Source organism: Antrihabitans cavernicola (assembly GCF_008297975.1).
GTDB lineage: Bacteria > Actinomycetota > Actinomycetes > Mycobacteriales > Mycobacteriaceae > Antrihabitans > Antrihabitans cavernicola.
Map to the genome: position 1 here is coordinate 112860 of NZ_VLNY01000011.1, position 42326 is coordinate 155185.

General features: G+C 64.2%; 39 protein-coding genes, 2 pseudogenes and 1 riboswitch (1 of these 42 only partly in view). Of the genes and pseudogenes, 23 read left to right on the top strand and 18 right to left on the bottom strand.

Annotated features, from left to right (window positions below):
* A protein-coding gene (locus tag FOY51_RS20275) for a pyridoxal phosphate-dependent aminotransferase (RefSeq protein WP_149432066.1) crosses the window boundary here: on the top strand, positions 1-839 show its 3' portion. It extends 349 nt beyond the left edge of the window; only the last 839 of its 1188 coding nucleotides appear in the window; the start codon falls outside the window, past its left edge; it ends in the stop codon at positions 837-839.
* Here the strand turns inward: FOY51_RS20275 and FOY51_RS20280 are convergent.
* Positions 821-1466: pseudogene (locus tag FOY51_RS20280) on the bottom strand (LysE family translocator). The gene FOY51_RS20275 and the pseudogene FOY51_RS20280 overlap by 19 nt on opposite strands.
* A 150-nt stretch (positions 1467-1616) precedes the next feature.
* On the opposite strand from FOY51_RS20280, the gene thpD reads away from it, so the two are divergent.
* Both thpD and FOY51_RS20290 read left to right on the top strand, forming a co-directional pair.
* On the top strand, positions 1617-2525 hold the full coding sequence (gene thpD / locus FOY51_RS20285; RefSeq protein WP_149432124.1) for an ectoine hydroxylase: 909 nt from the start codon (positions 1617-1619) through the stop codon (positions 2523-2525).
* Positions 2526-2552: 27 nt separating this feature from the next.
* Positions 2553-3200, top strand: a complete 648-nt coding sequence (locus FOY51_RS20290) for an alpha-ketoglutarate-dependent dioxygenase AlkB (protein ID WP_149432067.1) — start codon at positions 2553-2555, stop codon at positions 3198-3200.
* Here FOY51_RS20290 and FOY51_RS20295 read toward each other — a convergent pair.
* Complete coding sequence (locus tag FOY51_RS20295; RefSeq protein ID WP_235916560.1) at positions 3166-4185, bottom strand: 3-deoxy-7-phosphoheptulonate synthase; 1020 nt, start codon at positions 4183-4185, stop codon at positions 3166-3168. The genes FOY51_RS20290 and FOY51_RS20295 overlap by 35 nt on opposite strands.
* A 338-nt stretch (positions 4186-4523) precedes the next feature.
* A complete protein-coding gene (locus FOY51_RS20300; protein WP_149432068.1) occupies positions 4524-5435 on the bottom strand; it encodes a hypothetical protein in 912 nt (303 codons plus the stop codon).
* 193 nt (positions 5436-5628) lie between these two features.
* Here FOY51_RS20300 and FOY51_RS20305 point away from each other — a divergent pair, with 193 nt between their 5' ends.
* Positions 5629-6078 (top strand): MarR family winged helix-turn-helix transcriptional regulator, encoded by a 450-nt coding sequence (locus FOY51_RS20305; protein ID WP_149432069.1) that lies wholly within the window; start codon positions 5629-5631, stop codon positions 6076-6078.
* Positions 6075-6497, top strand: coding sequence for an organic hydroperoxide resistance protein (locus FOY51_RS20310; RefSeq protein WP_149432070.1), 423 nt, complete (start codon positions 6075-6077; stop codon positions 6495-6497). Before FOY51_RS20305 ends, FOY51_RS20310 begins: the two co-directional genes overlap by 4 nt.
* A 3-nt stretch (positions 6498-6500) precedes the next feature.
* On the opposite strand, the gene FOY51_RS20315 is transcribed toward FOY51_RS20310, so the two are convergent.
* Complete coding sequence (locus FOY51_RS20315; protein WP_149432071.1) at positions 6501-7394, bottom strand: oxidoreductase; 894 nt, start codon at positions 7392-7394, stop codon at positions 6501-6503.
* A 115-nt stretch (positions 7395-7509) separates the two neighbouring features.
* On the opposite strand from FOY51_RS20315, the gene FOY51_RS20320 reads away from it, so the two are divergent.
* The 3 genes from FOY51_RS20320 to FOY51_RS20330 all read left to right on the top strand — a co-directional run bounded on the left by FOY51_RS20320 (position 7510) and on the right by FOY51_RS20330 (position 11252).
* Entirely contained in the window at positions 7510-8502 is a 993-nt protein-coding gene (locus FOY51_RS20320; protein WP_149432072.1) for an ABC transporter substrate-binding protein, read from the top strand.
* Between the two features lie 145 nt (positions 8503-8647).
* Entirely contained in the window at positions 8648-10261 is a 1614-nt protein-coding gene (locus FOY51_RS20325; protein ID WP_149432073.1) for a serine/threonine-protein kinase, read from the top strand.
* A 1-nt stretch (position 10262) separates the two neighbouring features.
* Positions 10263-11252 (top strand): NAD-dependent epimerase/dehydratase family protein, encoded by a 990-nt coding sequence (locus FOY51_RS20330; RefSeq protein WP_149432074.1) that lies wholly within the window; start codon positions 10263-10265, stop codon positions 11250-11252.
* 18 nt (positions 11253-11270) lie between these two features.
* On the opposite strand, the gene FOY51_RS20335 is transcribed toward FOY51_RS20330, so the two are convergent.
* From FOY51_RS20335 to FOY51_RS20355, 5 genes are read right to left on the bottom strand one after another with little or no spacing between them, the layout of a single operon-like run.
* A complete protein-coding gene (locus FOY51_RS20335; RefSeq protein ID WP_149432075.1) occupies positions 11271-13475 on the bottom strand; it encodes an acyl-CoA dehydrogenase family protein in 2205 nt (734 codons plus the stop codon).
* Positions 13476-13480: 5 nt separating this feature from the next.
* Entirely contained in the window at positions 13481-14350 is an 870-nt protein-coding gene (locus FOY51_RS20340; RefSeq protein ID WP_149432076.1) for an SDR family oxidoreductase, read from the bottom strand.
* Complete coding sequence (locus FOY51_RS20345) at positions 14350-15228, bottom strand: MaoC/PaaZ C-terminal domain-containing protein (RefSeq protein WP_149432077.1); 879 nt, start codon at positions 15226-15228, stop codon at positions 14350-14352. The genes FOY51_RS20340 and FOY51_RS20345 overlap by 1 nt, the downstream gene beginning before the upstream one ends.
* Positions 15228-15659: a type II toxin-antitoxin system Rv0910 family toxin gene (locus FOY51_RS20350; protein ID WP_149432078.1), complete on the bottom strand. Its 432-nt coding sequence runs from the start codon at positions 15657-15659 to the stop codon at positions 15228-15230. Before FOY51_RS20350 ends, FOY51_RS20345 begins: the two co-directional genes overlap by 1 nt.
* A gap of 41 nt (positions 15660-15700) precedes the next feature.
* Positions 15701-16891 carry a lipid-transfer protein gene (locus FOY51_RS20355; RefSeq protein WP_149432079.1) on the bottom strand — a complete coding sequence of 397 codons (1191 nt, stop codon included), beginning with the start codon at positions 16889-16891 and terminating at the stop codon, positions 15701-15703.
* A gap of 100 nt (positions 16892-16991) precedes the next feature.
* Between FOY51_RS20355 and FOY51_RS20360 the strand changes: the two genes are divergently transcribed.
* Positions 16992-17690 carry a TetR/AcrR family transcriptional regulator gene (locus FOY51_RS20360; protein ID WP_149432080.1) on the top strand — a complete coding sequence of 233 codons (699 nt, stop codon included), beginning with the start codon at positions 16992-16994 and terminating at the stop codon, positions 17688-17690.
* Here the strand turns inward: FOY51_RS20360 and FOY51_RS20365 are convergent.
* The 3 genes from FOY51_RS20365 to FOY51_RS20375 all read right to left on the bottom strand — a co-directional run bounded on the left by FOY51_RS20365 (position 17687) and on the right by FOY51_RS20375 (position 20014).
* The gene (locus FOY51_RS20365; RefSeq protein ID WP_149432081.1) at positions 17687-18274 is read right to left on the bottom strand and encodes an HAD family acid phosphatase; all 588 of its coding nucleotides are present in this window, start codon (positions 18272-18274) and stop codon (positions 17687-17689) included. The two genes, FOY51_RS20360 and FOY51_RS20365, sit on opposite strands and share 4 nt — an antisense overlap.
* 27 nt (positions 18275-18301) lie before the next feature.
* Positions 18302-19324, bottom strand: coding sequence for a DNA polymerase IV (locus FOY51_RS20370; protein ID WP_149432082.1), 1023 nt, complete (start codon positions 19322-19324; stop codon positions 18302-18304).
* A gap of 138 nt (positions 19325-19462) precedes the next feature.
* Positions 19463-20014, bottom strand: coding sequence for a C40 family peptidase (locus FOY51_RS20375; protein ID WP_149432126.1), 552 nt, complete (start codon positions 20012-20014; stop codon positions 19463-19465).
* Positions 20015-20076: 62 nt separating this feature from the next.
* A riboswitch (cyclic di-AMP (ydaO/yuaA leader) is annotated at positions 20077-20238 on the bottom strand.
* Between the two features lie 140 nt (positions 20239-20378).
* Between FOY51_RS20375 and FOY51_RS20380 the strand changes: the two genes are divergently transcribed.
* From FOY51_RS20380 to ligD, 7 genes are all read left to right on the top strand, one after another.
* The gene (locus tag FOY51_RS20380) at positions 20379-20957 is read left to right on the top strand and encodes a TetR/AcrR family transcriptional regulator (protein WP_149432083.1); all 579 of its coding nucleotides are present in this window, start codon (positions 20379-20381) and stop codon (positions 20955-20957) included.
* Positions 20954-21370: a PaaI family thioesterase gene (locus tag FOY51_RS20385; RefSeq protein ID WP_149432084.1), complete on the top strand. Its 417-nt coding sequence runs from the start codon at positions 20954-20956 to the stop codon at positions 21368-21370. Before FOY51_RS20380 ends, FOY51_RS20385 begins: the two co-directional genes overlap by 4 nt.
* Positions 21371-21419: 49 nt before the next feature.
* A complete protein-coding gene (locus FOY51_RS20390) occupies positions 21420-22205 on the top strand; it encodes an acyl-[acyl-carrier-protein] thioesterase (protein ID WP_235916553.1) in 786 nt (261 codons plus the stop codon).
* Positions 22206-22281: 76 nt separating this feature from the next.
* Positions 22282-23817, top strand: a complete 1536-nt coding sequence (locus FOY51_RS20395; protein ID WP_149432086.1) for an acyl-CoA synthetase — start codon at positions 22282-22284, stop codon at positions 23815-23817.
* A 56-nt stretch (positions 23818-23873) separates the two neighbouring features.
* Positions 23874-24425, top strand: a complete 552-nt coding sequence (locus FOY51_RS20400; protein WP_235916554.1) for a P-loop NTPase family protein — start codon at positions 23874-23876, stop codon at positions 24423-24425.
* A 60-nt stretch (positions 24426-24485) separates the two neighbouring features.
* Positions 24486-25754, top strand: coding sequence for an HNH endonuclease signature motif containing protein (locus FOY51_RS20405; RefSeq protein ID WP_149432087.1), 1269 nt, complete (start codon positions 24486-24488; stop codon positions 25752-25754).
* A gap of 44 nt (positions 25755-25798) precedes the next feature.
* Positions 25799-26773, top strand: coding sequence for a non-homologous end-joining DNA ligase (gene ligD / locus FOY51_RS20410; protein WP_149432088.1), 975 nt, complete (start codon positions 25799-25801; stop codon positions 26771-26773).
* A 47-nt stretch (positions 26774-26820) separates the two neighbouring features.
* Here the strand turns inward: ligD and FOY51_RS20415 are convergent, their stop codons facing one another.
* Positions 26821-28206 carry a wax ester/triacylglycerol synthase family O-acyltransferase gene (locus tag FOY51_RS20415; protein WP_149432089.1) on the bottom strand — a complete coding sequence of 462 codons (1386 nt, stop codon included), beginning with the start codon at positions 28204-28206 and terminating at the stop codon, positions 26821-26823.
* 98 nt (positions 28207-28304) lie between these two features.
* The gene (locus FOY51_RS20420; RefSeq protein WP_187776400.1) at positions 28305-30749 is read right to left on the bottom strand and encodes a DUF7064 domain-containing protein; all 2445 of its coding nucleotides are present in this window, start codon (positions 30747-30749) and stop codon (positions 28305-28307) included.
* Between the two features lie 76 nt (positions 30750-30825).
* On the opposite strand from FOY51_RS20420, the gene FOY51_RS20425 reads away from it, so the two are divergent.
* The gene (locus FOY51_RS20425) at positions 30826-31785 is read left to right on the top strand and encodes a CHY zinc finger protein (RefSeq protein ID WP_149432091.1); all 960 of its coding nucleotides are present in this window, start codon (positions 30826-30828) and stop codon (positions 31783-31785) included.
* A 31-nt stretch (positions 31786-31816) separates the two neighbouring features.
* On the opposite strand, the gene FOY51_RS20430 is transcribed toward FOY51_RS20425, so the two are convergent.
* On the bottom strand, positions 31817-33487 hold the full coding sequence (locus tag FOY51_RS20430) for an FAD-dependent oxidoreductase (protein WP_149432092.1): 1671 nt from the start codon (positions 33485-33487) through the stop codon (positions 31817-31819).
* A gap of 104 nt (positions 33488-33591) precedes the next feature.
* On the opposite strand from FOY51_RS20430, the gene FOY51_RS20435 reads away from it, so the two are divergent.
* Positions 33592-34086 (top strand): SixA phosphatase family protein, encoded by a 495-nt coding sequence (locus FOY51_RS20435; RefSeq protein WP_149432093.1) that lies wholly within the window; start codon positions 33592-33594, stop codon positions 34084-34086.
* Positions 34087-34094: 8 nt separating this feature from the next.
* On the opposite strand, the gene FOY51_RS20440 is transcribed toward FOY51_RS20435, so the two are convergent.
* Entirely contained in the window at positions 34095-34298 is a 204-nt protein-coding gene (locus FOY51_RS20440) for a hypothetical protein (RefSeq protein WP_149432094.1), read from the bottom strand.
* 172 nt (positions 34299-34470) lie between these two features.
* Between FOY51_RS20440 and FOY51_RS20445 the strand changes: the two genes are divergently transcribed.
* Positions 34471-35727 (top strand): nuclear transport factor 2 family protein, encoded by a 1257-nt coding sequence (locus FOY51_RS20445; RefSeq protein WP_149432095.1) that lies wholly within the window; start codon positions 34471-34473, stop codon positions 35725-35727.
* Positions 35728-35735: 8 nt separating this feature from the next.
* On the opposite strand, the gene FOY51_RS20450 is transcribed toward FOY51_RS20445, so the two are convergent.
* The gene (locus FOY51_RS20450) at positions 35736-36572 is read right to left on the bottom strand and encodes a helix-turn-helix transcriptional regulator (RefSeq protein ID WP_149432096.1); all 837 of its coding nucleotides are present in this window, start codon (positions 36570-36572) and stop codon (positions 35736-35738) included.
* A gap of 100 nt (positions 36573-36672) precedes the next feature.
* Between FOY51_RS20450 and FOY51_RS20455 the strand changes: the two genes are divergently transcribed.
* Entirely contained in the window at positions 36673-37686 is a 1014-nt protein-coding gene (locus tag FOY51_RS20455) for an aldo/keto reductase (RefSeq protein WP_149432097.1), read from the top strand.
* Between the two features lie 75 nt (positions 37687-37761).
* A complete protein-coding gene (locus FOY51_RS20460; protein ID WP_149432098.1) occupies positions 37762-39774 on the top strand; it encodes an acyltransferase family protein in 2013 nt (670 codons plus the stop codon).
* Here the strand turns inward: FOY51_RS20460 and FOY51_RS20465 are convergent.
* Positions 39744-40733 carry an MsnO8 family LLM class oxidoreductase gene (locus tag FOY51_RS20465; RefSeq protein WP_187776405.1) on the bottom strand — a complete coding sequence of 330 codons (990 nt, stop codon included), beginning with the start codon at positions 40731-40733 and terminating at the stop codon, positions 39744-39746. The genes FOY51_RS20460 and FOY51_RS20465 overlap by 31 nt on opposite strands.
* 127 nt (positions 40734-40860) lie before the next feature.
* Here FOY51_RS20465 and FOY51_RS20470 point away from each other — a divergent pair, with 127 nt between their 5' ends.
* A complete protein-coding gene (locus tag FOY51_RS20470) occupies positions 40861-41244 on the top strand; it encodes a VOC family protein (RefSeq protein WP_149432100.1) in 384 nt (127 codons plus the stop codon).
* A 90-nt stretch (positions 41245-41334) separates the two neighbouring features.
* Positions 41335-42147 (top strand): annotated as a pseudogene (locus tag FOY51_RS20475) (RNA polymerase subunit sigma-70); the annotation flags it as partial.
* Between the last annotated feature and the right edge of the window lie 179 nt (positions 42148-42326).

Genomic DNA, 42326 nt, shown 5'->3' on the forward strand with positions numbered 1-42326 from the left:
AGGAAGTGGTGTTGATCGAGCCGTACTACGACTCGTATGCGGCATCGGTCGCGCTTGCCGGTGCGGTGCGACGCACGGCGACACTGACGACCGACGGCAACGGTTTCGCGTTGGATATCGACAGTGTGCGTGCGGTGATCGGCCCGAAGACCAAGATGATCGTCGTCAACTCACCGCACAATCCGACGGGTGCCGTTCTGACCCGCGACGAATTGGCGGCTGTGGCCGAAATCGCCTGCGAACACGACTTACTCGTTCTCACCGACGAGGTCTACGAACATCTGGCGTTCGACGACCACCAGCACCTCTCGATCGCGGACTTCCCAGGAATGTACGAGCGCACGGTGGTGGTGTCGAGCGCTGCCAAATCGTTCAGCGTGACCGGTTGGAAAACCGGATGGGCCTGCGGGCCTGCCGATCTGATCGACGGCGTGCGGGCCGCAAAGCAGTTCATGACCTTCGTCGCCGGTGGCCCGTTTCAGCCTGCCGTTGCCTATGCGCTCGAACATGAGCAGAACTGGGTGAAGGGACTGCGACATCAGCTGCAGGACAAGCGCTTACGCCTATCCACCGCCTTGGCCGACGCGGGATTCGGCGTCAAGCGCAGCGACGGCGGCTACTTCGTGTGCACCGACATCACACCGTTGGGCGAGACTGACGCTATCGCGTTCTGCCGGTCCCTGCCTGAGCGTGTCGGCGTCGCGGCGGTCCCGGTCAGTGTGTTCGCCGACTCGGCCGATCGGTGGAATCACCTGGTGCGCTTCACGTTCTGCAAGCGCGACCAGACGCTCGATGCCGGTACCGCCGGCCTGCACCGCCTTCAGGCAACCGCAGGCTGAGCCCGGTCCGTCGCAAGTTTCACCGCAAGCGCGCCCAGCACGGTCCCCATCGCAAAGCGCTGCACGCGCAGCCACACCGGTTTGCGCGCAAGGAATGCCGCGATCGAACCGGCGCAGATCACGATCGCACCGTTCACCGCCAACGCCACCGAAATCTGCACAGCCCCGAGCGTCAGGCTTTGCAGCCACACCTTGCCCGCCGACAGATCGATGAACTGCGGGATCAGCGCGATATAGAGAATCGCGATCTTGGGATTGAGCAAGTTGGTTACCAATCCCATCGTGAACAGCTTGCGGTTGGAATCGGCGGGCAGCGCCTGCGGCGCGAACACCGAGATCCCGCCCGGACGCAAGGCTTGCCATGCCAGATACAGCAGGTAACGCCGCCCCGGCGAGTTTCACTGCAACGTAGAGCAGCGGTACCGCCGCAAAGACGGCGGAAAGACCCGCACTCGCCGCCACCAGGTAGACCAGGAATCCGACGCCGACGCCACAGAGCGACACCAGTCCGGCCCGACGCCCCTGGGTGATGCTGCGCGACACCAGATAGATCATGTTCGGGCCAGGCGTCAGAACCAGCCCCAACGCGATGGCTGCCACTCCCGCTATTGCTCCAGTTTCGATCACGATATCCAGGCTGACACGAAATTCGAGCATCGTCGCGTGCCAGTTCGATAGCGCTGGCCTGCTGGTTTTCCGCGTCGATTGCAGGGTATGTCGAGCCGTGTGTACGTTCGAAAACAGTGTAATAGCATATTCGAAAGGGTGATCGACACAATGCACGCCTCCACGGTCGTCGACAACTATGCGACCCGCAACGGCGACAAATGCACAAAAATTGCGCGGCACGATCCAGTGGTGTGGCGACCCGAATATCCCGGTCCACTCACCGCTCCCGATTTGGTCCGCTACGAGGACAAAGGCTTCCACAACATCCACGATGCGCTGAGCGTCAGCGAGATCGCGAGTTGCTACAACGAGATCAGCCGCCTGGCTAATTCCGTTGATTTGCAAGATGATCCGCGCATCGTTCGCGAGAAGTCGTCCGGCGAGGTGCGCACGATCTTCGACGTGCACCTCCTCAGCGAAGTGGTCGCGTCCATCGCGCGGCGGCCGGATTTCCTTGCGCTGGCCCGCCAAATTCTGGGCACCAATGCGTATATCCATCAGAGTCGGCTGAATTTCAAACCTGGATTTACCGGCGGCCCTTTCTATTGGCACTCGGATTTCGAAACCTGGCATGCCGAAGACGGAATGCCGACACCTCGCGCAGTGAGTATTTCCTTGGCATTGACGCCGAATTACGAGGTGAACGGTGGTTTGATGATATTGCCGGGATCACACCGAACCTTCGTCGCCTGCGCAGGCGAAACGCCGTCGGACTACTACAAGCAATCGCTGGTCAACGACATTCCGGAGACCGGGACACCGGATCACGCAACCTTGACGTCGATGGCCGACGAGTTCGGTATCGAGCAGATGGTCGGGCCCGCCGGCTCGGCGACGCTTTTCGATTCCAACTGCATGCACGGGTCCAACGGCAACATCACGCCGTACGCGCGCTCCAACCTGTTCATCGTCTTCAACAGCGTGGACAACAGCCTCGAGGAACCGTTCTCGGCGCCATCGTCGCGGCCGGAATTCCTGGCCAAACACGATTTCACGGCGCTGCAGCCAGCGTTTTAGTCCGAGGGTTCCGGTACTATCGAACGCATGTTCGCAGTACATCAAGCCTCGTTGTTCGACGTACCACTGTTAGACGACGCGACCGACGGCCTGGCAATCGGCGCGCTCGACGGCTCGGTCCAACGAACGGTGCTGGAGCACGGGGCGTGGGTCGATCACCGTCCAGGCTGGTTCACGGGCTCCGACCAGCTGTTCACCGAGCTACTGGACTCGGTTCCGTGGCGGTCCGAACGCCGCGCGATGTACGACCGCGTCGTCGACGTGCCCAGGTTGCAGTGTTTCTTTCGCGACGGTGAGGAGCTGCCGAGCCCACATCTGGTGACCGCCCGCCGCGACCTGGACCGTTACTACTTCGACGAGCTCCGTGAGCCGTTCACCACCGCCGGGCTCTGCTACTACCGCGACGGCGCCGACAGCGTCGCGTGGCATGGCGACAACATCGGCCGGAGCCGAACGCAGGACACCATGGTGGCGATCCTCTCGCTCGGCGATGCGCGTCCACTACTGCTCCGACCCCGTGGTGGCGGTGCTTCGCTACGGTTTTCGGTCGGGCACGGCGACCTGCTGGTGATGGGCGGATCCTGTCAGCGGACGTGGGAGCACGCGGTTCCCAAGTCCAGTCGGCCGGTCGGACCGCGGATCAGCGTGCAGTTTCGACCGCACGACGTGCGCTGACCGCGTCCGCCAACCGATCCAACTGGGCCGCGGTGGTGGTCCAATCGAGGCAGGCATCGGTGATGGATTTGCCGTAGACGAGTTCGTCGGATTTGCCGAGCGTCAAATCTTGGCGACCCGCCTCGATGAAACTCTCCAGCATCACGCCGACGATGTTGTCGTCACCCGCTGCGATCCGGTCGGCAAGCTCGTCGACGACGATCACCTGGCGGTTGTGATCCTTACTGCTGTTGCCGTGGCTGGCGTCGATCACTACGCGCTCGGGCAGTCCGGCCTTGGCGAGCCGGGCCATCGTGTCGGCGACCGTGGCCGCGTCGTAGTTGGGGCCCGAGCTGCCGCCGCGCAGGATCACGTGGCAGTCCGGATTGCCCGTCGTGCGGATCAGCGCGGAACGACCGTCGAGGTCCGTGCCCGGGAATACATGGCTGGCACCCGCAGCGCGGGCGCCGTCGACCGCCACCTGCACGTCGCCGTCGGTGCCGTTCTTGATGCCGACCGGCATGGACAGCGCGCTGCTGAGCTGGCGGTGCACCTGGCTCGCGGCCGTGCGCGCGCCGATGGCGCCGTAACTGACCAGGTCGGCGATGTACTGCGGGGTGATCGGGTCGAGGAACTCGCACGCGACCGGCAAACCCTTCGCCGAAATATCAACCAGCAGTTGACGTCCCAGGCCGAGTCCGGTGTTCACATCGAAGGTGCCGTCGAGGTGCGGATCGTTGATCAGGCCCTTCCAGCCCAGCGTGGTGCGCGGCTTCTCGAAGTACACGCGCATCACGATGTGCAGACGGTCGTCGAGTTCGGCAGCCTTCGCGGCGAGCCGATCGGCGTAGTCGAGGGCAGCGGCAGTGTCGTGCACCGAGCACGGTCCGACGATCACCATCAGCCGATCGTCGCCACCGTCGAGCACCTCGACGGTGGCCTTGCGGCCTGCACGGACGATGTCGAGCGCAGCGTCGCTGGGCGCATGGGTACGGCGAACGTCCATCGGCGACAGCAGCGGGCTGACGCTGATGGTCCGCTGATTGTCCAGATCGGTAGCCGTGGGTTGATCCAAAGCAGATTGTTCCAAAGCGGTGCTCACAAGGGGTTTCCTTTTCTCAGGCCGACCCGCAAGAAGTGAGATACCCAGCGAGCCGGTTGGTTCCGGCTCGGGGTGAAGAAGTCAGCGCAGGTTCACGCAGACCGACCCACCCGGGGCCGGAGAGCTAAACCAGAAATACGTGCGCTGCATGGCGACGACTGTACCAGCCGCCTCCGCGCACCCCAGTTTCGCTCCGCACACCCCGAATTCCGGTGCGCGGGTCGTAACTCGAGTGCGAGAGGTCAGATCCGAGCACGACCGCGGGCAATAGCCCGGTCGAACCGGCGACGCAGGTCCTGCGGTTCGTCGAGATCCGACCAGGTCCATCGGACCATCTCCCACCCCGCGTCGCGGAGCGCATCTTCACGTCGTTTCTCCTCGAAGACGGCATCACCGGCCGTTCGGCCGGGACGAAGAAGCCGCCCGTACTTGATCCGTCCATCGAATTCACCGAGGACGCCGAACTCAGGAAAGCTGAAGTCGGCACGCCCCAGTAGCAGGCCATCGGCTGAAAAGACCTGATGCTGCAGCTCCGGTGTAGGCAAACCGATGCGACTGAGCAGCACTCGACTTCGTGATTCGCCTACGCTCTCGCTTCGTCCGTCGAGAAAAGCACACACCCGACGGGCAGCGGGGAGCCCGGGCCACCCGCTCATAGTGGCGATCACCGCGGCAGGGTCGATGCCGTAGTAGGTGCGCACGGCTGCGTCACCGATCACCACTGACTGCTCGAAATCCTCGGTTCGACCGACATCGACTACGGTGCGTTGCGGCGAGGTCACCGTCAGGTCGCCGATCGTCGTGCAGTCCGCGGCATCGAGCGGCGACGCGTGCAAGTGCCGAGCCTGGGTTATGCGGCCGCCACTGCTCGATGCGCGCGTGAGGTGGACTCGCCGCAGGTCGACGTTCCACAGCGGCAGGCCCAAGAGGGCCGCGGCCGATACGTGACTGATCGCGATATTCGCGTTGTGTGCGGCGGCAGTCGACCTGATTCGCAGCAGATAGCGATCTTGGGCAGACAATTCCGCGAAACCGGCGCCCGCCGCATAGGTTCCGGGCCGAACGCGCACCAGCGCACCCGACTTGCATTGCCGACCCAACTCGTCGTCGGTGTGTCCCTCTGCCAAGGCTTTCTGCCGTCGAATCAGTTCCATACGTGAATCCTGCTGGGCCCAGTCCTCCGCAACAGGCCACACATTCGGATTGTGGATGGATCAAGGGCTGTGCAGAAGTACGGGTCACCCGTACTACTGCTCATGCACGGGGATTTTTGGATGCGTGAGCAGGAAAGGGAGTGCGTCGCCAATTTATATTGCACACAACCTAGTTGTGCGCTACATTGAGTCCATGGCCAACGACCTCGCACTCGACAAGCAGCTGTGCTTTGCGCTGTATGCCGCGTCGCGGGCTACGACTGCCGTTTATCGCCCCATCCTGGACCGGCTTGGACTCACCTATCCGCAATATCTGGTGATGCTGGTGCTCTGGGAGCGCGATGGCCGTGGCGTCAGCGAAATCTGCGCCGAACTTGCTCTCGATACCGGGACACTGTCGCCGCTGCTCAAGCGACTCGGCGCCCTGGGCCTGGTGGAACGACGCCGACTCGCAGCCGATGAGCGGCGCGTCGAAATTGTCCTGACCCAGGCAGGCAAGGAACTGAAGGCCGAGGCAAACGCGATTCCGCGCACAATCCTCGACGCCACCCAAATGTCCGACGAGGAACTTGCCGCACTGCGCAAAGTCCTTGTGCGGCTGTCCGATTCACTGCACTCGTACTCAACGGAGGAAACCCTGTGAAGATTCTCTACACGGCAGAAGCACTCGCAACCGGCGGCGGTCGCGACGGGCACGCTCGCAGCACCGACGGCAAGATCGACGTCGAACTCGCGACGCCGAAGGAAATGGGCGGCAACGGGCAGGGCACCAACCCCGAGCAGCTTTTCGCCGCAGGCTATGCCGCGTGCTTCCACTCGGCACTACGACTGGTCGGCCAGCGCGACAAGGCCAACGTCAACGACTCCGCCGTCGGCGCCAAGGTCGGCATCGGCCCCAACGACGCCGGTGGCTTCGGCCTCGAGGTCACCCTCGAAGTGTCGCTGCCTCACCTCTCCCGCGAGGAAGCACAGGCGCTGGCCGACAAGGCCCATCAGGTGTGCCCGTACTCCAACGCGACCCGCGGCAACATCGACGTGACGGTCACCGTCGCGGAGGACTGACCCTCAGAAGGAGTAGCTCACTCCGGTGAGCTGCTCCGAGAGCGCCCACAACTTGCCGGCCATCTCGACGTCCCGCGACTTCTTGTTCGACTTGTTGGTCGTCGGGTGGCCGCGCAGGTTGCCGAGCCCGTCGGGCCCGATGAACTGCCCGCCTTCGGCGGCAGGCGATGTGGCCGCGTACAGCTCCGGTAGCGCGCCCATCTCGGCTTTCTGCGCAATCACCTTGTTGCCGATGGCCATCACCCGATCCATGATCGATTCGGTGTGCGACTGCAAGTTGGTTGCCGCGTAACCCGGATGTGCCGCAAGCGATTTGACCGGCGATCCCGCAGCCTCCAGCCGCCGCTGCAGTTCGTACGCGAACAGCAGATTGGCCAACTTCGATTGACCGTAGGCGGTCCAACTCTCGTAACGACGATGCTCGTAGTTGAGGTCGTCGATGCCGATCGAGCCGATCGCGTGCACGCCGCTCGACATCGTGACGACTCGATCCGCAATGCGATCGAGCAGTAGGCCGGTCAGCGCGAAATGCCCGAGATGGTTTGTGCCGATTTGCATCTCGAAGCCGTCGGCGGTCTTGCGCTTCGGTACCGCCATCACGCCGGCGTTGTTGATCAGCACGTCGACCTTGTCGACGGCAGCCGCGAACGACCGCACCGACGACAGGTCCGCGAGATCGAGTTCGCGCACTTCGGCACCGTCGCCGATGGTGTCCGCAACCGCCTTGCCCTTCGTGGTGTTGCGGCACGCCAACACCACGTGCGCGTTCTTTCGGACGAGCGCACGTGCGGCCATCTCACCGAGACCGCTGTTCGCGCCGGTGACGATGACGGTTCGCCCCGCCTGATCGGGGATGTCCTGCTCGGTCCAGTGCGACGACGTGGCGTTTGCGGTCATCAGCGAAGTCTAGCGAGCAGTGCCTCGCCGCTCTACGTCAATAATTAGCCTAGCCTTGGCAAACTCAGGTAAGGCTATGCAAAGATAAAGCTCTACGTTCACCCGAGGAGTCAGAGTGAGAACACGTACAACAAACACCCGCGGCGTCCGGCGGTGCGCCCTTGCCCTGCTGGCAACCGTCGCCGTACTCGCGCCCGCCGCCTGCGGAAGTGACAGCACCGACGCCAAACAAGAGTCCACGGAGACGGTGTCGATCAAGCACTCGCTCGGGACGACGAACATCGAGGGCACGCCGCAACGGGTCGTCACGATCGGTAGCCAGTGGCTCGACGCGGCTCAGGCTTTGGGTGTCAAGCCGGTCGGCTACGTCGACACCGTCTCGGCCATGAGCGGCGGTACCCCCGCCCCTTGGGAGCCTGCATCGCTGAAGGAATCGAAGGCGCTTGACGCACAGGGCGATCTGGTCGAGCAGGTAGCGGCTCTGAACCCGGATCTGATCCTGGTGCCGGGCTTCCTCGTCGACCAGGCCACCTACGACAAGCTCACCAAGCTCGCGCCGACCATCGCCAACGTCGGTTCCGGCGCCGTGGAGGCGTGGGACCAGCAGGTCGACGTGCTGGGCAAGGTGCTGCACAAGCCCGACGAGGCGAAAAAGGTGGTGGACGACGTCAACGGCAAGATCGAAGCCGTCGGCACGCGCTACCCCGGCCTGAAGGGCAAGAGCTTCCTGACGTCCTTCCTGTCGACGCCGACGCAGCTAATGGTTCTCGCGGATCCGAAGGACGGATCGAGCACGATCTTCACCCGACTCGGCATGGTCGCACCGCAGAACCTGGTCGATCAGGCCGCTGCGACCGGTGGTCGTCTCGCGCTCTCGCCCGAGCGGGTCGGCGACCTGACGTCGGATCTTCTGGTCGCAACCGCGGCTCCCGGTATGGAGGAGACGTTCAAGCAGCTCCCCGGCTACGCAACGCTGCCCGCAGTGCAGAAGAACAGCGTCGCGTTCCTCGACATCGCATCCGGCTCCGGCCTGAACACGCCGAGCGCGCTGTCTGTGCCGTACCTGCTCGACAAGCTCGACCCGGCATTCGCCAACGCGGCGAAGTAGTCGAACTACACAGACGGCGGTGGCGCTCGCATCGCGCGGGCGCCACCGCTTGCGTTCGTCAGACGTACGCAGATCGTGCTGATTAAGAATGATTACGAGGAACGCATAGCTGCACCCCTCCTGACGTTGGGATATCCTTCGCGCCGTGACGCTCGATACCGGTTCTGCCTTTGCCGGATTTACGATCGACCGGCTTCTCGGAACTGGCAGTATGGGAGCGGTCTACTTAGTCACGCGTCCAGGTCGGTCCGAGCCAGAAGCTCTCAAACTTCTGGACGGCGGTGACGTCGACAGTTCGGTTTTTCGTGCTCGCTTCGAACGTGAAGCCGATCTGGCACGGCGAATCGGCCATCCGAACATCGTTCCCGTGCTCGACCGCGGCGCCGACCACGATCAGCTTTGGTTGGCGACCGAATACATCGATGGGCCCGACGCTTCTCGACTGACCGGAACCGAACTCTCCCCGCAGCGTGCGGTTGCCATCATCGCCGACGCGGCGCGGGGCATCGACTACGCGCATTCGCGCGGCCTGCTGCATCGCGACATCAAGCCTGCGAACATTCTGATCGGCGACGATCGCGCCTTGGTCACCGACTTCGGCATTGCGCATTCGATGGACGACGCGCGCTACGCCCACGGTGGCGAGACCCCCGCCGCCCTCGCGTACACGGCACCGGAACAGCTGGAGGGGCACGCCGTCGATCACCGCGCCGACGTGTACGCGCTCGGCTGCGTGCTATACGAATTACTCACCGACACAGTGCCTTTCCCTCGGTGGAATCCGCTCGCGATGGTGAACGCGCACATGACCGAGCCACCACCGCATCCCACCGACATGGTCTCGACTCTGCCTCCCGCCATGAACGACGTAATCGTCCGGGCCTTGGCGAAGTATCCGTCCGAGCGTTTCAACAGCTGTACCGAACTTGCCGATGCTGCTGCGGCGGCGTTGCGCGAGAACGACTCTCCGGACGTCGACTTCGGTTCGCCGGAGCCGCCCCACTCTCGGCGACCGATAGTGCTGGCGTTGATCGCAGCAGTTGCGATTGTCGCGATTGCCGCAGGCGTCGTCTTCGCGACCCGGCCACCCAGCGGTGAGCAACCAGCCGCAGCGCAGCCGACGTCGAGTCAAGCCACGCAAGGTGCCGCAGCTCCGGCCTTCACGGCCACGAATCAACGCGTGCAAGGCCGTACCGGCGTTGGGAGTTACGACGTCACGATCCCTCAGGTCGCCGGCCAGAATGCAGCAGCCGCAACAGCATTCAATGACGCCATCCGATCGTCGTTGAAGAATCAGGCAGGTGTCGCGGCTCCGGCACAGTTCACGTTGTCCGGAAATCGCAGCTCGGTCGTGCACGCCAGTGACCACGTGATCAGCGGATTGCTGCTGACAGACTGGAATTCCGCAGGGGCGCAGCCCACTTCGCTGATCGCGACGACCGTGATCGATGCCGATACGGCCAAGCCGATCACGCTCGACAGTCTGTTTACGAACACTTACGCAGGCCTGCAGCGGCTTTCCGCGCGCGCAGCCGAACTGCTCCCGGCAACGAAGGCGGGTACGGGCTTCCTGCGAGCCGGGATCGCCCCCACAACACCCAACTTCACCAACTGGCTGGCAACGCCCGCGGGGATGTCGATACGTTTCGACCAAGGACAAGTTGCCTCGCCCGACAGCGGTTTGATCGACATCACGATTCCGTGGTCGGTTCTCGCCGACGTGATGGATCCTGCGTTGGTCCCTATCGTGAGCAGCTGACGTGCGCGTATTGATCACCGGTGGAACGGGATTCGTCGGCGCATGGAGCGCGAAGGCGATCGCCGACGCGGGTCACGATGTGCGATTCTTCGTCCGCAACCCTCATCGGCTGACCACCAGCGCTGCGAAGATCGGCGTCGACACCAGCGACTACGCGATAGGTGACATCACCGATCGCGCGTCGGTCATCACCGCACTCGATGGGTGCGATGCAGTCCTGCACGCTGCCGCCCTCGTCGCGACCGACACGAAACACGCCGAGCAGATGCTGGCTACCAATATCGAAGGCGCACGCAATGTTCTGGGCACTGCAGCACGGCTGGGCCTCGACCCGATCATCCACGTTTCGAGCTTCAGCGCACTGTTCACGCCGGACCTGGACATGCTCACGACCGACCTGCCGGTGATCGGCGGCAAGGACGCGTACGGCCAGTCGAAGGCGCAGGTCGAGCTGTACGCGCGGGGGATGCAGGACGGTGGAGCACCGGTGAACATCACCTATCCGGGGATGGTGCTCGGCCCACCCGCGGGAGATCAGTTCGGCGAGGCTGCCGAAGGGGTGCAGGCGGCATTGCAGATGGGCCTGCTCCCCGGGCGAAATGCGGCGTGGACATTGGTCGACGTGCGCGATCTCGCGGCTGTGCATCTGGGGCTGATCGAACGCGGCAAAGGCGCACGGCGATACATGGCGGGTGGCACACGCGTGCCCTTGCCCGAGCTCGCGAGCATGCTCGGTGACGCCAGTGGCAAAGCGCTGCACGTACTTCCGGTGCCGGACACTGTTCTCCGGGGTGTCGGCAAGCTGGTCGATCAGTTCGATCGGTTCCTGCCGTTCGACACCCCGATCACCGAAGCCGCCATGCAGTACTACACGCAGATGCCGCCTGCCGACGACAGTCCCAGCGAACGCGAGCTCGGCGTCACCTATCGCGATCCGCGAGAAACCCTGGCGGACACGGTGGCCGGGTTGCGCGCGGTCGGCAGGCTCTGACTTCCGACCGCGCGACCGTCACGCGGCGTCTCTCGGCAACCCCAACATTCGCTCGCCGATCACGTTGAGCTGCACCTCCGTGGTGCCGCCGTAGATCGTGGTCGCCCGACCTGCGATCAACTGTTCCATCGCTTTGTCGCTCGGCTGCCCTGGAATGCTCACTGCCCCTGCGGCTCCGAGTTCCGCGACCACGAACTCGGCGATCGATTGACCCAACTGCATGCCCAGGAGTTTGCCCACGCTCGACGTGGTGCCCACGTCGATTCCGGAAAGCTGCTTCAACACGACCCGCGCACCGATCACGTCGATCGCCTGACTCTCGGCGACCAACTCGCCCAATCGATGTCGTGCCATCGGCGACAGGTCGCGTCCCTGCGCGAATTGCAGCAGGTCCTTGTCCGTCGCATATGCTTCCATCTTCTGGCTCAGCGCAACCCGTTCTCCCGCAAGGGTTGTCCGAGCGACGTTCCAGCCGTCGTCGACCTCGCCGACCACGTTCTCGTCGGGTATGAACACCTCGTCGAGGAATACCTCGTTGAAGAGAGCCGATCCAGTCATCTCTCGCAACGGCCGCACCGTGACACCCGGTGTCGACATGTCCAGGACGAAATACGTGATCCCCTGGTGCTTCGGCTTGCTCGTATCCGTCCGCGCGATGAGCATGGCCCAGTCCGCGAACTGCGCGACCGTCGTCCAGATCTTCTGCCCGGTGACCTTCCAACCGCCGTCCACCTTCTCCGCCTTGGTGGTCAGCGACGCCAGATCCGAACCCGCGCCGGGCTCGCTGAACAGCTGGCACCACACCAGCTCACCCTGCAACGTCGGCACCGCTAGGTCCCGCTTCTGCTGTTCGGTGCCGTGTGCCACGACGGCCTGTACCGCCCAGCCACCCATCAGCAGCTGCGGCATCGCAATGCCCGCTGTCTTCACCTCTTGGGCGATGACGATCTGCTCCAACGGAGATGCACTGCGCCCGTATGGCTTCGGCAGGTGCGGCTGTACCCACCCGCCGTCGCCCAATGCGATCAGCTGATCGTCCTCGTCCAGTTCGACGAGCGGTGCAAGCTCGGCGGCGACCTGTGTCCGGAGCGCGGCGGCCTCGTCGGGAAGCTCCAACTCCGACGCCCTCGTGACGCCTGCCAACGCGCGGTCGGCAACCCGGCCCGCCCGCTCCTCCCTGGTACCGAGGACACTCCGAATTGCCAGCGCACGCCGGTAGTACAGATGCGCATCGTGCTCCCACGTGAAGCCGATCCCGCCGTGCACCTGAATGCAGTCCTGCGCGCACTCGACGGCGGCGTCGGGCACGATGACGGCCGCGATGTCCGCCGCGTAATCCGCTGTCGCGTCGCCCTTGTCGATGGCACTGGCGGCGTCCCAGAGCACCGCACGCGCCTGTTCCAACGCGATGCCCATCCTGGCGCACTTGTGCTTGACACCCTGGAACTGGCCGATCGGGCGGCCGAACTGAATGCGCGTCTTCGCGTACTCGGCTGCCGTGGAAACACACCACGACATGACGCCGATAGCCTCGGCGCCGAGCACGACGGCCGCGATCGACCGGATCCGCTCTTCCGCAATGGAATCCAAAAGTCGATCCGCGCCGACATGCACATCGTCGACATCGATACGCGCGGAACGACGCAGCAGGTCGATGCTGTCCTGCGCAGTGGTGCGCACGTCGGACTTCTCGACGACCAGCCATCGGACATCGCCGTCCACCCGCACGGGCAGAAGCAGCACGTCGGCATGCTCGCCGCCGATGACGGCGTCGGTCGCTCCCGAGACTCGATAACCGTCCTCGTCTCGTGTTGCGTTCAGCGGATCACCGAGAGCTACTGCGCCGGTGCGGCTTCCGTCGATCAGCGCGGGTAGCACCTCGATGCCGATCTTGGTATCCGCGGCAGCCAACACGGCGATCGTCAGCGCGGTCGGCACGAACGGGCCGGGCGCAACGGTTCGGCCCAACGCCTCCAGCGCTACGGCCAGCGTCAGCAAACCCGCGTCGCTGCCGCCCTGCTCGGCAGGCGCGTGCAGGCCGAGCAGATCTTGACCGGCCAATGCCGACCAGAACGGCGGCAGCTTCGCTTCGACGCGCGCTTCCAGCGCCTCGCGTACCTGTGCAGTGGTGATGGTTCGTTCTGCGAATGCGCGCACAGATTCTGCGAGGGCAACGTGTTCGTCGGTGAGGCCGAGCCCCAACTCGTATGTGGAACGGGACATGCGCCTCACCCCAACTTGTCGGTGAGATCGGCGACGGTCCACGGACCGTCGCTCTCGATGGTGCTGACATCGTGCCAACCCGCGAGTTCGGTGATGCCGCCGCCTTGAACGGCGAAGACCTTGCCGGTGAGCTTGCAGTCCGGACCCGCCAGATACGCGACCAACGGCGAAATGTTGGACGGTGCGAACGCGTCGAACTCGCCCTCGGGAACCTCGGCGGCGAACAACGCCCCCATCCCCGGTGTCGCCAAGGTCAAGCGCGTCCGCGCGATCGGCGCGATGGCGTTGACCCGCACACCGTATCGTTCCAGTTCGTCAGCCGCGACCAGGGTCAGCGCTGCGATACCCGCCTTGGCCGCGCCGTAATTGGCCTGGCCCGCATTGGGCATGAAGGTGCCCGATGCCGACGCCGTGTTGATCACAGCGGCGTTGACGTCCACACCTGCCTTGGACTGCGCCTTCCAATATGCGGCGGCATGGTGCAGCGTTGCCGCGTGCCCTTTGAGGTGAACGGCGATCACCGAATCCCACTGCGCCTCATCGATGCCGGCAATGAAGGCGTCGCGCAGAATGCCCGCATTGTTGACCAGGATGTCCAGGCGTCCGAAATCTGCGACCGCCTGATCGACGACACGCCTGGCACCGTCCCACGTTGCGATGTTGTCCGTGTTCGCAGCTGCCGCGCCACCTGCCGCGAGGATCTCGTCGACGACCTGCTGCGCAGGCCCTGCGTCGGCACCGGTGCCGTCGTTGGCACCGCCGAGATCGTTGACGACGACGCTGGCGCCCTCTTTCGCGAACAGCAACGCATGTTCGCGGCCGATTCCGCGTCCGGCACCGGTGACGATTGCTACTCGTCCGTCCAAAATTCCCATCAGTGCGTACTCCCATTCGCGATGACGGCAAGGCCGTCCTTCATGACAAGTTGATCGCCGACGAGGGTCTCGAATGCGTATGACGTTGCCCCGTCGACCGATTCGGGCTGCCGCCAGAACCGGGTGTCGATCTGCTGTTCCGGCAGCACCGGTTTCGCGAAGCGGACTGCGAGTCGACGTAGCCGCTCCACTTTTCCGTCCGCCAGTTCGGTGAGCGCGGCCCACGATGTGAACGCCATGGTGCAGAGACCGTGGTTGATGATGCCGGGTAGACCGGACATTCGTGCGATCTCGTCGTCGAGATGAATCGGCATCGGATCGCCCGACGCCGGCGAATATCGGAACGTCTGGTCCTTGTCGATTTGCGCTGCGACTTCGACGTCCGGTTTCGCGACCCGTAGAGCGTCGATGAAGCGGTGCCCAGGAGCGGTTTCACCTGTCCCCGCTCCCGCGTCCACCTTGCGAAAGAAGGCGGTCATCCACTGCTCGTTGACCAGTTCGCCTTTGTCCGTTCGTGTTTCGGCGTACAAGACAACGGACGTGCCGTTCTCGCGGCCGGCGAATCCGATCGGCTTCGATTTGGCGATCAGGACGTCGCCCGGATAGATCGGGCGGTGGAAATGAAAGTCCTGCTCGCCGTGTACCAACTTCATCAGCAGCTCGACCGGCGCCACCGACAACGCGGCAGGCGCAATCGCCGTGAACACCGGGACGACCGCGAAGACCGGCGGCGCGATCTCACCGTTGCGATGGCGCTCGATCGGATCGTTGGTGGCCGCTGCATATTCGGCGATGCGCTCCGCGGTGACCTCGAAACGCTCTTCGTCGGTCCAGACGCCGATGCCTGAAGTATCGAATTCCACCGTGGCAGTCGTCATCAGCCGACCAGCTGCGCAAACTTCGCGAGGGACTCCTCGAGGTCGCCCTTGGCGTTCTTCGCAACCGCCTTGCCGATCGGACCGACGATCATGGTGCCGGTGAAGCTGGCGTCGATGGTCGCGGTGGAACCGGTGCCCTCGGGGGCAACGGACAACACGAACTCGACGGTGACGCCGGCCATGCCGGTACCGCTGATCTTCACCATCGTGGGTGCTTCCACCTCGACGACGGTCCACTCGATCTTGTTCGCCATCCCCATCACGGAGACGACCTCGGTGAACTTGGAGTCCAGTGTGACCGGCGAGGGGACTTCGCTCTTCCAGCCCTGGTGAATGGTCAGCCACTCTTCCCAGCGGTTGAGGTCGGACAGGGCGTCCCAGGACTTCTCGGGCGACGAGGGCAGGGTGGCGGTGACGGAAACTGAAGCCATGATGAATCTCCTTGTGTTGTGATCGGTGTGTGCGAGAACTGTCAGCGTTCGGCGGGCTTGTACGCAGTGATGACCACCGCGCCGCCGAGCCCGATATTGTGTTGCAGCGCAACGCGTGCGCCGTCGACCTGCCGCTTGTCCGCGGTGCCGCGGAGCTGCCACGTGAGCTCGCTGCACTGGGCAAGCCCGGTGGCGCCGAGCGGGTGACCCTTCGAGATCAGCCCACCCGAGGGATTCACCACCCAGCGTCCGCCGTACGTGGTTTCGTCGTTGTCGACCAACTTTCCGCCGTCACCCTCCGGACACAGGCCGAGTGCCTCGTAGGTGAGCAGTTCGTTGGCTGAGAAGCAGTCGTGCAGCTCGATCACGTCGACGTCCTCGGCCGTGATGCCTGCCTGCTCGTAGACCTTCGCCGCTGCGGTGCGCGTCATGTCGGCGCCGACCAGGCTGATGGCACTCCGATCGGCGAATGTGCTCGCAAGGTCGGTAACCATTGCCTGGCCGACGATTTCGACGGCTTGGCCTGCAAGTCCGTGCTTGTCGACGAACGCCTCGCTCGCCAGCACGGCCGCACCGGAGCCGTCGGACGTCGGCGAGCACTGCAGCTTCGTCAGGGGCCCGTAGATCCGCTTCGAGTCCAGGACTTCGTCAAGGGTGTACGGATCCTGGAACTGCGCGTACGGATTGTTCATCGAGTGCTTGTGGTTCTTCACACCGATCTTGGCGAACTGCTCCGCGGTGGTGCCGTATCGCTCCATGTGTTCCTTGCCTGCGGCACCGAACATGTAGGGAGCGGGTGGCATTGCGAATTCCTGCAGTTCGGCGAGGGCGAGCAGATGGCGCATCATCGGCTGCTCGCGGTCGTCGAACGTCGACCCCAGCGAACCCTTCTGCATCTTCTCGAAGCCGAGCGCCAACGCGCAGTCGGCCTGGCCGCTCTTGACCGCCTGCGCAGCAAGATAGAGCGCGGTGGATCCCGTCGAGCAATTGTTGTTGACATTGACGATCGGGATGCCCGTGAGCCCCAGCTCGTACACGGCACGCTGCCCGGACGTCGACTCACCGTAGACGTACCCCACATAGGCCTGCTCGATTGCCGCGTAGTCGATTCCGGCGTCTTCGAGCGCTTTGGTGCCCGCCTCGCGAGCCATGTCCGGGTAGTCCCACTCCCGCGATCCGGGCTTCTCGAATTTGGTCATTCCGACGCCGACAACGAAGACCCTGTTGGCCATGGACACTCCTGATTCGATCCGGCAGAGACTGCCTGTGACAAGTTGTCACATTAAAGTAAGTGAGACAGTCTGTCCGAGTCAATAGCGTAGAGTGCTCAGGATGTCGGAGACAGCCGTAGACGCAGGTCGGAGCAGCAACACCGATGGTCGAACGACGCGGTGGGACGATCACAAGGCCGCAAGAAAAGATCGGATACTCGAGGCGGCGATCGATGCGATCAACGATGGCGGCACCGATGTCCCCGTGCAGGAGATCGCCGATCGAGCAGGCCTACCGCGCTCGGTGATCTACCGAATCTTCAAGGACCGCACCGATCTGGACGAACATCTACGCGCTCGAATCGTCGATCGACTGATGGCCGAAGTGACACCTGCCCTGACACCGCGCGGCACTGTCGGCGAATCGATTGCACGCGCCGTGAAGACGTATGTGGGCTGGATTGTCGACTATCCGCGCCTGCACCAATTTCTGGGCATGGGCTCCGCGAGTCGACGCACTACCGGTTCCCGCGTCGTCACCGGCACCAAAACTGCGGTCGGTGCCGGTCTTGCGCGGCTCTTCGATGCCATGTTGGCCGACCGCCCCCAGCACGCCGAGGTCGGCGAGGCGTTGGCATTCGCACTGCTCGGCCTCGTCGATGCAACGGTCAACCGCTGGCTCAGCAGCGCGCGGCCCCGACTGAGTTCGGGCGGCCTCGCGTCGTTCCTCGAGACGTCGATCTGGCAGGTGCTGGAGGGAACGCTCCGCGATGCCGGGATTCCCGTCGAGAAGACGACGCCGATCGTCGACTTGCTCTAGTTGAGCGCACCGTTGTAATCGGGGAGCTTGAACGTCTGCTCAGCATGACCGCCCGCCAGATCCGTTGCGCTGTTACCGATGTTGGCGACGATGGTGTAGCCCAGCGCCTCGATCGCGGTCCGCTCGGCGGTCTTGTACTTCTGCAGGTTCGCGATGTCCTGCAGATCGGTCAGGTAGAGACCGTCGACGGGGTACCCGACCGCCAGGAGGTTCGATCGGCTCACCTCACGCAGGACCTCCGGCCGTCCCGTCACGAAGAACACCGCTGCACCGTTTGTCTTGGCCGCCTTCGCGACAGCGAGTGACGGCTGCAGCGCGGGGATGCGGGTCACGTGGAAGTGGTACTGCGTCTCCAGCGTGGTGTTGTCGATATCGAAGACCACCGCGGGCTTGGTGACCTGCGGTGCGCGCTGTTCGACGAATTCTTTTGCCTGTGCCGCAACGGGAGTCACGTCGGCGATCCACGCGTCGTACGACGGCAGCGGCGCCAACGCGATCGGCTGCGCGGCGGCCGTACCTCCCGACGATGCCGCGAGGGCAATCCCGGTCACGACGACGGCAACGGCGGCAGACAGTCTGTGCATCACGTATCCAAACCTAGCCGGTACCGCTTACAAGTCCTGCAATTCGAGGCGAACACCCAGCAGCCGGACCGGCCGATCCAACTCGAAGCGATCGAGCACCGCGAGGGCTCCGTGGACAACCACATCGACATCGGTGGTCGCGGCGGCGAGCTTGCTGATCTTGGTCCTCGTGAAGAACGACGCGGTTCGCACCGTCACCGCAACCCGTTCGACGACGCGACCGGCGCCGATCACCTCCTCGGCGACGTCACGCGCCAGCTCCGCTACGCGCGCGTCGATGTCTGCGCGGTCGGTCAGGTCGTCGGCGAAGGTCGTGGACTTGCTACGTCCACGCGCGACGCGAGGTTCGGTGACGAGGGTCGTGTCGCCCTCGCCGCGGCCTATCCGACTCAGCCACGGACCGGTGGTGGGGCCGAACAGCTGGGCAAGGTCGTGTGGATCCGCAGCTGCGAGCTCGGCAACAGTAGTCATGGCGTGCTCGGCGAGCTTCTTCGACGTCTTCGCGCCGATCCCCCACAGCTCGTGCGTCGGTCGATCGCCGAGCACCGTCATCCAGTCGTCGGCGGTGAGGCGATGGATCCCACCGGGCTTGGCGAATCCGGTCGCCATCTTCGCGCGCAGCTTGTTGTCGCCGACGCCCACCGCACACGACAAGCGGGTATCGGCAAGCACTTTCGCACGGATATCGACGGCCAGCGCTTCCGGATCGGCGACGTCCGCACCGACGAACGCCTCGTCCCACCCCCACACCTCGACCGGAAACCCGAAGCCGCGCAGCGAGTCCATCACCTCCGCGGACGCTGCTTCGTAAACTGGGCGATCGCTCGGAAGGAAGGCCGCATCGGGGCACTTCTTCAGCGCCGCCCGCAACGGCATCCCGGCATGAACTCCGAATGCGCGCGCCTCGTACGACGCACTCGCCACCACCATCCGACGCTGCGTCGGATCACCCGACCCGCCGACGACGACGGGCGTGCCGATCAGCTCAGGGTTGCGGCGCTTCTCGACTGCGGCCAGGAACTCGTCGAGGTCGACGTGCAGGATCCACATCCCCCGATTCTCCGTTGATCACGAGCAAATGGTCGACGATCGTCGCCGATCTGCCACCTCTTGCTCGTGATCAGCGAGGGGGTGCGGACACAAAAATGCCCCGGAACGTGTGCCGGGGCATTTTTGTGTGGAAGAGGGTCAGAAGCGACGGGCTGCGTAGAACGGCATCGAGTCGAGCGGCGCGTACTTGACGGGCTGGCCGGCGGTCGACGCGTGGACGATCTTGCCGTCGCCTGCGTAGAGGGCACCGTGGCCGCCACCGTCGTAGAGCACCACATCGCCGGGCTGCAGGTCAGCCTTGGAGATCGGCACGCCGGACTGAGCCAATTCGTAGGTGGTGCGCGGGACGGAGACACCGGCCTGCTTGTAGGACCACTGGATCAGGCCCGAGCAGTCGAATGCGTACGGTCCCGAAGCGCCCCAGACGTACTGGGCGCCGACCTTGGTCTTCGCGGCGTCGAGCGCGCGCTGACCATCGGTCTGGACGAGGGGGTTGGCCGGCGGAGCAAAGGAGGGCAGCTGCGGCGGCGCGGGCAGCGCAGGCAACGCGGGAAGTGCAGGCATGGCCGGCAAGTCGGGAACATCGAAGTGACCGATGCCGGGAACGTCGATCGTCTGGGCCATTGCGGGTGCTGCTGGAACCGCTACCGCTCCCACCGTCACCGCACCCAGGACGAGAGCGCCACGCATAGAGCTCGTCAGGTTGGAATCGCGCTTCTGCCTATGTTTCGCCACCGGAACAGATATCTCCTTCTTCCAATCAATTCGCCGACCGAGTTAGCTGACGGGTTCGGACTGGGAAGTGCAGTCCTACCCCTTTCAGGCCGCAAGCGACCCTCAAAGGGGATTCACCCCAACGAAACTGGGTTCCCGGTTCGGTTCTCCGAGGAGTTCCGATTAGGCGATGCCACGTGATGCCGAACCGGGTGGATCGGCAGCTGTTCACTAGGTCACAGGAAGGTTACGGAGTTCTCAGGCCCATGTCCAGCCGAACCGCCCACTTCGTGTCGCATTCCTCGTTGCACCCTCAAATCTCCAGAACTATATTCGGTTCATGCAGGTTCGAGATCGGTTGATTCTCGCGGCGGAGCAGCAGTTTGCCGACAAGGGAGCGCTCGACGCGCGCCTGTCCGACATTCGCGGCGAGGTCGGTGTCAGCGTCGGCGCGCTCTATCACCATTTCCCCGACAAAACAGCGCTCTACCACGGTGTTTGGGACCACGCGCTGACCGATTACCAGGTCGCGTTCTGGGCCGCCGTTCGCGATCACGAGACTGCCGAAGGGGGCATAAGAGCAGGCGTCGAGGCGCACCTTCAGTGGGTGACCGACCACCCCGCACGGGCCACGATCCTGACCGGAACACGTCCCAAAAATTCGTTACACGGCGATTCGGACAATCGCGACTTCTTCCGAAAAGTGGTCACGTTTTGGCGTACACACGCCGCTTACGGGTCACTACGAGGTCTCGATTTCGACATCGCCTACACACTGTGGCTCGGACCCGCACAGGAATACTCGCGGCTCTGGCTGGCGGGCGCCGTCGAGAAGCCACCGTCCGCAGTCGCCCCTGCGCTCGCAGACGCTGCGTGGCGAGCGGTTCAACGGCCCCGCCGACGAGGAGGTCTTCGATGACTCTCACGCTCGCCCAGGCCGCCGCAGTGCTTGCGGCACAGCCGTTCAGCTCGCTGATCGGGGCGCGAATCACCGCGTTCGACTCCGGTAGCGCCACCCTGGAGATTCCGATCCGCGACGAACTGCGTCAACAGTTCGGACTGGTCCACGGCGGTGTCCTCGCCTACGCAGCAGACAACGCCTTGACCTTCGCGGGCGGCTCGATACTCGGACCTAACGTCCTGACGGCCGGATTCACCATCACCTACCTCCGCGCGGCCGACGGCGAGCGGTTGCGTGCCGAAGCGACCGTGACGACGGCAACGGCACGTCAGGCGCTCTGCCGCTGCGAGATCTATTCCGAAGCGCAGGGCCGCGACCCGATCCTGTGCGCGGCGGCGCAGGGTACGACGCGACTGGTGCAGCCGTCGTAAAGTTTGTATGGACAGGTATCACCGACGGGGCAGCGCAAGGAGCCGAAAGGTGTCACACGCAGCAGAGCCGTACGCACAGCAGCTTGCCCCTCTGACCGCCGACAATCCGACGTTCGCGGCGGCATGGCCGGTCCGTGCAGGTGATGTGGATCCGGACAACCGGCTGAGGTTGGACGGCGTCGCCAGATATCTACAGGACATCGCGTGGGAAAACCTGCAGGCGACGTTTTTCAAGGACACCGATCCGATGTGGATCGTGCGGCGAACCGTGATCGATGTCGTCTCGCCCATCGTCTGGCCCGACACAGTGGAGCTGCATCGGTGGTGCTCGGCGATGTCGACCCGGTGGACCGACATGCGGGTGCGGATGACGAGCGCCAACGGCGGCCTCGTCGAAACCATGGGCTTCTGGATCAACATCAGCGCATCCACAGGAATGCCGACGCGCATCAGCGACAAGGCACTCGCGTATCTGTCCGAGAGCACCAACGAGCAGCGGCTGCGCTGGCGGCCCTGGCTCACCGAACCCGGGCCGCCGGAATCGGAGTCGGACAAGGCCTTCCATCTGCGTGCCACCGATATCGACCAGTACAACCACGTGAACAACGCCGCCTACTGGCACGCCGTCGAGGAGCAGTTGGTCGATCTGCCCAAGTTGGTGGCCGTTCCCCACCGCGCGACCATCGAGTACATATCCCCTGTTTTGGCCAACGAGCACGTGATGGTGCGTGGCCGCTTCGACGACACGGAGATTCCGACGCTCAAGCTGTGGTTCGTCGTCGACGGCGAAGTGCGGACCGCTGTGCGGGTGCATCAGCTCGATCCGAGCGAATAGCTACCCAGGCCCGCACCGCTGACCGACACGTTCGACGGATTAGAGTGAAGTCATCTGTCTGTATCGGAGATGAGCCGTGAGACTGAGCGACATTGCCGGCAACGACCCGGACAAATTGGCGATCGTGATGGCCGACGGAAGTCGCGCCGTCACGTTCGCCGAACTCGACGCACGAACGCGGCGCCTTGCAGATTTTTTCGCGGCGCGAGGTCTCCGCCGGGCCGATCACATCGCCATCCTGATGGGCAATCGACCCGAGTTCCTAGAAGTATGTCTGGCCGCACAGCGCAGCGGGCTGTACTACACACCGGTCAACTGGCACCTCACCGAAGGCGAGGCCGCGTACGTCACCGACGACTGCGGCGCACAGGTTTTCGTGATCGGCGACGACAACGCCGAGATCGGACGACGCGTGCTCGCGAAATGTCCGACGGTCGCGACGGCGTTGGCGGCCGGCGGCGAGGTGCCCGACTTCTCGTCGTACGACGACGTCGTTGCCGCGGACCGCTCCGGTGGCAGCCACGAAGCGCTGGAGGGCTTCTACTTCTTCTACTCGTCCGGGACAACGGGCAGGCCGAAGGGCATCAAGCCCACACATTCGTTCCCGCCGTACGGAAACGGTATGCCTATCGAGGTGGCGCTCCACCACGGATTCGGCGTCACCGCGGATTCCGTCTACCTATGCCCAGCACCGCTGTATCACGCTGCGCCCCTTGGCTGGTCGCTCGGCGTGCAGCGGATCGGCGGCACGGTTGTCATCATGGAATCGTTCGATCCCGTTGCCTGCCTGGTGGCGATCGAGCGGCACCGCATCACGCATGCGCAGTTCGTGCCGACAATGTTCGTGCGGATGCTCGAGCTGCCTGCCGGGGTGCGCGCCCGATACGACCTGTCGAGCCTTCGCGTCGTCGTTCATGCCGGTGCGCCGTGCCCGGTTCCGGTGAAGCGGCAAATGATCGACTGGCTCGGCCCGGTGTTGATGGAGTACTACGCGGGAAGCGAGGGCGGTGGCATGACCGCCATCAATTCTGCCGACTGGCTTGCCCATCCTGGTTCGGTGGGCAAGCCCAGCGTCGGAACCCTGCACATCGTCGACGATGACGGCAACGAACTGCCTGCAGGCGAGACCGGCAACGTCTACTTCGGCGACACCGAGATGTTCACCTATCACAACGATCCGGAGAAGACGGCTGCGGCACGAAATGCCAAGGGCTGGCAGACATTGGGCGATCTGGGTTACGTCGATGCGGACGGATACCTGTACTTGTCGGATCGCCGCAGCGATCTGATCATCTCGGGTGGCGTGAACATCTATCCGCAAGAAATCGAGAGCGCGCTGATCATGCATCCCGACGTTGCGGACATCGCGGTGATCGGGGTCGATGACGACGAGATGGGCCAGTCGGTGCACGCGGTCGTCCAGCCGCATGAAGGCGTCACCGGTGACGACGAATTGGCCGAAGCCCTACTGGCGCATTGCCGCTCGCAGCTCGCGGGATACAAATGCCCGCGTGCGCTGACGTTCATGGCCGAACTGCCCCGCACTCCAGCGGGCAAACTGCTCCGCCGGAGAGTGCGGGAATCGATCAGCTCTGCTCGAGCTTTGCCTTGACGCCCCCTCGTCAGTCGGTAGCGGATGTATCCACCTGCGCGGCCTAGGGTTGGGCGGTGCTGCACGCGATGGACCCGATCACCTGGAACCCTCGACGAATTGCCATCGGCGGTGTAACCGGGGTGGGCAAGACAACGATGGCTCGGCGCATCGCCGCGATACTCGAACTGCCCTTCACAGAACTGGACTCGCTCTACCACGGACCCGACTGGACTGCGCGAAGCTCGTTCGAGTCAGACGTCGACGCCATCACCAGCGGTTCATCTTGGGTGACCGAATGGCAGTACCGCGTGGTTCGCCCCATGATCCTCACGCGCGCAGACACTCTCGTGTGGCTCGATCTCCCGACGAGCGTCTCCCTTGCGCGCCTCGCTCGTCGCACACTGATCAGACGAGTTCGCCGACAGGAGATCTGGAACGGCAACAAGGAGCCGAAGCTACGGACCATCTTCACCGATCCCGATCACATCCTGCGATGGGGCTATCGCACGCGAAACGACGTGCGGAAGATGATGCCCGATGTCGAGGCGAACTACCAATCTCTGCAGATCGTGCACCTGCGCTCGGCACGCGAGGTCGAGCAGTGGCTGGAGCAGCTCAGCGCCTAATCCCAACTGCCCCAAAAGTTTCAGGAGTTTCTTGTCGGTGGCTCTCGATACAATTCGGGCATGGGGTTAGGGGAGATTCTCGAAGAGATCAGGTCGGTGAGCCGCGAGTCGTGGCAGCTGACCGACGACGCGTTGGCGTCATCACTCCTCGAGGTCTGCTCCGCCATTCATGGTCTCGAAGCGCTGCGGTACCGGTTGATCAGCGACATGAACGAGCGCGGTGCCGTCCCGTCCGGATACACCAGTGTCGCCGCCTGGTTGGCGTGCAGCACCTCTTTGAACACCCGTGAGGCGGTCCGGATCGAACGGCGCGCGGATGCTCTGCGGAGTAGTCCGGAGGTGCAGGCAGCGTACGAAGCCGACGACATCTGCGCCGATCACGCCGCGATGATCATTTCGTTCATGGAACGACCCCCGGCCGCGATGCCTGCCGAGGCGGCACCCGCCGCCCTGAAGTTCCTCGTCGACGCCGCGAAAGATCGGGACACCCGGGTGCTGCGCGGTGCGATCGCGAAACTGAAGCAAGTCTTCGAAACCGATGATCCGCCACCCGCCGAGGATGTCGATCGCAACGAATTCTTCGCCTCCCCCACCAGCAACGGGCGGGTCGTGCTCAAGGGTGATGTCGATGCCGAAACCGGGGAAATGCTGCTCTCCGCCCTGTCGCCGTTGTCGAAACCGCGACCCGACTCCGATGCCGAACCCGACCGACGCACCCCAGCCCAACGCCGCGCGGACGCGTTGACCGAGGTGCTGCGCCGCTACCACGATGCTGCGTGCGGGCCAGAGGAAGGCAACGAGCGCCCGCACCTGCACGTCCATATCAATGCCCAGGATCTCGTCGAAAAGCCGCCAGCGGATCGTGGCGCCTACGAGGAGATGTTCGCCGCCACCGATGTCGGCTGGATGCCCTGGATGGGGCCCCTGTCCGTCGATACGGTGCGTCGGTTGGCGTGTGACTGCACCCTGTCCCCGATTTTGTTGGACGAGAACGGCACCCCGATCGATTTGGGTCGAACTACCAAGGTGATTTCCCGAAAGTTGCGGCGGGCGTTGGTTGCTCGGGATCACGGCTGCGCGTTTCCGGGCTGCGGGCGGCCCCCGTCGTGGTGCGACGGGCATCATGTCAAGCATTGGGCGGATGGCGGACCGACGGATTTGGATAATCTGGTCCTGCTCTGCCGGTTTCATCACCGGATGATTCATCACAGCGGCTGGGACGTGATCATCGGCGACGACCGGCACCCCTGGTTCATCCCACCCGTGCAACGCGACCGATTCCGAGAACCCATACCCGCCAACAACCGCGGGACACCCGTCCGCGTCTGACAACTACACACAACGTTGAACGCCAGTGCGGTTAATCTGGGCATATGGCAGCGTCGCGCAGCAAGTCGCCTGCAATCGAACTCGAGGTCGGCGAGCGGATCGTTCGCGTATCCAACCCCGATCGCGTCTACTTCCCTGCCAGCGGCGCGACAAAGCGCGACCTGGTGGAGTACTACCTCTCCGTGGGCGACGGGATCATCCGAGCTCTACGCGACCGCCCATGCATGATGCACCGTTTTCCCGAGGGATTGAGCGGCGACAAGGTGCACCAAAAGCGCGTGCCGCACGGTGCGCCGGACTGGTTGGAGACTGTCCGCGTGCACTTTCCGCGCTACAACCGCAACGCCGACGAACTCTGCGTCACGGAACTCGCGAGCGTGATCTGGGCCGTCCAGATGTCCACCGTCGAGTTCCATCCCTGGAACTCGCGCCGCGCCGACACCGAGAAGCCCGACGAGTGGCGCATCGATCTAGACCCGGGCGACAACTGCGACTACGACACCGTCCGCCGCGTGGCACACGTCGCACACGAGGTGCTCGACCAGCTGGGTGCCATCGGCTGGCCGAAAACCTCTGGTGGGTCCGGCATTCACATCTACCTGCGCATCGCCCCCGAGTACGGCTTCACCGACGTTCGTCGAGCGGCATTGGCATTCGCACGGGAGGTGGAGCGCCGCACGCCCGATGACGTGACCACCACGTGGTGGCGCAAAGATCGCGATCCGGCAAAGGTTTTCGTCGACTACAACCAGAACGCCCGCGATCACACCATCGCGAGCGCGTACTCGGTTCGCGGCGTACCCGAAGCCACGGTATCGACCCCGATTCGCTGGGACGAAATCGACAACGTACTACCGAAAGACTTCACCATCGCCACCGTTCCCGCCCGATTCGCAGAGCTTGGCGATCTACACCAGGGCATCGACGACGCCGTGTTCGCGCTGGATCCGTTGTTGGAGTGGGCTGCTCGCGACGAGCGCGAGGGAGCCGAGGATCCTGGCGAGGTCGATGCAAGCTAGTGCAGGACTACCGGGCCCAGTACTTGCTGGGCCCGCACGCGAGCCGATTACGCAAGCTTGCGGCGGTTGCCAGTCTTTTCGAGGTCGACCAACGCGTCGACCAAACCATCGGCAACCTGACCCAGCTCCGGAACCTTCTCCGACGCCGCGACCATGCCGAAGGTGATTCGGCCGTCGTGGCCGATGGCGGTCATGTTGATCGGGCTGTTGTGCATGGGCACCGAGACCGGGATCAACGATTCCAGGCGCGCGCCGTTGAGATAGAGCGGCTTCTTGGGACCGGGAATGTTCGAGATGACCAGGCCGAACGCTGCGGGCGTCAACGCCTTCGTGCCCAACGCGAGCGCAGCGATCATCGGACCGTTCGCAACCACGGTCTGCAACCCCAACGCCTCGTCGGACAACGAACCGAGCTGCGTCTTACTTGCGGTGTTCGATCTGGTCACCGCTGCGAGCCGCTCCACCGGATCGGCGACGTTGGTGCCCAAATCGACTGTCACGAAACCGAATGCCGAACCCGGACGCTCGTCGTTGTCGTCGCGGATGCTCATCGGCACACCGCCGGTCAACGGCTTTGCCGGTACACCGCCATGGTTCGCGAGGTACGAGCGCAAAGCGGAACCGCACATGTAGAGCACCACATCGCCTAAGCCGACGCCATGATCGGCGGCCGCAGCCTTGAGCCGTTCGAGGTCGAACTGCTTGGACGCGATGCTCCGCTGATTGGAGATGCGACCGTGCCACACCGACTTCGGAGACTGGTACGGCACCGCCAACGGCTCACCGTCGATACTGCCGCGCACGAGCTGATACACCGTGCGACTCAGCTGGCCAGCGGCACGCGTGTGTGTGCCGACGGTTTTCGCCACTCGCGTCACCTGCGAACCGGTCTCTTCACGGGGAACGTACGCGCCGGGGCCGACGGTGAAGAGCGGCGCGCAATCGCGAGCCTCGGGGTCGGGTGAGAGCCAGCGCAGCAACCGACGCATCCCGGTGATGCCATCGACCACCGAGTGATGGATCTTGATGAAGGCGCCGAAGCGGTTGCCGGGCAGCCCTTCGATCAGATGCAATTCCCACAGCGGGCGCGACATGTCGAGCCGCTCTCCGTGCAATTGACCGACCAACTCGTTGAGCTCACGCTCGCCACCGTTGCGCGGGAGCCTGTGCAGGCGGACATGGTGGTCGACGTCGATGGACGACACGGTGCGCATCATCGGCAGCTTCGTCAGCCGGGCGTGGACCGGCGCGAGGTTGAACGGCACCGCAGGCGTTTGGCTACCGCGCATCTGTTCGCGCAGATCGGACACGAAGTCGGCACCGGCATCGTCCGGCAACGTGAACACCATCAGCAATGACGCATGCCAGGGCATCTCGTCTCGCTCCACCAACATGAACGCCGAATCCAACGGCGATACGACTTTCACTGCCATGCGTCCGCTCCCTCGAGGACTGGTGACCCGTTACGTCTCACACCCTAGCAATACTGCAACATATCTTGCGACATTGTTGCAGCAATTGCTTGGCCGATTTATCTCAGCAGCTCCCGCTGACGCGGGAACTTGTCACCCGCCAACAGCTGCGACACCACAGCCACGAACTGGAGATCGCCCTCGATCACGATGCGCCGCTGCAGCGCTGCCGCAACCGAATCGAGCTTCCCTGCACCGAGCAGAATGAGATCTGTGCCGTCGAGCGAAAACGTCACCCTGGGCTCCGCCGTCTCGTCTCGGGGCTTTCGCTTTTCCACGCGCGGCGGACCGTCCAGCGACAGGATCAGGTCGTAGGTCTCGACGTGGCCGCCCGCACCGACGTTCACCTTGAACCTCGCGACGGCGTCCGCGACGTCGGCCCGTCTCGGATCGATCAGCCGCGGCAGCGCCTTGAACACCGCAGCGACGACGAGCCGCCCGGCAGGAGAGGTCATGACCTTGTCGTAGGCCGAGTCCGGCACGAGCGACAACGCCCTCTCGATCGAACTCTCGGCCACTGCCCGAACGACGCGCAACGGTGATGAGCGGCCCGCTTCATCGACGTTGTGCCCCCATTCCAGCCAGCCGAGTCCGGTTCGACCGTCCGGCGTCGTGACCCTCGCCATCGCTCGGGGGAATTCGCACACCCGACCGTCGGGTGATGCAATTCGCAAGGGAGCGAACGTGATCGGCTCCCATTCGTACCGTGATCCGGTCGGGTCCAGGGTCATCTGCGTGCGACCCGGCAACCTGTTGCCGCCGATCTCGTACGCGGTGTCGGTCGCGCTGATTTCGGTCAGTGAACCGTCGTGCTGCTCGTAGCCGACAGCGGCGACTGGGAGTCCTGGCACCCGCAACTCCACCGTCTGCATGCGGGTGTCGTCGTCGAGGTGCGCCGACGCCCACGTCCAATCCATCGACCACCAGTTCCGATCGCCCCAGGAGTGATCGCGCTGCCCCGGTCCGTCGATGGTGAGCAGCTCGTCGCCGACTCGAACGGTCCCCGTCACTCGACACGGCATTTCGAAGCGGGTGGTCAGCTGATACATGTACGGCAGACCCGTTGTCTCCCAGACCAAGTCCATCTCGACCGCCACCGGATCGCCGGACTCGCCCCGCAAGGGCGCCGACGGATCGTCGTAGGATTCGCCGGTTCCGGCGAACGTGGCCCGCACCCGATGAAGCGGTTCTTCGATGACCAGGTTGGCGGTGAACTTGTCGTTGGTCACGTCGAATCCCGAAACCGGCAGCGGCGCTTCGTAATCGATGAGCGCCACCGGCGGCCGACCCTCGCCGACGATGTAGGCGGTGTACACGGTGTGACCGAGATTCGGCACCAACCCGACCCGAACATAGGCACCGACCTTGCCGCTCTCGTCGATCGCATCGAGGTAGAGGCTCTCGTTCCAGTAGCGCTCGCCGGTGGTGTCGTGGCGGCCCTCGTCCTCGGGTTTCACCTGCAGATTCTTGCTGTGCTCATCGCCGAGCAGGTCGAGCGCACCGAGGTCGATCACGTGCTGACTGTGCCGCTCGACCATGGTCAGGAACAGCTGATCGCCGCGCTCGGTCTGCGTGACCACCAGCGGCGCGCAGACGGACAACATGACGCCGTAGAACGACATCCACCGATAGCCGCGCCAGCAGTCCTCGAAAGTGAAGTCCGCCAATCCGTTTGCGACGAGCTCGTCGTGAAAGGCGCGAACGAGGCCCTGCTCGTGGGCGCGACGATCCGCGAGCGACAGATTGCCACCGATGAAGAACGCGAGGTCGCTGGTGATCGAGCCCCACTTCAGCGTGGCCCAGTCGACAATGGCCAGTTCTCGCTGTGTACCCGGCTCGCCGAAGAGCATGTTGTCGAGTCGAAAGTCGTTGTGCACGATGCTGCGTGGCTCGGTCCGATCTTCGGCCCAGGTGTCGAAACCGGCTGCGAACGTGGTGATCACGGCACGCTGCTCGGCGGTGATGCGGTCGCCGAAACGCTGGAAGTACGACGGAAGCATCATCCCGAGGAGAGTGCGGTTCACCGGCCACGGCGTGTCGAGCCAGGTCAGGTCGGGTTCCTCGACGACGGCTCCCACCAACCGCGCCAGCTCTCGCACGACGAGGCGCGCCTCCTCGACGGTGCAGCAGGCGACCTGATCGCCTGCGCGCGCCGGCGCTGCGTCCTCGATCAGCAGCGTGAAATACCCCTCGGTGGTGTCGTACTCGGCGACGAAGCAGTGCGACAGCGTCTCCTGCGGAAGTCTGTGCGCGACATCGGCATAGAAGTGGATCTCGCGTTCGTAGTTGCCGGTGACGACGCCCGTCTTGCGCACCGCGGGATCGGGGTCGGCGACCTTCAAGATCACACTGTCGCCGGCATCGATGGTGATTCGATACGTGCTGCTCGACTGCCCGGTACCCACCGGCGTCACCTCGAACGTGCGTACTGCCCGACCGAGCGCGTTGGACAGCCAGTCCGCCGTCAGGTCGTCGGCGGAGCGGATCAGTGTCGGCGTTGCCATGTCGGGAGGCCTTTCCGGCAGAATCTGGAATCGACTGATTCTTCTGATATCAGATGATTCCTGATATTCTGACGGCATGTCAACCCCGAACCCCGGCCACGGCGTCTATCGCGGTCGAACGCTGGACGACCGCGTCGAGAAGCGCCGTAGTCAGCTCGTCGACGCGGCGTTGACGCTGATCGGCGACAGTGGCACGCCCGCAGTGACGATGCGTGCGGTCACCCGAACTGCGGAGTTGAGCCCCCGCTATTTCTACGAAAGCTTCGACGGCCGCGCGGCGCTGTTGCAAGCGGTGTTCGACGCAACGATGGCCCGGTTTCAGGCCGAGGTCGACAAGGCGATTTCGGCGGCCTCGATCGACCCACTCGACCAGACGCGTGCAGCGATCGCAGCGGTCTGCGAGATGCTCGAATCCGACGCGCGAACCGCACGATTCCTACGCGAAGCGATGGCCGAGGAAGCATTGCGCGACAAGCTACCCGCGGCGTTGCCACGGTTCATCGCCACCGCCTCGATGCAGCTGACCGACGAAACATGGTACCGGCGTGCAGATCCCACCAGACTGCAACTCGATATCAGCGCGCTCGCCGGTGCGCTGACAAACCTCTTCTTGGACTGGACGGATGGGCGCTTCGACATCACACGCGGCGAGTTCGTCGACTACTGCACGGCCATGGTGACCGACGTGGTCCGTCGCAGGCAGTCGCGCGCCGCGCCGTCGGTATTCGGTCCGGTCGTGGACGGCCAGACGCGCTGCGTCCATTACCGCACCGAACTCGACATCGTCGCCATCCAGTTCGCGTGCTGCAAGAAGTTCTACCCCTGCTACCAGTGCCACGACGAATGCGAAGCGCACCCGCGCGAAGTCTGGCCGAGCAACTGGTTCGACGAGGAAGCCATTCTGTGCGGCGCATGTTCGACGCGAATCAGCATCGCCACTTACCTGAACGTCAGCACATGCCCGCATTGCGGCGCTGTATTCAACCCGGGATGCAAGCTGCACAGCGAGCTGTACTTCGACACAGGCGCGCAGTAGCTCGAAGGCGGCACCCAGTTCGCTTGTGCACCTACGACTTTGCGACGTCGACCATCTCGTCGACCGATGTGAACTTCACGCGAGGACGCCCGGATTGCTTGCCGCGCTCGCGCTCCGCCTGATCGATGGCGCGCCAGCCGAGGCGGTCGACCCGATCTGCTTGCCGCTCCCCGAGCAACGCGATCAACGCGGCGCGACCCTTGGCAGGCGCCTGCAGCGTCCGAGACTCGAAGTCCTCCAATACCTTTTCGACGGTCTCCACCGCACAGGTCTTGTTGGTCCCGATGACGCCGCGCGGGCCGCGCTTGATCCAGCCGGTCACGTACACGCCGGGCACTGGGCTGCCGTCCGCCGCGACGACGCGGCCGGTGTCGTTGGGAATGATGCCGCGGCGCTCGTCGAACGGCACGTCGGCGACAGGCTCGCCGCGATAACCGATGGAGCGCAACACAAGAGACGCCCCGAGATCCTCGGTGCGATCCGTGGGAACGGCGTTGATCGCACCATCCGACTCGACCAGCTCGTTGGCCACGATGCGAACACCCTCGACCTTGTCGTCGCCGAGCACCGCCACGGGAGAAGCCAGGTAGCGGAAGACGATTCGCTTCTTACTCCCGTCGAGCGGCTTCTGGGCGTACTCGTGCGCGAGCGCGATCTTCAATGTCAGCGACGGCTCGACCTCAGGATCGTCCACGGTCGCCCGACTCGCCGCATCCAGGTCGAGCTCGCGTTCGTCGATCACGATGTCGACGTCGTCGAGGTAGCCCAAGGCCAGGAACTCCGACGACGAGTACGCCGCCTGTGCGGGACCGCGGCGGCCGAGCAGGACCACCTCACGAATATTGCTGTCCTGCAATGCCGCAAGCGCATGATCGGCGATGTCGGTCTTCGCGAGCTGATCGTTGCTCAGCGTGAGGATCCGGGCGACATCGAGTGCCACGTTGCCGTTGCCGACGATCACCGCGCGCTCACCCGACAGGTCGAACGTGCGGTCGGCGTAGGCGGGATGGCCGTTGTACCAGGCGACGAACTCCGAGGCCGCATGGCTGCCGGGCAGATCCTCGCCAGGGACGTCAAGGCGCCGATCGGTGGAGGCGCCGACCGCGTAGATGACAGCGTGGTGGTGCTCCAGCAGCTCGTCGTGGCTGATGTGCTTTCCGACCTCGACGTTGAGGTGGTACTGGAAGGTGTCGCGCTTGAAGGCCGACTCGAACATGCTCGACACGCCCTTGGTGCCAGGGTGGTCGGGCGCGACTCCCGCACGCACCAGGCCGTGCGGGGTCGGCAGCTTCTCCAGCATCTCGACCTCGACGTCGGCGCGGGAAAGAAGCTCCTCGGCGGCATAGCACGCGGCGGGACCGGCTCCGACTATCGCGACGCGCAGCGTGCCGAGTTCCTTCGGCGGGCGGACGTGCTGCACGAGTGGGCTGGTGTCGGCTTCGAGGGGGTGCCGCTCGAAGTAAGCAGCGTTGACATCCTTGAACCGGGCTAACGATGCAGACAGCTCGTCCTCGGAGAAGATCGCGTCCACGGGGCAGGCATCGACGCATGCGCCGCAATCGATACAGGTGTCAGGATCGATGTAGAGCATCTCCGTCGATGCGAATTCCCGCTGCTCCGGCGTCGGGCGAATGCAATCGACCGGGCATTCCGCGATGCAACTCGCATCGTTGCAGCAACGCTGGGTGATGACGTATGCCATTGGTGTCCTCGCAGCAAATCAGGTAGACGACTGTCCCGACCTTCTCGTTGGATCGACCATAGTTCAGTGTGCCGCAGTGTGATCAAGCGCATACCGTGTTCCCCATGACCTCGCGCACGCTCGTTTTGATGCGACACGGAAAGTCCGGCTACCCCGACGGCGTCGGCGATCACGAACGGCCGCTCGCACGGCGCGGACAACGCGAGGCGGCGCTGGCAGGCGACTGGTTACGCGAGACGCAACCGTGCGTCGACTCGGTGCTGTGCTCGACTTCGACACGCACGCGCGAGACGCTGGAACGCACGGGCATCGCCGCGCCCACCACGTACGACGCCGCGATCTACGGCGCGACGCCCGATCAGGTGATCGAGGCGATTCAACTGGTCGACGACGCGGCGGCAACCCTGCTGGTCGTCGGCCACGCACCCGGGATGCCCACTACCGCATGGGAATTGGCGTCGAATCGCGAATCGTCGGTGGCGGACGAACTGAGCTCGCAGTTTCCGACGTCCACGCTGGCCGTGCTCACCTTCGACGGGTCATGGGCGGAGCTGAACACGGGATCGGCGGAACTGGTGGCGTTCCACATACCTAGATAGAGAACGCCCTACTTCAGAAATTTGCCACCGAATACGACGCCTGCGCCGGCGAGGATGAGGAGCAGGATTGCCCAGACGGGACCCGCCAGCCACCAGACCAGCGCAAATATGACCACGGCAGGCGCGAGGGCCACCGCTGCGATCACAGGGTTCTCGCGCACCGTCTCCAACGCCGACTGGGCCCGAACTCGATCGATCTTCTTACCTGCCATGGCAATCTCCGATTCATCCGGTTTGTGACTCCAGCGTACTAGCGCGGCGGGCTGCGCGGTTGCCGCGACGCGGCGGATGGTCATGGGCTGGTAATCTCGCCGCTCGCCAGCAATGACGTTCCGTGGGGGGATTCATCGTGTTCACAATCAGGTTCGATTCAGGAGCCATCGCATGACCGACGACAGAAATCAGTGGGGCAGACCGCAGGACGACGACCCCGACAAGACTGTCAAGGGCGTCTATCCCCCGGTCAACACACCGCAGCCTGCTCAGCCACAGCCTGTTCAGCCGCAGCCTGCACCTCCGCAGCAGTACGGACCACCACCTCAGTACGGTCCGCCACCGCATCAGTACGGCGCTCCGCAGCAGCAATTCGGGCAGCAGCAATACGGTCCGCCACCTCAGCAATTCGGCCAGCAACAGCCATTCGGCTATCCAGGACCGAATCAGCAGTCACCGACCCCGCCAAAGTCACGCAAACCGCTCTACATCGGGTTGGCGGCGGCCGCGGTCGTGGTGCTGGCGATCATCGTCGGGGTCTCGGTGCTCGGCGGTGGCGGCTCGTCGTCGAAGCCGGAGGACGTGGTGAGCGCCTACCTGGACGCTTTGACGAAGGGTGACGCCAAGAAGGCGCTCGCTCAGGGCACGGCGCCCGCGACAGACACTTTCGCCACCGACGACATCCTGAAGAAACAGCAGAGCCTCGCCAAGATCAGCGACGTCAAGATCGTGGACTCGCAGATCCTCGCAGGCACGGCGCGCGTTCACACCACCTACCAGTTCGGTAAGCAGAAGGCCGACGTCACCTACGAGCTCAAGAAATCCGGCGACGACTGGCAGATGAACGACACCACCATCGCCGTCGACACCAACAACCTGAGTCGGATTCCGAAGCCGACACTCTTCGGCAAATCGTTGGAGGGGACGTCCAAGGCCTACGTGTTCCCCGGCCCGCTGCAGTGGGGCTCGGAGAATCCGAACTTCGACGTCAAGGACACCAAGAGCGATTCCTTCTCCACCGGAACCGGCTACGAGGCGGCGGGCAGCAGCTACCCATCGCTCGACGTCGGCCTCAACGACACCGGCAAGAAGGCCGCGACCAAGGCCGTGACCACTCTGTTGAACGACTGCGCGAAGTCCACCAGCTTCAAACCCGACAACTGCCCGCAGAACGCGTACGCGTTCCGCGGGGTGGACGGCACTGCGAAGTGGACCGCACCGACCGACCTCAGTCCGCTGACGTTCCAGTACTTCGGCTCCGAGGGTGAAAAGGTCAACGTCTCGGGCAGCCTGAGTTGGTCGGTCACCTACCAGGAGAAGGATTTCAACGGCGTCGTTGCAGGCAAGACCGATCCTGATGTCTCGGCAGGTCTCTTCGGTGACATCGACATGTCGAAAGATCCTGCGGTACTGACACTTTCACATTGATCGACCGCTTACCGTAACGCCTGGGTACCGATGACTCGCAGGAGCTCCAGCTTCTCGCGAGCATCGGTGCCCGGCAGCGGAAAGTACACCAGCAGATTCTGCTCCTGCTTTTGCGTCACCAACACCTCACAGTTCACCGCAACCATTCCTACTTCGGGATGGACGAACCGTTTCTCGGTGCTCGACTCGACCTCGACGATGTGCTCTCGCCACAGCGCCTCGAACTCGGGGCTGTTCGCACGCAACGCCGTCACCAATCGCGTCACCTCGGGATCGTACGATCGCCGAGCCGCCGCGGCCCGCAGATCCGCAATTTGCTTACGGCTCATCCTGTCTCGATCCTCCGACGGAAACTTCAGGTCGGAATCGACACCGGTGAACCATCGCCACGCGATGTAGCGATCGAGTCCGCGCAGTACCGACGTATCGCCGAAGAGGACGACGTGCATCGCGTTCTGCACCAGCGTCTCCCCCAGGTCGGACATGACGCAGGCGGGCGTGTCGTCGAGCTTGGTCAACAGATGCAACAAGCCTGGGCCGACGTGCTTGTCCCCGCCTGAGCGCGGTGGCGGGGTGTGACCGGCGAGAAAGTACAGATGGTCGCGCTCGTTGTCGGTGAGACGCAACGCACGCGCCAACGATGCCACGATCTGGGTGGACGGATGCGGGCCGCGCCCCTGTTCGAGACGCGTGAAGTAATCCGTCGACATCCCCGCGAGCAACGCAACCTCGTCCCGGCGCAATCCTGGGGTGCGACGCCGCACGCCGGGTGGCAGACCGACGTCCGCGGGCACCAGGCTCGCTCGTCGACCCCGGAGGAATTCCGCCAGCTCTGCTCTGTCCACCAGTCCACTGTGCCCTCGTGGACCCGTTGCAGCCAGGGATCGCCGATCCCCCGATGATCGCTCTCTGCCGCGGGTATCTCGGGGGGCGCAGAGTGGAGCCATGACAAACACACCGCAGGTTCCCACCGTCGCGCTCGGCACGTCGAATCTCACTGTCTCCCGCATCGGACTCGGCGGCATGGGCATGTCCGGCGTCTACGGCGATTCCGACGAGAAGGACTCCATCGCCACCATCCATGCCGCGCTCGACGCAGGCATCAACATGATCGACACCGGCGACTTCTACGCATTCGGCCACAACGAGATGCTGATCGGACGGGCGTTGCGGGAGGTCGATCGAGACAAGGTCCTGCTCAGCGTCAAGTTCGGCGGTATGCGCACGCCGGACGGAGCGTGGACCGGCTTCGACACCCGTCCCGCCGCCGTCAAGAACTTCGTCGCCTACAGCCTGCAGCGGCTCGGCGTCGACTACATCGACATCTATCGACCCGCCCGACTCGATCCGAACGTGCCGATCGAGGACACCATCGGTGCCATCGCCGAGCTGGTCGAAGGCGGCTACGTGCGGCAGGTCGGTCTTTCCGAGATCGGCAGCGAGACGCTGCGTCGAGCCAACGCGGTCCACCCCATCACCGATCTGCAGATCGAGTACTCGCTGATCTCTCGCGGCATCGAGGCCGATATCCTGCCCACCGCGCGCGAGCTCGGCGTCGGCATCACGGCATACGGTGTGCTCTCCCGCGGGTTGCTCAGCGACTCCGTGCGCGGCCGCAGGGAGTTCGCGCGCAACGATTTCCGCGCTCACAGCCCCCGGTTCCAAGGCGAGAACCTGGACCGCAACCTCACCTTGGTCGACGCGTTGGCGCAGATCGCGGAGAATCGCGGCGTCAGCGTCGCACAGCTCGCGATCGCGTGGGTGCTCGCGCAGGGCGACGACATCGTGCCCGTCATCGGCGCGCGCACTGTCGAGCGACTGACCGAAGCGGTCGGCGCCATCGGCGTGAAACTCACGGCAGAGGAATTGGCAACTGTGGAACGGGCCGTGCCCAGCGACGCAGTTGCCGGCACTCGGTACGCCGCCGCTCAGATGGCGATGCTGGACAGCGAACGCTGAATCGTCATGAACCGGGCAAACCGGTAGGGTTCGCGGCGCACATACACGGCGTAAGAGAGCGTTGCGGTACCCACGATGAACAGAACGGTCGCCATCTCCGGGCGGGTCTCCGCAGGTCCCAGTAGCGAACACCGGCACGATCTCGACGGCTTGCGTGGGCTCGCGATCGGTTTGGTCGTTCTGTTCCATGTCTGGGCGGACCGCGTCTCGGGTGGCGTCGACATCTTCTTGACGCTGTCGGGGTTCTTCTTCACCGGCACGCTGCTGCGTCGATCGACGACGTCAGGTCCGCCGATCATGGCCGTGCTGCGCCGCACCGCCCGACGGCTGCTGCCACCGCTGGTGGCGGTACTCGCAACCGTCGTCGCCGTCACCGTCGCCTATCTGCCGTACACGCGGTGGGAGGCGACGGGGCGCGAGGTGATCGCGTCGCTGCTCTACTTCCAGAACTGGGCATTGGCCGCCAGTCCGGCGAACTATCGCACCGCCGACCCGGCGGTCAGTCCCATGCAACATCTGTGGTCGATGTCGGTGCAGGTGCAGTTCTACCTGTTCAGCCTGCTTGCGATCGCCGGAATCGCTTGGCTGTGTCGCCACTTCGACCTGCCGCTGCGGCGGGTAGTGACGGCCGGGGTACTGCTGTTGGGGCTCGCATCGTTCTGGTACGCAACCGATCTCGGCGGCCGAGCCCAATCGTTGGCCTACTACGACACGTTCGCCCGATCCTGGGAACTCTTCGCGGGCGCGCTGCTCGCCGTCGTGGCCTACCGCATCACCTTGTCCGCACCGGTACGCAACGCGGTATCGGTTGTCGCCTTGATGGTGGTGCTGGGCTGCGGCGTGTTCATCGACGGCGTCGATCACTACCCCGGCCCGCTCGCCCTGGTGCCGGTCGGGGCGGCGTTCGCACTGATCGCCCTCGGATCCGACACCTCGGCGGGTCGACTGCTCGCCACCCGCCCCTTCACCGAACTCGGTCGCCTCGCGTACTCGCTGTACTTGTGGCATTGGCCGGTGCTGATCGGCTACCTGCTGCTACGCGATCGACCGTCCGTCGGTGTGCTCGGCGGCGTGTTCGTCATCGGAGTGTCGTTGGCTCTCGCGTGGCTCACCAATCGACTCATCGAAGAGCCGCTCCGAACGGGTACAGGCCGAATTCGGGGTATCGCAATCGGCGTCGTCGGCCTGCTGGTGCTGGCCTCGGCCTGCGTTTGGCAAGTTCGCCTCGCCACCGACCCAGCCCTGTCAGGTCGGGTGCCGATTCTCGATCCGGTCCAATATCCCGGTGCCGCAGCACTTTACGCGGCCGCCCCGGTGCCCGATATGCCGATGCGACCGACCGTCCTCGAGGCCCCGAACGAGCTGCCCGTCAGTACGCCGGACGGCTGCTTCGCCGATCTACCGGAAAGTCGCGTCATCAGCTGCACCTACGGCAGACCGAACGCGGACCGCACCATTGCCTTGGTCGGCGGATCGCACTCCGAATTCTGGCTGACCGCACTCGACGCGATCGGCAAACAGCGCGGCATCCGTATCGACACCTATCTCAAGGCTGCGTGCCCGCTGACGTCCGATCCGGAGCCAGTCTTCGGCGATCAGCCCTACCTTGCCTGCCGCGAATGGTCCGACGACGTCATGAACCGGCTTACGCAAACCCGGCCTGATCAGATCTTCACCACGTCCACACGACCGCGCGACGATCGGCCAGGCGACTTCACACCCGACAACTACGCCGATGTCTGGCAGCAACTCAGCGATCGCGGGCTGTCCGTCCTGGCAATTCGCGACACCCCGTGGCTTCCGGAATCCGCCCCCGACTGTCTGGCCAATGGTGGCGACGGCGAGCGGTGCGGCGTGCCGCGGTCACAGGCCCTCGACGCCGTGAACCCGGCATTGGAGCGCATCGACACGATGTCCGGGGTCAGCTCGCTCGACCTCACCGACGACGTGTGCGGCGAACTGACATGTGCTGCCGTCGTCGGCAATGTCCTCGTCTACCACGACATGCATCACCTGACCGTCACGTACGTCCGGACACTCACCGCACCACTGGATCGTCAGATCGGTGCCGCAACCGGCTGGTGGTAGCTCGCCAACAGCGCCCGATCGGCGTCGAAGAGCGCAGTTCGGTCGTAGGTGGATGTCGATGCCAGCACCTCGTCGGCGCCGGTGCGTTCCACGATCCGATCGAGCTCGGTACGAACATCGGTCGCGGTGCCGTGGATCGACGACGCGAGCGATCGTTCGATGCGTTCGCGCACCCGCGGTGTCCACGTCGACTCGTCGATATCGTCGGTGGACTCCAGCTGCGGAAACTCGCCGTCACGGCGCGAGCGCGCCATCGCCCATGCTTCCGGCAGCGCGAGCCTGCGCGCTTCGATACGCGAATCGGCAATGAGGATGTCCAGCGAAATAACTACGTAGGGAACAGGGTTGGCCACCGTCGGCCGGAAGGTTCGCCGATAGTGATCCAGCTCGACGGTGTCGGCCCGGTGCAGGATCGGCCCACCTACCACCACTGGAAGGCCGGCCGCCGCTGCGACGTCCAGTCCTGCGCCGGTAGCGAGGACGAACGTCGGCGGACGTGGACGCACCCGCGGCCGCGCGGTCACCGCACCGGCGCCGTCGAGGTAACTGTGCAACTCGGCGATGTCGTCGGCAAAGGTGTCCGGCTCGTCCTTGCTGCGTCGCAGGGCTTCTCGCACCGGCTCGGTGAATCCGAGCGAGCGACCGAGGCCCAGGTCGATACGACCCGGATACAGCGCCTCCAACATCAGGAACTGTTCTGCGACGACCAGCGGCTGATGGTTCGGCACCATCACCCCGCCCGAGCCGACTCGGATGCGCGACGTGTGCGCGCCGATAGCGGCGATGAGCACAGGCGGCGATCCACTCGCGATCCCGGGAACACCGTGATGCTCGGCAACCCAGAAGCGGTGATAGCCCAGTTGCTCGGCGTGGACCGCGCGTTCGATCGTCGCGGTCAGCGCAGCGCTGTCCGGGGTTCCGGCCCTTGTGCGTGAACGATCGAGAATGGACAACAACACCTCTGGCGCAACCACCCGGGCGTCGCGCATATTTCTTACGACCGACTTTCCAATTGAGGACCGAATCTGTCCGCAATTGCAGGCAAGGTAGTGATCACCAACCAAGCACAAGGAAGTAGGACAGACCATGGACATCAAGATCGAGCTCGTCATCCTCCCGGTTTCCGACGTCGACCGCGCCAAGGATTTCTACACCAGCATCGGCTTCAACGCCGATCACGATCAGAGCCCCACCGACGACATCCGTTTCGTTCAGCTGACGCCGCCCGGATCCGCGTGCTCCATCGCGATCGGCACGGGCCTGACCACCGCAACGCCGGGGAGCGTCCAAGGAATGCAGGTGGTGGTTGCCAGCGCCGAGGAGGCGCGTGACCATCTGATCGCTGCCGGCCTGGACATCGAGCCCGTCGTCGACATGGGCTGGGGCAAGTTCGTGTTCTTCGCCGATCCGGACGGCAACAAGTGGTCCGTTCAGGAACTGCCGGACTACGCGCAGTACAAGAATCAGTAGATGACGTCCACCAGGCAGCTGGCCCCGCCCCCACCGACGATCGATCAGTTGGAGGCGTTGCGGGGCCCGCTGACCGGGTACTGCTATCGGATGCTCGGCAGCGCGGCCGACACCGACGATGCGGTGCAGGAGACCATGATCCGGGCCCACCGCGCACTCGACAGCTACGACGCGGAGTTGAGTCGGTTGTCCACGTGGGTCCACCGGATCGCCACCAACATTTGCTTGGACATGCTGCGCGGCGCTCAGCGGAGGGCGACGGCGATCGATTTCGGACCTGCCCGAACCGGGCCCGGCGAACTGGGAAGTCCACTGTCACAAGGGCTTTTCGTCGAGCCAATGCCCGACGCCCGAACGATCGCGGCGACCGATCCAGCGGCGATCGCCGAGCAACGCGACAGCGTCCGCATTGCGTTCATCGCGGCACTCCAGCTACTCGCACCTCGCCAGCGTGCGGTCTTGATCTTGCGCGAAGTGCTGGCGTTCAGCGCCGAAGAGGCCGCCGACGTGCTCGAGACGTCCGTTCCGGCGATCAACAGCGCGCTGCAGCGTGCACGGACTCGGCTCGCGGCGAATCGCCTGCAGCCCAACGACGTGTTCGAGTCCGACGACCCCGAGCAGCGGAAGCTACTCGAGCAGTACGTCGTCGCATTCGAGGCGCACGACGTCGTCGCTCTCGAGCGGCTGCTCCGCGAAGACCCGCGCTCCTCGATGCCGCCGTTCGCGTGGTGGATCGACGGTCGGGACGCGATCCTGGCCGTCACTGCAGCATCGAGCGCCTGCGAAGGAGATCGCTTGATTCCGGTGCCTATCAACGGTTCTCCAGGATTCGGGCAGTACCGACTCGGCCGCCCGTTCGCCTTTGTGCTGGCGGAGCTCCGTGACGGCAAGATCGCGCATCTGACAACATTCCTCGGCACCGCCGATCGCTTCGGCGAATTCGGGCTTCCCGACCAACTCGAAAGACATCTCACGAAGCTAAATGTCAAGCCGCGAGCTCGGAAGGAGGTGGAAACGCCTGATGTTCGTCGTAGAGCCGGCCGGTTTGCAGGCAGTGGTGCAGCTGGCCGAGGAACTTGTTG

What these genes read in the sequence shown, in the direction of transcription:
- thpD (WP_149432124.1), top strand. Translation starts at nt 1,617, where the DNA reads ATGCACGCCTCCACGGTCGTCGACAACTATGCGACCCGCAACGGCGAC.
- FOY51_RS20290 (WP_149432067.1), top strand. Translation starts at nt 2,553, where the DNA reads ATGTTCGCAGTACATCAAGCCTCGTTGTTCGACGTACCACTGTTAGAC.
- FOY51_RS20295 (WP_235916560.1), bottom strand. Translation starts at nt 4,185, where the DNA reads ATGGACGTTCGCCGTACCCATGCGCCCAGCGACGCTGCGCTCGACATC.
- FOY51_RS20300 (WP_149432068.1), bottom strand. Translation starts at nt 5,435, where the DNA reads ATGGAACTGATTCGACGGCAGAAAGCCTTGGCAGAGGGACACACCGAC.
- FOY51_RS20305 (WP_149432069.1), top strand. Translation starts at nt 5,629, where the DNA reads ATGGCCAACGACCTCGCACTCGACAAGCAGCTGTGCTTTGCGCTGTAT.
- FOY51_RS20315 (WP_149432071.1), bottom strand. Translation starts at nt 7,394, where the DNA reads ATGACCGCAAACGCCACGTCGTCGCACTGGACCGAGCAGGACATCCCC.
- FOY51_RS20335 (WP_149432075.1), bottom strand. Translation starts at nt 13,475, where the DNA reads ATGTCCCGTTCCACATACGAGTTGGGGCTCGGCCTCACCGACGAACAC.
- FOY51_RS20340 (WP_149432076.1), bottom strand. Translation starts at nt 14,350, where the DNA reads ATGGGAATTTTGGACGGACGAGTAGCAATCGTCACCGGTGCCGGACGC.
- FOY51_RS20345 (WP_149432077.1), bottom strand. Translation starts at nt 15,228, where the DNA reads ATGACGACTGCCACGGTGGAATTCGATACTTCAGGCATCGGCGTCTGG.
- FOY51_RS20350 (WP_149432078.1), bottom strand. Translation starts at nt 15,659, where the DNA reads ATGGCTTCAGTTTCCGTCACCGCCACCCTGCCCTCGTCGCCCGAGAAG.
- FOY51_RS20355 (WP_149432079.1), bottom strand. Translation starts at nt 16,891, where the DNA reads ATGGCCAACAGGGTCTTCGTTGTCGGCGTCGGAATGACCAAATTCGAG.
- FOY51_RS20360 (WP_149432080.1), top strand. Translation starts at nt 16,992, where the DNA reads ATGTCGGAGACAGCCGTAGACGCAGGTCGGAGCAGCAACACCGATGGT.
- FOY51_RS20365 (WP_149432081.1), bottom strand. Translation starts at nt 18,274, where the DNA reads ATGCACAGACTGTCTGCCGCCGTTGCCGTCGTCGTGACCGGGATTGCC.
- FOY51_RS20370 (WP_149432082.1), bottom strand. Translation starts at nt 19,324, where the DNA reads ATGTGGATCCTGCACGTCGACCTCGACGAGTTCCTGGCCGCAGTCGAG.
- FOY51_RS20375 (WP_149432126.1), bottom strand. Translation starts at nt 20,014, where the DNA reads ATGCGTGGCGCTCTCGTCCTGGGTGCGGTGACGGTGGGAGCGGTAGCG.
- FOY51_RS20380 (WP_149432083.1), top strand. Translation starts at nt 20,379, where the DNA reads ATGCAGGTTCGAGATCGGTTGATTCTCGCGGCGGAGCAGCAGTTTGCC.
- FOY51_RS20385 (WP_149432084.1), top strand. Translation starts at nt 20,954, where the DNA reads ATGACTCTCACGCTCGCCCAGGCCGCCGCAGTGCTTGCGGCACAGCCG.
- FOY51_RS20405 (WP_149432087.1), top strand. Translation starts at nt 24,486, where the DNA reads ATGGGGTTAGGGGAGATTCTCGAAGAGATCAGGTCGGTGAGCCGCGAG.
- ligD (WP_149432088.1), top strand. Translation starts at nt 25,799, where the DNA reads ATGGCAGCGTCGCGCAGCAAGTCGCCTGCAATCGAACTCGAGGTCGGC.
- FOY51_RS20415 (WP_149432089.1), bottom strand. Translation starts at nt 28,206, where the DNA reads ATGGCAGTGAAAGTCGTATCGCCGTTGGATTCGGCGTTCATGTTGGTG.
- FOY51_RS20420 (WP_187776400.1), bottom strand. Translation starts at nt 30,749, where the DNA reads ATGGCAACGCCGACACTGATCCGCTCCGCCGACGACCTGACGGCGGAC.
- FOY51_RS20425 (WP_149432091.1), top strand. Translation starts at nt 30,826, where the DNA reads ATGTCAACCCCGAACCCCGGCCACGGCGTCTATCGCGGTCGAACGCTG.
- FOY51_RS20430 (WP_149432092.1), bottom strand. Translation starts at nt 33,487, where the DNA reads ATGGCATACGTCATCACCCAGCGTTGCTGCAACGATGCGAGTTGCATC.
- FOY51_RS20435 (WP_149432093.1), top strand. Translation starts at nt 33,592, where the DNA reads ATGACCTCGCGCACGCTCGTTTTGATGCGACACGGAAAGTCCGGCTAC.
- FOY51_RS20440 (WP_149432094.1), bottom strand. Translation starts at nt 34,298, where the DNA reads ATGGCAGGTAAGAAGATCGATCGAGTTCGGGCCCAGTCGGCGTTGGAG.
- FOY51_RS20445 (WP_149432095.1), top strand. Translation starts at nt 34,471, where the DNA reads ATGACCGACGACAGAAATCAGTGGGGCAGACCGCAGGACGACGACCCC.
- FOY51_RS20455 (WP_149432097.1), top strand. Translation starts at nt 36,673, where the DNA reads ATGACAAACACACCGCAGGTTCCCACCGTCGCGCTCGGCACGTCGAAT.
- FOY51_RS20460 (WP_149432098.1), top strand. Translation starts at nt 37,762, where the DNA reads ATGAACAGAACGGTCGCCATCTCCGGGCGGGTCTCCGCAGGTCCCAGT.
- FOY51_RS20470 (WP_149432100.1), top strand. Translation starts at nt 40,861, where the DNA reads ATGGACATCAAGATCGAGCTCGTCATCCTCCCGGTTTCCGACGTCGAC.